Source organism: Francisella frigiditurris, from assembly GCF_001880225.1.
Lineage (GTDB): Bacteria > Pseudomonadota > Gammaproteobacteria > Francisellales > Francisellaceae > Francisella > Francisella frigiditurris.
This window is the reverse complement of sequence record NZ_CP009654.1, coordinates 1210225-1267895: the sequence shown is the minus strand read 5'-3', so window position 1 is coordinate 1267895 and position 57671 is coordinate 1210225. Positions and strand designations below refer to the sequence as shown.

Below are 57671 nucleotides of genomic sequence, written 5' to 3'. Positions count from 1 at the left end.
AACAGTCAAGCTATCTTAAAATTTTTAGTTTCAAATACACTCAATAAGGTTATAAACTGTGAGAATATTCAAAGAAGTCTTCGAACTAGGTAATGATAAGGTTATTCTAGAAACTGGTGGCTTAGCTCGTCAAGCTGATGGCTCGGTTACTGTTAAATGTGGTAATACTGTAATTCTTGTGACTACAGTTGTAAAAAAAGAAGTAGCTCCGGGAGCTGATTTTTTTCCACTTTCTGTTCATTATTTAGAAAAATCATATGCTGCGGGTAAAATTCCAGGAGGATTTACAAGAAGAGAAGCTAGACCATCGGATGAGCAAATCTTAATATCTAGACTAATAGATAGATCTATAAGACCTACTTTCCCAGATGGTTTCTTTAATGAGATTCAAATAGTTGCAACAGTCTTATCATATGATAATAAAACTTGTCCTGATATTTTGGCATTGATTGGTGCCTCAGCTTCTTTAGCTATATCTGGAGCTCCTTATAATGATGTTATTGCAGGTGTTAAAGTAGGCTATATAAATGGTAAATATACTTTAAATCCTTGCAAAGATGATCTTAAAGAGTCAAATCTGGATCTTGTTGTATCAGGTACTGATGATGCTATATTAATGGTTGAGTCTGAAGCAAAAAGTTTGCCTGAGAGTGTAATGCTTGGAGCAGTTTTATATGGACATAAACATGTTAAAACTATAATCGCTGCTATAAATAGATTAGCTAAGTTTGCTGCTAAAGATAGATTTAGCTACTCAGTTTATGAAATTAATAAAATTCTAAAATCACAAATTAAATCTCAATTTTATAGTGAAATAGAAGCTATTTATATGACTCCTTCTAAACAAGAAAGGAACGTTCAATTATCTCAATTAAGAAAAAGTGTTCTTGAATTTATTTTTTCTAGCGATACAGATGAAAATGAGTATCAAGAAAAAGAAATTTTAGAAGCTTTTCATGATATAGAAAAAGATATTGTAAGATCTAATATTTTGAATGGTAAACCTAGAATAGATGGTAGATGTACAGAAACTATAAGACCTATCAATGTTAAGATAGGCGTGCTTCCTAATGTCCATGGTTCAGCCTTATTTACTAGAGGTGAAACACAAGCTTTAGTTGTAACAACGTTAGGTAGTGATAGAGATGCTCAATTAGTAGAAAGTCTAGATGGTATTGATAAAGCTAGATATATGCTACATTATAACTTCCCCCCATATTCTGTTGGTGAAGCAGGAGCCGTTGGCTTAGCACCTAAAAGAAGAGAGGTCGGGCATGCTAATTTAGCAAAAAGAGCAACAAATGCTGTTTTCCCTAATGAAGATGTATACCCATATGTTGTAAGAATAGTTTCTGAAATATTAGAATCAAATGGTTCTAGCTCTATGGCAACAGTTTGTGGATCATCATTATCTATGATGGATGCTGGTGTTCCTATAGCAGAACCTGTTGCTGGTATTGCAATGGGTCTTATAAAAGATGGAAATAAATATGCTGTGCTTTCAGATATATTAGGAGATGAAGATCATCTTGGTGATATGGACTTTAAAGTAGCAGGTACTAGATACGGTGTTACAGCATTACAAATGGATATCAAAATAAAAGGTATATCTAGAGAAATTATGGAGCAAGCTTTAGAACAAGCTAGAAAAGGTAGGCTTCATATATTAGGAATTATGAATGAAGTAATAAAAGAGCATAAAGAAAATGTTTCTGATGTTGCTCCTCAAATACATGTTATGAATATAGCCCCTGAAAAAATAAAAGATGTTGTAGGTCGAGGAGGATCTGTAATAAAAGCTATAGTTGAAAAATCAGGCGCTCAGATAGATACTTCAGACTCTGGAGAAATAAAGGTTTTTGCAAAAGATAAAAAAGCTTTAGATATTGCTGTTGCAGAGATTACAACTATAACAGCAGAATGTGAAGAGGGTGAGATTTATAAAGGTAAAATAGTCAAACTTTTAGATTCTGGAGCTTTTGTAAATGTGTTAGGAAGTAAAGATGGCTTCTTACCTTTTGCAGATCTTGAACAGAATAATATAAAACCAAATAGTCTGAGTGAAGGACAGGTTCTTGAAGTTATTGTTCAAAATATAGATAGAACTGGCAGAATTAAACTAGCTTTAGTAAAGAGGTAATATATGAGTGAAGTAGTTGGAAGTGTTGATCCAATTAATTTTACAGAAGCAGCTTCTTTAAAAGTTAAAGAACTTATAGACGAAGAGGGCGATAGCTCTTTAAGTCTTAGAGTTTATATAACAGGTGGGGGCTGCTCTGGTTTTCAGTATGCTTTTGCATTTGATGATGAAATAAAAGAAGATGATATTATTGTAACTAAAAATGGAGTTAGACTTTTGGTTGACTCTATGAGTTTTCAATATCTAGTTGGTGCCGATGTTGATTATAAGGATGATATAGAAGGAGCTTATTTTGTAATAAGAAATCCTAATGCTAAAACAACTTGTGGTTGTGGCTCATCTTTTTCAGTATAAAATTTATTTAATATCTTTTCTAAAATTTTAGAAAATTTAAGGGAGTATATAATTTATGAAAATAGCAAACTTTGAAATTGGAAAAAATAAGCCCTTATTTTTATTAGCTGGTCCTTGTGTTATTGAGTCAGAACAAATGGCTATGGACACGGCAGGATATCTTAAAGAAATTACCCAAGAGTTAAATATAAACTTTGTTTATAAATCATCTTTTGATAAAGCAAATCGTTCTTCAATTGATAGCTTTAGAGGTTTGGGTATAGATAAGGGTTTAGATATACTTTCTAAAGTAAAAAAAACTTATTCATTACCTATAGTAACAGATGTTCATGAAGATACTCCTTTTGCTGAAGTAGCTGAAGTAGCTGATATACTGCAAACCCCCGCTTTTTTATGTCGTCAAACAAACTTTATTACAGAAGTTTGTAAGCAAAATAGACCCGTAAATATTAAAAAAGGTCAATTTTTAGCGCCATGGGATATGCAACAAGTTGTTAATAAAGCTAAGGCTACTGGTAATGATCAAATTATGGTTTGTGAAAGAGGCGTTAGTTTTGGATATAACAACCTAGTTTCTGATATGCGATCGTTAGAAATAATGAAATCTACAGGTTGTCCAGTAGTTTTTGATGCTACTCATTCAGTTCAATTACCAGGTGGTCAAGGCACTACTTCTGGTGGACAAAGAGAGTTTGTTCCTGTTTTAGCTAAAGCTGCTACAGCAGTTGGTATAGATGGATTATTTATGGAAACTCACCCTAATCCAAGTGAGGCTAAAAGTGATGGACCAAATTCTTTCCCAATGTATAAAATAAAAGAATTCTTAAAAATCATAAAAGAGCTTGATAGCTTTATTAAAGCTCAACCTAAAATTGACATATAGGAGTATATAGTGTCTAAAGTCTTTATAATGGGAATTGTAGGAGGCTCTGGATCTGGCAAGACTTTATTTTCTAATGCTGTTGTTGAAAAACTAGAATCACATCATTTAGATAGAGTTGCTGTAATATCTGAAGATAGATACTACAAAGACTGGGGAAATATTATTGGTCAAGAAGAGGCTTCTAAAGTTAACTATGACCATCCTGATGCTTTTGATCATGATCTTTTAAAGAAAGATTTGGTTAAACTTATTAAAGGTGAGGATATATATGTACCTCATTATGATTATAAAACTCATTCAAGAGTATCTTCATTAGCTCAAAAAGTTCCTAATGGAGTTAATGTAATTATATTAGAAGGCATAATGCTATTTAATGATGCAGAGTTACTCAATATGATGGATTTTAAAGTTTATATGGATACTCCATCAGACTTGTGTTTTATAAGAAGATTATTGCGTGATCAAAATGAAAGAGGCAGAACTGTAGATAGTATAGTTAGTCAATATTTAGAAACTGTCCGACCAATGCATATAAAATTTATTGAGCCTTCAAAAAGAAAAGCTGATATTATAATTCCAGATGGGGCGCAAAATAAAACAGTTATTGATATAATTTATAATAAAGTAAAACAATTATTAAAATAGGAGCATAAAGTAGTATGGCTAGAGTAACAATAGAAGATTGTTTAGATAAAGTAGAAACAAGATTTGACTTAGTAGTATTAGCTTCTATGAGAGCTAACTCTATATTAAAAAATGGGTATTCTGATGAGGATTATGGAAAAAAAGAGAAAGCTACAGTATTAGCTCTTAGAGAAATCGCAGAATCTAGAATAACTCCTCAACAAATATTGAAAAATGAAGTTTAATTATATTGACTTTATCTAATTTGAATATATAATTTATCACATTATTCGGGTGCTTAGCTCAGCTGGGAGAGCATCGCCCTTACAAGGCGAGGGTCGGGGGTTCGAACCCCTCAGCACCCACCACGAATAATTATTCTTTTAAATTCCATTTTTAATTTGTATTAATAAGTTTTATTAAATAAAATAACTCAAAAATTAAAATATACATTAACTTCATGCGAAGAAGTAGAAGAAATAAATTAAAAGAAGGTATGTTTGAAGCTAATATAGTTTCTTTAAGTCATGATGGTCGTGGCATAGCTAAAATAGATGGCAAAACGACTTTTATTCCATTTACATTACCTGGTGAAACAGTAAAGTTTGAATATACCTTTTCAAAAGCAAAATTTGATGAAGGAAAAGCTTTAGAAATAATAAAAGAGAGTGAAAGTAGAATTTCTCCTAAATGTGATTTCTTTGAACTTTGTGGAGGATGTAGTCTTCAACATATGTCATCTGAAGCACAGATTACTCATAAACAAGAAACTTTATTGAACCAACTGAAATACCTGGGTAATAATGTAACTCCTCTAAATATATTAGAACCTTTAAAAACTAGTCAAACTGAAGGCTATAGAGGCAAGGCACGTCTTGGTGTAAGGTATGTTAATAAAAAAGAAAAAGTGCTTGTTGGTTTTAGAGAACGCAATGGTAAATATTTAGCTGATATTGATAAATGTATTATTCTAGATAAAAGTATTGGAGAAAATATAGGTTCAATTACTAATTTCATATCTAGTTTATCTATATATAATCAGATAGCTCAATTAGAAGTAGCAAAAGATGATTTTAGAACAGCGCTTATTATCAGACATCTTGAATCATTTACTAATGAAGATATAAGAAAAATAAAAATATTTGCTCAAGAACAAGGTTACTGGATTTACTTACAATCTAAAGGACCAGATACTATATTTAGATTATATCCAGAAGAAAATGTTGCTCCTATTAAATTAGAGTATTCTCCTATCGAAGGTATAAATATAAGTTTTGAGCCAAATGACTTTACTCAAGTCAATACTGACATAAATCAAAAGATGATAAAAAAAGCTATTGAGCTTTTAGGTATAAATAAGAATGACTCTATCATTGACTTATTTTGTGGTTTAGGAAACTTTACTTTACCAATATCTAAATACGCTAAATCAGTTATTGGAGTAGAAGGTGAACAAACTATGGTAAATAGGGCGATTGAAACTGCACAAAATAATAATATAAAAAATGTTAAATTTTATGCTGCCAACTTATTTGAAAGATTCGAAGATAAGGAGTGGTTTAATAATTTTGAATATAACAAAATGTTATTAGATCCTCCAAGAGCTGGAGCTGAAGAAGTCTGTAGAAATATAGAAAAATTTAATGTGAATAAAATTGTTTATGTATCTTGTAGTACGGCAACTTTAGCTAGAGATGCGGGTATATTAGTAAATGAAAAAGGTTATAAACTTATTAGTGCTGGAGTGATGGACATGTTTCCACATACTATGCATGTTGAATCAATAGCAGTTTTTGAGAAATAGGGAGTCATAGTATGTATATAGGTGTAGATATTGGCGGTAGTAATATGACTGCTGGACTATTTGATAGTAATAAAAAATTGATTTCCACAGCAAAAGTAAAATCAAAAGCAAAAGAAGATACACAAATTGTTATTGATCAACTATTTAAAGTAATAGACAAACTTAAAGATGATGTTAGTAATGATTCTAAGCTTTTATCCATTGGTGTAGGTGTTGCTGGACTTGTTGATACAAAAACTGGCTTAATCAAACATTCTGCTAATATAAATATTGTAAATATTAATCTTAAGCAAGTTGTAGAAGATAGATATAAAGTCCCAGCATTCATAGAAAACGATGTTAATGTTGGTATTGTTGGCGAGTGGAAATATGGTGCTGGTATTGGATATGGTGATATAGTTGGCATTTTTGTGGGTACTGGAATAGGCGGTGGATTAATTATAAATAATCAACTTTATTCAGGTGCTAATGGTTTGGCTGCTGAAATAGGTCATACAACTATTGCCAGTAATGGTGCATATTGTGAAGGTTGTGGCTCTCAAGGCTGCGTAGAAGTATATTCTGCAAAAGTTGGGATAGAAAAAAGAATTAAAGCACTTTATAAAAAAGGAATAAAAAGTACATTAATTTCACTTGTAATAGAAAATGAAGGTAAGTTAAAGAGTAGCTTTATTAAAAAAGCTCTTCAATCTAAAGACAAGATTGCTATAGAAATTATTGAAGGTGCTATGAAGGCATTAGGGGTTGGTGTGGCTAATTATTTGAATATTTTAAATCCTTCTTTAGTAATATTTGGTGGCGGTGTTATGGAAGCAGTGGGAGAAAGATATATTTCAGTAATCAAAAACTCATGTTCTAAATATGCTCTTAGTCCAATTTTAGAAAACTGTGAATTTAAGTTAGCAACTTTAGGAGATAATGCTGGAATTTTTGGTGCTATGGATATAGCTAGCCATATTAAATAAGGAAAAGTATGCAAACTGCTATTTCAAACTTCTTTTCACAAGTTTTTAACTATCTTAAAAATTTAAAAAAAACTAAGCTCAAAGATATATTTAATGATTGGAATATTTATGAAATAGCTTGGTTATTTCTATCAACCACTATATTAGCTTGTATTAGCTTCATAACAGCGGATAAATATCTAACTTTGACATTAGTTGCTACAGTAACAGGTATGCTAAACCTAGTATTAATAGCTAAAGGAAAAATCTTAAATTATTTCTTTGCATTTATATATAACTTAACTTACGCATATTTTTGTTTATTAGAAGGAATATATGGACAAGCTATCTTATTTATATTTTTCTTTTTTCCAATGCAGTTCTATGGTCTATATTGTTGGACTAAACCAGAAAGTACAGACACAAACTCTACTATAGTTACAAAATCTTTAAGTCTTAAACAGCAAATCATATTGTTAATTAGTGTCATAATATCTGCCTTTTTATATGGAATATTTATCTTGAAAGGTTTTTTTCATCAAGAAATTGGTTTAGTAGCAGATTCTCTAACTGGAGTTATTTCAGTTATAGCTATATTTTTAATGGTAAAAGCTTATGTTGAGCAATGGATTTTATGGATCATTATAAATGTTCTTTCTACAATAATTTGGATACAGCAATATTATACAGGCACAGATTCTGGAGGAATAGCATTCTTAGCTATGTGGTTAATCTACTTATTAAATTCAATTTATGGATATATAAACTGGATTAAGTTACAAAAAAATCAAAATTAATTTTTTAAAATTCTATAAAAAACGAAACTAATAAAGGCTGTTATTAGGCCTAAAATAAACATCCATAGAACAATGTGCGGTTCAGATACATTTCCTGTGAAAAGACTAAAAGAATTTAAAACTGTATATATTGAGAAAAATAATAACATTCCAGATTTAAATTTAGAATCTTTAAATAAAACTATTAATGAATAAATAAATATAGATAATTGGAAGATACCTATTTGAAAAATAGCTGGTGAATAAATCCATCCTTGAAATTTACTGATGCCATCTCCATATACTAAATAAGCTAAACTATTTATAAAAGTATAATAGCTTACATTAAACACTATAAAATAATTAGCATAGAGTGAAGCTTTATGTTTATTAAAAATAATAGCAGAGTGTGCAAAAGCCAATACAAAAGGGCTTATTAGTAAGCATAGTGTGATTGTTATAGCTACCATATATTAATAACTTAAAATATCAATGTATGCAGAAGTGTACAATAAAAGTATTTTATTGTCATATATTATGGGACAAACCTGTAGACAATCTACACTAGTACAGTTAAAATTTGCTATTAGAAAATTGTTAAATAGAAAATTAAAATAGGAAATAAGTAATGCAAGTAACAGTTGAAAAGAAAGAAGGTATTAATTGTTCTTTATTAATAGAAGTCCCTGCAAATGAAATTGATTCAGCGGTTTCAAAAAGAATTAACCAAACGGCTAAAACTATAAAAATGGATGGTTTTAGACCTGGAAAAGTTCCAGCGAATCTTGTTAAGAAAAAATACGGTGAGCAAATTCGCTTTGAAATCATTTCTGATCTTATACCTAAAAAGTATACAAAGGCTATTCAAGATGAAAAATTAGAAGTAGCAGGTATAGAGGTTGATTTGAAAGAAAATAAAGAAGGTGAACCTTTAAAATTTGTTGCAAATATAGAACTATTTCCAGAATTTGAAGTAACTGGGTTTGACAAAATTAAGATTGAAAAACCTGTCGTTGATTTAGGTGATGCTGAAGTTGAAAAGATGATTGACAATCTTAGAAAACAATATGCTACTTGGAATGAAGTTGATAGAGAAGTTCAAAAAGATGACAAAGTAACTATAGATTTCGTTGGTAAAATAGATGGTGAAGTTTTCGAAGGTGGATCTGCTGATGCTTCTCAGGTAGTTATAGGTTCAAACCAAATGATTCCAGGATTTGAAGAAGGTATTATTGGTATGAGAAAAGATGAAGAAAGAACTATAACTGTAACTTTCCCAACAGAATACCAAAATAAAGAATTAGCTGGTAAAGAATCTCAATTTGATATAGTAGTTAAAAAGATAGAAGAAGCTGAGCTTCCTGCTGTTGATGAAGAGTTTGTTGCTAAATTTGGAGTTAAAGGTAGTGTAGATACTTTTTCAGCTGAGATTAAAGAAAACATGGAAAGAGAACTTAAATTTATAATTCAGAAGAAAGTTAAAGAACAGCTTTTTGAAGGTTTAAGAGAAATAACTGAGTTTAATGTACCAAATGCTCTTATCAAAAGAGAAATTGATGCCGCTAAGCAAAATCTTATTAAAAGTATGGGCGGTGAAAAAAGTGGGTTTAACGTAGATCAACTGCCAGATAATCTATTTGAAAAAAATGCTAAACAGCGTGTAGAAACTAGCCTGATTTTAGATAATCTTCTTAAAGTTCACAATTTTGAAGCAGATGATGAGTCTGTAGATGCTTTATTATCTGAAATGGTAAAAGCTTATGAAGAACCTGAAAAAACAAAAGCAGAAATTAAAAAGAATCCACGAGAAATAAATAATCTAAAAGCTCTTGTGGTTGAAAATAAATTGACTGACTGGGTTTTAGAGCAAGCTCAAGTTACAGAGAAAAAAGAAGATTTCTTTGAGATTATAAGAGCTAATATGCAAGCTTCTCAAATGGGACAATTTTAATATCTGATAGAAATTTCTAAAATCACTATAAAATATGATAGTGAAAACCTTAAAGAATCACTTTTAAATTGAGGCTTATAATGATTAATAATAATTTAGTACCTATGGTTGTAGAAAAAAGTGCAGCAGGTGAAAGATCATATGACATTTATTCTAGACTATTAAAAGAAAGAATAGTTTTTTTAAATGGTGAGGTTAATGATCAATCTGCAAATTTAGTTATAGCTCAACTTTTATTTTTAGAATCTGAAGATCCTGATAAAGACATCTATTTCTATATAAATTCACCCGGTGGTGCAGTAACTGCTGGTATGGGCGTATATGATACCATGCAATTTATAAAGCCTGATGTATCTACTATATGTATAGGTCTTGCTGCTAGTATGGGATCTTTATTATTAACTGCTGGGGCTAAAGGCAAAAGATATAGCCTTCCAAGTTCACAAATAATGATTCATCAGCCCTTAGGTGGTTTCAAAGGACAAGCATCTGATATAGAAATTCATGCTAATAATATTATTAGAATTAAAGAAAGACTAAATAAAGTATTAGCTAAGCATACTGGTCAAGATTATGAAACTATAGTTAAAGATACTGATAGAGATAAGTTTATGATGGCTGAAGAAGCACAAGCTTATGGCCTAATTGACCATGTTATAGAATCTAGAGACTCTATAATTGTTTAATATAAATTTTTAAATAAGGTTTTTTGAAGATATTATGTCAAAAATTTTATATTGTTCCTTTTGTGGAAAGAGTCAGCATGAAGTAAAGAATATCATTGCTGGTAAAGATGGAAATATCTGTAATGAATGCGTTGAAAAGTGTTCAACTAAAATTAATAGCGGATCACTTAATTCGAGTGATTTAGCAAGTGATATTTCTTTTGAAAATCTACCAAAACCTGTAGAAATAAAAAAATATCTTGATGATTATATTATTGGTCAAGAGAATGCTAAAAAGATTCTGGCAGTAGCTGTTTATAATCATTATAAGAGAATAACAAATAAACCTACTGATGAAGATGATACGGAGCTTAAAAAAAGTAATGTTCTTTTAATGGGTCCTACTGGGTCTGGTAAAACTTTGTTTGCTCAAACATTAGCTAAATTGTTAAATGTTCCATTTGCCATTGCCGATGCAACTACTCTTACAGAAGCAGGCTATGTTGGGGAAGATGTAGAAAATGTAATTGTTAAACTTTTACAAAATGCTGATTTTGATGTAGAAAAAGCACAGAAGGGTATTATATATATTGATGAAATAGATAAAATAGCTAGAAAATCTGAAAGTTCTTCAATAACTAGAGATGTATCAGGAGAAGGGGTTCAACAAGCTCTTTTGAAACTTATAGAAGGTACTGTTTCATCAGTTCCACCTAAAGGCGGTAGAAAACATCCTAATCAAGATATGGTTCAGGTTGATACATCTAATATCTTATTTATTTGTGGCGGTGCTTTTGCGGGCATAGAAAAAGTTATTAAGCATAGAATGGATAAAGTCAGCATAGGTTTTAATGCTGATATTGTTCAACAAAAAACTAATCTTGATACAGATAGACTTCTTCAAAAGATTGAGAGTGAGGATTTAACTAAGTTTGGACTTATTCCTGAGCTTATAGGTAGATTACCAATCATAAGCGTTTTAAATGAACTTAAAGAAGAAGATTTAATAAGAATATTGACTGAGCCAAAAAATGCTTTGATAAAGCAATATACTAAGCTTTTCAAATTGGACAATATTGAAATAGAGTTTTCTCATGAGGCATTGGTAGAGATAGCTAAAAAGGCTTTAGTAAGAAAGACTGGAGCTAGAGGACTTAGAACGATATTGGAAAATGTTTTATTAGAAATAATGTTCCATACACCTTCTACAAAAAATATTAAAAAAGTCATAATTACTGAAAATACTATAAAAGAAATAAGCGAGCCAGAATTAGTTACTACTGATGGCGAAACAAAAAAATTTAAAGATGTAATCTAATTATATAGGAGTATTATAATAGCCTATGTCAGACACATTAAACGTCGTACCTGTCATTCCTCTAAGAGATGTAGTTATCTATCCAACGATGACTATTCCTTTAAATGTTGGAAGAAAAAAATCAATTCAAGCAGTTAAAGAATCTACTAATAAATATGAAAATTATATTTTATTAGCAACTCAAAAAGAGGGTTCTCGAACTGGAGATTCAATTGATAATCTTTATGATATTGCAACTTTGGCTAAGATTATACAAATAATGAAATTACCAGATGGTAGTTTAAAAATTATAGTCGAAGGAACTACAAAGAAGCTAGTTGCAAAATATGTAGATGATAATGATTGTATTTATGCAAATTTAGATACTATAGATATAAGTGAAAATTTTCCTGTTAGTGGATTAGATAAGGAATTAAAAGCAATTTTATTATCAATTTCAGAATCACTAAAAGTATTTGTAGACTTAGGAAATAAAGTTTCTAAGGAGACTTTAGCTACTTTAATATCGACAGAAAATCCTGATAAATTTGTTTATGAAATAGCTTCAATACTAAATTCAGACATAGTTAAAAAGCAGAAAATTTTAGAAGCTAGTGATATAAAAAATAAAGCTTTAATACTATTAACTTGTTTAGAAGAAGAAATTGAAATACTTGAACTAGAAGCTAAAATTAAAGATCGAGTTAAATTGCAAGTTGATAAGAATCAACGTGAATACTATTTAAATGAGCAAGTAAAAGCTATATATAAAGAATTGGGCGAGGTAGATGAAGAATCTGAAACTTCTGCCCTCCAAAAAAGAATAGAAAAAACAAAAATGTCTGAAGAGGCAAAGGAAAAGTGTTTAAAAGAACTTAAAAAGCTTAAAGCAATGCCTCCTTCATCTTCAGAGTCTGCTGTTTCAAGAAACTATATTGAGACTATATTATCGCTACCATGGAATAAAAGAACTAAAGTTAAGAAAGACATTGAATTAGCAGAGAAAATATTAGATCAAGATCATTATGGTATTAAAAAAGTTAAAGAGAGAATTCTTGAACATTTAGCAGTACAGATTAAAAGAGATAGCAATACTAAGTCTCCGATTCTTTGCTTAGTAGGTCCTCCAGGGGTTGGTAAAACTTCTATAGGGCAATCTATAGCTAGAGCTACAGGTAGAGAGTATGTAAGAATGGCTCTTGGTGGTGTTAGAGATGAATCAGAAATAAGAGGACATAGAAGGACTTATATCGGTTCTATGCCAGGACAAATTATACAAAAAATTATAAAAGCAAAAACAGAAAACCCTTTATTTCTATTAGATGAAATAGATAAAATTTCTTCTGACTTCAGAGGAGACCCATCTGCAGCATTATTAGAGGTGCTAGATCCTGAGCAAAATAACTCTTTCAGCGATCACTATTTAGAAATTGATTATGATTTATCAAAAGTAATGTTTGTTGCTACAGCAAATTCATTAAATATAGATCCTGCATTAAAAGATAGGATGGAGATAATAAATCTTTCTGGATATACAGAACTTGAAAAAAGTGCCATTGCAAAACAATACTTGGTTCCAAGAGCTTTAGAAAATAATGGACTAAATAAAAAAGAGTTTAATATAACCTCGACAGCAATTCTAGATATTATTAGATATTATACAAGAGAAGCAGGTGTTAGAAATCTACAGCAAAAAATCAATACTCTTTGTAGAAAAGTAGTTAAAGAAATTTTAAAAGACAAAGATGCCAAAAAAATTTCTATTAGTAATAAAAATATTGAAGAATATCTAGGTGTTAAGCCTTATGACTATGGCGTTAAGAATGAAAAACCTCGAGTAGGACAAGTTACAGGACTAGCTTGGACACAAGTTGGTGGAGACCTTTTAACAATAGAAGCTTTAGCAGTCCCTGGCAAAGGAAAGTTAAAATATACGGGTATGCTAGGTGATGTCATGAAGGAGTCTATAGAGGCTGCAATGAGTGTTGTTCGCTCATTAGCCCAAGATTATGATCTTTCTGAGGATTTTTATGAGAAAAAAGACTTACACATTCATGTTCCTGAAGGCGCAACTCCTAAAGATGGTCCTAGTGCAGGTATTGCTATGACTACAGCAATATTATCTGCTTTTACAAATAAGCCTGTAAGAAATGATATTGCTATGACAGGAGAGGTAACATTAAGAGGAGAGGTTTTTGCTATCGGTGGACTAAAAGAGAAACTTTTAGCTGCGTTAAGAGGTGGAATAAAAGAGGTTTTGATACCAAAACAGAATGTTAAAGATCTTTCTGAAATTGATAAGCAAATCACCGAAAATTTAGAGATAATACCCGTAAAACATATAAAAGATGTATTAAATAGAGTTTTTTAGCTGTTAACTTGTTGAAACTGCATTTTTTTAGTGCTATAAATGATAACTGACATACGTGTCAAAATTTAAATTATATAAAAGGAGTTTAAAATGAATAAAACTGAATTAGTAAGTGCAATAGCTAAAGAAGCTGATGTAACTAAAGAAGTTGCTGGTAAAGTTTTAGATGCGACAATCGCTTCTATTTCAAAAGCGTTAAAAAAAGAAGATAACGTTACTTTAGTTGGCTTTGGTACTTTTCAGGTTAAAGAAAGAAGTGCAAGAGAAGGTAGAAACCCTAAAACTGGTGAAACTATTAAAATTCCTGCGTCTAAAGTTCCTAGCTTCAAAGCTGGTAAAGGTCTTAAAGATAGCGTAAATAAATAAATTTGATACGATAATAATATAAATAAATTTTATTTTATTAATACTTTTAAGGGCATGTTTTATAGCATGCCTTTTTTATATTAGGATTTAGTGATGTTACAGTCTTTTAATGATAAATTTAAAGGTCCTTTTACTTGGATTGTTGTTATTTCTATTAGTATAATTTTTGTGTTGACAGGGATGAGTTTCCTTTTTAGTGGCTTTGGCAATAAAAATTCTACAATTGCTGAAGTTGGTGATAATAAAATCACATTAACTGAATATCAGAAATATCTACAGCCAGACACTCCAAAAGAACAAAAAGAAATAATCCTTAATTCTATTATTAATCAATATTTGATTTTATCAGCTACTCAAAATCAAAATATTCAAATACCAAGAATAACATTACAATCTTATATTTTTACAAACCCTATATTTAAAGGTGATAATGGCCAGTTTTCTAATGAGAAACTTCAAACTATAGCTAAATATTTTGGAGGTATTTCTAATTTAGAACAAATGATCATTCAAAATATACAAGCAACTATTATTCCAAAAAATATAGATGAAACATCTTTTGTTACAGATTATGAGAAAGGCGAGCTAACTAAAATATATTCTCAGGTTAAGACAGTAAAGTATATTAAAGTAGATTCAAAAGATTTGGCTAAAGATATTAAAGTATCATATTCAGAATTACAAAATTACTTTGAAGAAAATAAAGCTAACTATATAACTCCTAAAAGAGCAGATATAGATTATTACTTAATTTCTAAAGATAACTTTATTAAGACTGAGCCATCAGAAAAAGAAATTAAAGCTTATTATGATAGCAATCCTACTTTATTTAGCTCATATGATAAAAATACTAAAAATAGTATCAAGAAAATTCTTCAGAATAGAGAAGCTCTAAATAAATATAATTCTATTATTGAAAATGTTGATGCAAAAAAATTTAATGATTTAGATTCTCAATTTGGAGCTCCTAAATCATCAGCTGTCATAGATAGTAGTGAATCTTCATTAGAAGGGGTTCCAGGTTCTGAATTTTTTATAAATGGTCCAAGTAAATATGGTGCTTTTCCACTATCAGACTCACAAAGTATTATTTATTATATAAAGAATATAACTCCTGCAAAGCAACAAGATTTTAAAGAAGTTAAAGATAATATTGAGAAAATGTATAAAAAAGAGTCTTCTCAAAAGCTAGCTAAAGAAAAGGCAACTTCTATACTTAATAATTTAGAAAACTCTACTGATGCAAAATATGATTTTAAAATAACAACTACTGAGTCAAAGAGTGATAATATTTCATCAGAATTTAAGCAATCTATTTTAGATAATGATAATTCTAGTTATCATATATTTGAATCTAAGGATGGATCTTGCTTTATATATAAAGTAACAAAAACTGCTGTAAATAACTCAAAGAAAATTGTTCCGATTAATGTAATAAATACCTATAATGAAGCTGAACAAAATTATTACCTTGATATTTTAAGAAATGATATTCCTATAAAAATAAATTATAAATACTTAAATGAGTAATTTAATCTATGGAATAGCTGGTCCTACAGCTTCTGGAAAAACTTCTTTATCAATATCTATCGCAAAAAAAATAAATGCTGAAATTATAAGTGTTGATTCTTCTTTAGTTTATAAAAGAATGGATATTGGCACTGCAAAACCATCTTTAGACGAGAGAGAAGGAGTAAAGCATCATCTAATAGATATTATTGAACCTTGGCAAAACTTTTCTGTTGCAGATTTTATATCAAATGTAAATTTACTTAAAAATGATATTCATAGTAGAGATAAAAATGTTCTATTAGTTGGTGGAACAATGTTGTATTTTAGGAGTCTTATAGATGGACTCTCAAACTTACCAGAAAGCGATCCTGTTATAAGAAGATCATTAGAAGAATATAAAAATAAATATGGGCTTAGCTATTTATATAAAGAATTAAAAGAAAAAGATACGAATGCTGCAGAAAAAATAAATCCTAATGATCAACAAAGAATATTTAGGGCATTAGAAGTAATTAAGATTTCAGGAAAAAAATATTCAGAACTTGTAAAAAATAGTAGACAAGGAGCCTTAGAAGAAGAGTTAAAATTGTGTGCTATAATACCTAAAGATAGAGCAGTACTTCATAGAAATATTGAGGAAAGGTTTAACAATATGTTAAACGATAATTTTCTAGATGAAGTGAGAAGTTTAAAAGCAAATCCTCTATTAACTAATGAAAGTACAGCTATTAGAAGTGTTGGTTATAGGCAGGCATGGGATTATTTGGATAATAAGCTGACTTATGAGGAGTTTATTAATAAAGGTATAGCTGCTACTAGACAACTAGCAAAAAGACAATTAACGTGGCTTAGAAACTGGAAAGATAATGTTTTTTTTGTGAATATGGAAGATGAGTATAAAAAACAGAAAATAATTAATTTTTTTAATTCTCCTTAATATTATAATAGAGGACTCAAAATGTTATTAAAGAAAATAATAAATACTATTATTGTTTTTTTGAGTATTATTCCCAATATTTATGGACTAGATTTAACTAATGTTACAGGAATACAATGGTATCATAATCCTGGTGATTCTAGGACAATAACTATGAATGACTATACACTAGCTGATCAAGGAAGCATACATGAATCAACTTCTGATTATACATTAGCTGATCAAGGTGGAATAAAAAATGAGATTTCAAAACAATCACTATAAGAAGAAAACAAAATGGCAAAGTTATATTTTAGATACTCATCAATGGACGCTGGTAAAACTTTAGATTTATTAAAAGTTGCTTACAATTATGAAGATAGAGGCAAGCATCCTTTAGTCCTAACTTCTGCTATAGATAAAAGAGCTGGTAAGAATAAAGTAAAGTCTAGAATAGGTATTGATCAAGATGCATATTCATTAACTGATCAAGATAATATATTTAATTTTATAAAAGAATATAATCAAAAGAAAAATATAGATTGTATTCTAATTGATGAAATTCATTTCTTTACACCTAAGCAAATTTGGGAACTTTCAGATATTGTAGATTATCTCAATATTCCAGTGATCTGTTATGGCTTAAGAACTAACTATATAGGACAACCATTTGAAACTGCTTCTTTGTTATTAGCTATAGCTGATACATTAGAAGAAGTAAAAACTATTTGCCATTGTGGTAGAAAAGCTAGCTTTAATATGATGATAAAAGGTAAAGAGGTTATTAAATCAGGAAATGCTATAGTTGTTGATGATGATTCTTTAAAAGAAATAAATACAAAATATATATCTGTCTGTAGAAAGCACTGGAAAGAAGAAATTTTTGAGTAAGTTAAAAATTAACTTTAAATCCAAGTCCAGTAGACCCAATACCAACTTCAGTACTATTATTTACTTGCATGCCTAAATCTAAATAGACAGTATAGGCTTTAAAATACATCTTTTTATCCCTTGTTTTAGGTTCTGTCGCAAACTGCTAGAATAGTTACAGTTTTCTTAAAATGGTTACCCTCTAGATACAATTATGCTGCTATAGCATAAAATTGATCCCATACAGTCATAGTTCCAGCATTAATGTGCTGACCTTTTTTAATCATATTAACCATCTCGTAATCTGCTATAGTAGATTCCATAGAATCCCATACTTTAAAACCTAAAATGGGTCGTGTCAATCGTTTAATATTCCTATGATCTTGCTCTATCAAATTATTCAAAAGCTTATTTTGCCTAATCTCTATACCGTGTGTATACCAAATGCCCAATAAAAACAAAAAGATATTGATAGTCAATAAAGCTGCTTCATTAGCTCCAGATTTATCTACATTAACTTTCTCAGGCAAGCCATGCTTACCAATGGTTTTCTTAAAGAATTTACGTGCTGCTTTCTCATCTCTTTTATCAGATAGCATAAACTCCAAGGTGTCACCATGTATATCTATAGCTCTATATAAATCCTTTATATCTAAGATATGTCTCATCCAACTTACATAGCTGTCATATTTGCGAAAAGAGTTACTAAAGACATCCTCTAACTCTCTTACATACTTTATAACCCAGCGGTTGATAGTACTATGATCAACATTAACTCCTCGCTCTTTCATCATCTCCTCTACATGTCTATAACTAAGTGGATATGATAAGTACCAACGCAATGCTTGCAGTATTATTAATTTAGCGAAATGCCTTCCAGTAAAATCTAACATTTTAAAAAGTGAGAGAGTATTTTGTGATAACAATTATACTATACTATGACGCAGTCAGTTTGCGATAGAACCAGACTTTGAAATGTCTTTAATTGAATTGCTAAATTTAGCTTTGTCTGCTCTTTTCTTGTATGTTTATTTATTAGCTTAATATCATCAAAGGTTAGGCTATAAAACTCATCCAACTCTTCTTGTTTAATCTTTATTTTATTTGAATATCTAGGGTATGTAGTTCTTTCAATAGTGGATATATAAATTCCTAGTGTAAATTTATATAAAATATATATATATTTGTATAACATAAATTACATGATACATAGAAATATATCTTTAGAGCAAATTTCTATAGTGTTAAATAAACGGTCGTTTGTGAAACAGAAATATGTTAATAGGTTATACGAGAGTTTCTAAGTCTGATGGATCACAAAGTATAGACTTACAAAAAGAGGCTTTGATAGAAGCAGGTGTTAGTTGTGATAATATCTATTCTGATTACTGCTCAGGTAGAAAAGCTGAACGACAAGGTTTAGATGCTTGCATAAAAGCATTAAGAAAACATGATACTTTAATTATATGGAAGCTTGGTAGATTAGGAAGAAGCCTACATGATTTAGTGAATTTAGTTCAAAAGCTCTCAGATAAAGATATTGGTCTAAAAATACTAAGTGGAAAAGGTGCTAATATAGATACAACAACACCAACTGGTAAAATGTTTTTTGGATTCTTTGCTGTATTAGCAGAGTTTGAACGAGACTTGATTATTGAAAGAACAAAAGCTGGTTTGGAATCTGCTAGAGCTAGAGGCAAGAAAGGTGGTAGAAAACATACATTAACTAAATCACAAATTAGATTGGCTCAGGCTTCTATGAGTAAAAAAGAAACAGTGGTTAGTGAACTATGTAAAAAGCTTAGTATTACAAGACCAACACTATATAGATACGTGGCTCCGGATGGTACTCTGAGAGAAAATGCTGAAAAGGTATTGTATCTAAAATGATTACAGTTAATAGTGAAAACTATAATAAATACAAAAATCAATTAATATTCTTATTTAATAAATATAATTCAAAAGATAATCTCTTAAATATTAATGAATCTATATATAATTTTTATCTTTTACAAGATTTATGTATATTTTACAAAGGACCTACTCCCATAATTCTTGGATATGTCAAGACAAATGAAGGATACGAGAAAAGATGGTTTTGGTTAAATGATGATGTTTGTTCATGGATGGCAGGAATATATATAGATACAAATAATCATATATGTAAAGGATTATATAAAGAATATTACGATTTCTCTGAAATTAATACATCAAGCTATATTGATAAAGAAGGATATACATTTGAATTACAAGTTTCATTAAAATTGAATATAGCATTGAATAGTATTTATCATAATCGGAGTATAGAACTAAATATTGATAATGATTTATTTGGAAATAAATTTAACATAATAAATATTCTGTTCGATAAGGGGCAATTGAAAAAGTATGCTAAATATACTAATTTACCTCAATACCTTGAAGTGAGCAGTATTAATGACATTAAAATAAATAATACATCTCAAGTTTTATCAAATAGTTCAACAAAGTTACAAATATCATCTGAGATACCTGACTTAAATGATGATAAAAATATATGGATCGCTTTGTCGAAAAGTATAGATCAGGTTATTAAGCCTAATTATATAAGTGTATCTGATGGTATAAAGTTTGAAATATATATTTATAAAGGATCGTGTGTCTTGCAGAATGGAAGATACATGACGATAATGTTTGAGTTAGCTTATGCAGATGAAGCTGTATTTATAAAAAATTGTTACCTAGAAATCTTATTTAATATGATCGGATCATTTGGAAATCATTTATATTTCCCTAAGAATTTAATAGGGATTAGTTCGAAATATCGTGACTATATCAATCAAACAACTTATGCTGAATATATGGATACTAAGCTTTTAATTAAACCAAATGGTTATTCGAAGAGAGTACTTAATAGATATAATGAAAAATCTAATTATTTAGTAAGGTTATTTAAATCTAAGAAAAATATACCTGCAAGGTTCCATATAAATAGAAAGTCAGTTCTAGATATAACATCTGCTTTAAAGAATAATGATATATACTACACGATGATATCGAGTATATTAACAGCTATCCGTTTAAGCTTGGGAGACTTTTTATCTATAAGTTCCGCACAAGATAAAGATTACGAAAGTATAATCAATTTACAAAACATGATAACAAATTTATCTGAAGACAGTGCATATATATGCTATGTAACAATAAATGATTTTTTATCTGAGTTTATTAGGAATTTAAATTTTAGTTCTCAGTTTTTAATAATTTTATCTAACTATCTTAATATCTTTATAACAGAAATAAAAAATAATAACGATATTATTCATTTAATACATAGAGAATTAGATAATAATTTAAAACTGGATAGGTTATTTCTATTAGGGAAAGATATAGAAATATCTACATATGTTTTAAAGAATTTATTAGTTTAACTTGAAGAGGCTGTAAATCTTTTATAATAAGAGATTATGATAAGTTTTTAAATTTATACTGTCTATTTACTAACGTATTCCGACTAGATACCAAATCCGCATTACTAGCAATATTCATAGTACCATATGCTATATTTGAAAAATGCTCATTTATCTCCTTATCTTTCCCCTGATAGTATAGGTTGAATATTGATAAGGAAATAGTTCTATATGAGAGTAATCAGCTAAAGCTAATTGATAAATAAAGAAACTTGGAAGAAAAAAGATTTTATCTTTTTTCACTACTTATTAGATCTCCTAGCTTTAACAGCATCAGAAAGCATTTGCAGCATTTCTAGAGTTTCATCAAAGTTTACGCATGCATCAGTTACGCTTTTTCCGTATTCTAAAGGTTTTTTATTAATGTCTTGGTTACCAGCAACTAAGTTACTTTCTATCATAATACCAAAAACATCTCTACCATTTTCAATTTGCTTACAAATATCAGCTAAAACATCTTTCTGTTTTTTATGGTCTTTTCTACTATTTCCATGACTACAGTCAATCATGATTTTAGTATCTATATCAGCTTTCTTTAATTTAGCAACACACTCATCAACATACTCTTTACTAAAGTTAGGTCCAGTAGCTCCTCCACGAAGGATTATATGTCCATTCTGGTTACCTTTTGTTTCAAATATAGCAGTAGAGCCTGATTTTGTAGTGCTTAAGAAGTGATGAGGGTAAGTTGCAGATTTAACAGCATCAACAGCTACTTGAATATCTCCATTAGTAGCATTTTTAAAACCTATAGGAGCAGATAAACCAGAAGCAAGCTCTCTATGTACTTGGCTTTCAACAGTTCTAGCACCAATGGCGCCCCAAGAAATTAATTCAGCGAAATATTGTGGAGTAATTACATCTAAGAACTCTGTAGCACAAGGTAGTCCCATACTGGTAATTTCAGAAAGAAGAGAACGAGCAAGACGTAATCCTTTATTTATATTGTATGAATTATTAAGATCTGGATCATTTACAAATCCTTTCCAACCAATTGTTGTACGAGGTTTTTCAAAATATACTCTCATAACAATCACAATTTCTTTATGGAATTTTTTAACTTCTTTTTTTAATTTAGTTGCATATTCAATAGCTGCATCTGTATCGTGAATAGAACATGGTCCAACTACAACAACTACTCGATCATCTTTACCATGAATAACTTCAGCTATTTCTTTACGAGATTTTCTAACTGTTTCAAAAGAAGTTTTTAATAGAGGTATTTCTTGAATTAGAACTTCTGCAGGAATCAATACTTTTTCCTTTTTTATATTTATATTCGAAACTTTATCAAAATTTTTATCACCTATCATTGATTCTGATATTCCTATAGTTATTACTTATTTTCTACCAAACAAACCAGGCATATTACCCATACCCTGCATAGCAGACATGCGTTTCATCATATTTGCCATTCCGCCTTTTTTACCTATAACACTCTTCATCATTTTTTTCATTTGAGAGTGTTGTTTAAGAAGTTTATTCAAATCTTGAACAGTAGTGCCTGAACCAGCTACGATTCTTTGTTTTCTACTATTCTTAATAAGATCAGGATTTCTTCTCTCATATGGTGTCATAGAGTCTATCATAGCCTCAATTTTTTTAAACATATCATCGCCAATATTACCTGGTAAGTTAGGCATATTTGGTAGTTTAGCCATTATAGAGCCAACACCACCCATATTTTTCATTTGAGATATTTGATTTTTAAAGTCTTCAAGGTCAAAATTTTTGCCGCTTTTTAATTTCTTAGTTAATTTTTGAGCAGCTTCTTTTTCAGTCTTCTCTTCTATACTTTCTATAAGGCTTAATACATCACCCATTCCAAGAATTCTAGAAGCGACTCTTTCTGGATGGAAAGGTTCTAAAGCTTCAGTTTTTTCACCAGTTCCTAAAAATTTTATAGGCTTACCTGTTATTTCTCTAATAGATAATGCGGCACCACCTCTAGCATCACCATCAGTCTTCGTCAAAATAACACCAGTAAGCTCTAGAGCATCATTGAATGCTTTTGCTGTTACAGCAGCATCTTGACCAGTCATACTATCTACAGTGAAAAGTGTTTCTATTGGATTAGCAATTTTGTGAAGTTGCTTAATCTCATCCATCATATTTTCATCAATATGTAATCGACCAGCTGTATCAACAATAAGTACATCTATTAATTTACTTTTTGCTGATTTTATAGCTTCTGTAACAATATACTCAGGTCTCTGAGTCACATTAGAGTCAAAAAAATCTATACCTAAATCATTAGCCAAAGTTCTTAACTGATCAATAGCAGCAGGGCGATAAATATCAGCACTGACAACCATCACCTTTTTCTTTTCTTTGTCTCTTAAATATTTAGCTAGTTTTGCTGTCGATGTGGTTTTACCAGCACCTTGCAAACCTGCCATAAGAATAACTGCTGGAGGTTGCGTTTTTAAATTTAATGGTGAAGACTCTTCTCCTAAAGCTCTTTCAATTTCTTTTTTTACAAAAGAAATAAATGTTTGGTCAGGAGTTAAACTTTTTCTAACTTCTTCACCAATTGCTTTTTCCTTAAGACTTTCTATGAATTTTTTTACTACAGGTAAAGCAACATCTGCTTCTAAAAGAGACATTCTGATATCTCTTAAAGCTGAGCTAATATTTTCTTCTGTCAGTGAAGTTTGACCTTTTATTTTTTTAAACGAGTCTTGTAATCTTTCTGATAAGCTTGTAAACATAGTCTATATGAACCTTTTTTATTAGATCATTAAACAATAATTAATGAAAAAGATATTAACATTTTTGATTAGAATATTCTATCTAACATACGATACTTGCTACAACAATAGCAAATAATAACAAACAAATAATAATATATTCATAATTCTTATTTTTAATAAAAAAAATGAATTCTAGAACAACTCTAGTAATAGGCATTACTAATAATAATAAAATTCCGGCTTCCATTATATGTGTAGAAAATAAATTCTCAGCAAAAATATAGCTATAGTTTCCATTATGGATAATTTCTATTGAAAGTCCTATAAAACCAATAAAACAAATAATTAAGGCTAACCAAAGATTTAACTTTAATATAAATATTACAACTTTATTTTTATCCATATTCATTAAAAACTCTTATATAACATTTGTATAGCTGCGGAAATCACAACTAAGAAGAAAATAAATCTTAAAATTCTAACAGGTACTAAACTCATAGTTTTAGAACCTATAGTAGCTCCTATTAAGGTTCCTAAAGCTATTGGCATAGCTATAATAGGATCTATATATCCTGCAAAGTAATATGCGCTAGCACCAGCAAAAGCCGTCAATCCCATAATAAAACTACTTGTGGAAGCACTGACTTTAAATGGTATCTTCATAATTTTATCCATGCCAATAACTTTAAAAGCACCAGCTCCAATCCCTAGAAGTCCAGATAAAAAACCAGCTCCCACCATGCTTATAAAACCAGGGCCTATATTATAAACTTTATAATCATATTTTTTATTTAGGATAGTAACACTATCAACAAGTTGAAGTTTATAAGCTAATTTTGAGGTTGGTTTTGAGTAATCTCCAAAATCTGATTTGTTTCTAGATAGGCTTAATATGGCCATTGTTATTAATATCAGCGCATATATTAAAGAAAGACTTTCTACATTTATCATGATAGAAACTTTTGCTCCAAATATTGCTCCTACTGAAGTTGCCAAAGCTAAAAATATACCTAATTTTTCTTTAGTCAAACCATGGCTTTTCATAGAGACAATTGAGCTTGCTGTTGATGTACATATTATAGATAATAAGGCTGCACCCATTGCATGATGCACATTAACACCCATAAATACTACTAAAAAAGGAGTAATTATAGCTGCTCCACCAAGTCCAACCATAGAGCCTAAAAAGCCCCCGACAATTGAAACTATAAATATTAAAAAATCAAATAAAAAAATGTTTGTCAATTTCTCTACTCATTTTTATTGATTATCTAATTCTTTAGTATAAGTTAAAAGCAAATTTCTTTAAAGGTTTAAGTTTTGTTATAAATAGTTTAGAATATGCTTGTTCAATTATTTAGGAGTATTATATAAAAATATGGCAAAAGAAGATTGCATAGAAATGGAAGGTGTTGTTTTAGAAGCTCTTCCAAATACAATGTTTAGAGTAGAGCTTGAGAATGGGCATATTGTAACAGCTCATATCTCAGGTAAGATGAGAAAAAACTATATCCGTATATTAACAGGTGACAAAGTGGTTGTAGAAATAACTCCTTATGATCTAACAAAAGGCCGTATCAAATTCCGTAGTAAATAATTTATATCTTTTAATTTTCTCTTTTAAAGAAGCATATTTTCTAATACTAAAAGTGTTGGGGTCATTAGTGCCATTATTAGACCAACAGATATTGCTAATGGGACTATTTCCATACCATGAGTATCTTTTATTACAGGTAATGAAAAGTCCATAGCTGTGTTTGCTGAATATCCAACCATTTCAATAGAGAGATATTTTTTAACTATTGGAATCAAAGCAATTGCTATAACCTCTCTAATGAAATCAATTAGAAAAGTTGCTATTCCATAATATTCTCCAATAAAGTTTGAATTAAGAACTCCTGATAAAGAGTACCAGCCAAGACCTGAACTTATCATTACACTTTCTTTTATAGAAATCGGCAAAAATAAAGGAACAAATAAAGCTGGTAAGATTGATGCTAAAATTACTACTATAGATATTATAAAAGCATCTTTGTTTTTTATAATTCTAGAGAGAGGAATTTCTTCTAACTTTAGCTGTGCTCCGATAGTAAACATCAAGGAGATCAATATTATAAATACTATATTATCTAAATAGTTAGTTATTTTTATATTAAATATTTCACCTAAAATATATCCAAATATTAGATATAGAATATATTTTGAAGACTTTATTATTAATATAAATCTGTTAGTTAATCCAGAGCTATCACTTACATTATTTTTTATATATTTTTGTTTAAGATTTTTATTTATGTTACATAAAATAAATAGGGCTATTATATTAGTTAAAAATATAATAACTGTATAAACTAAACTTAAGTTTATAACCTTGAAAATAACATCATTATTTTTTGTGAAAATACTAAAGTTATAACCCATAATAGCTATTATAAGAATAACTTGTAAATCTATAAGCTTATTAACTAAACCAATATGTTTATTTTTTAAAGGAATAAAAAAGTAACCAATAAGTAAAGCTATGAATATTAATAAAGATTCGAACATTATAAGTCTCCTTTATTAATATAGAATGGAGAGACTTTAACACAAATTATTATTTTTTTTAACAGCGTTAATTCTATAATAATGAAAAAATAATACTGGCAGTATTGTTATAGTTAAACAAGCTAATAGTTTAGGGACAAACTCTGTTGCGGAAGCATACATGTTATCTGGTGGAACAAAGCCCACTATTACACATAGAGCTGTACCTAATATTCCCAAGATACATATGGTAGACATACCTACTTTACCGCCGGGTATTTTGAAGTTTGCATCAATGATTTCATTATCTGATTGTAGTTTTAATTTCATTGCTGCGAAAAACATTAGCATATACATCATAGAATATATTTGTGTGCTAATAACAGTAAGTAAAAAATAATATGCTTGAACTGATGGTACAAGAGTTATGGCAGAACATACGACAGTCATAATTATTGCTTGTAATATTAAAATATTACTAGGAACATCATGTTTGTTTTTTTTATCTAACCATTCTGGTAGGAAGTGGTCATCTGCCGCTTGTAAAAGACCTCTTGCTGGAGAAATTATCCAATTTATCATAGACCCTAAAGAGCCTATAAAAATCATAACAACTAAAATATAGAAGAAATTACTTAAGCCAAAAGTATCTAAAAAGATACTAAATGATTTTACCGCGCCATTTACCACATCTATTTGATCTAAAGGAAAAATCATAGATACAGCTAAAGCCCCCAAAATCATAGTAAGTACCATAAATACGGAAGCTATTAAAAGTGCTAAAGGAAAAGTTTTTCTAGCATTTCTAACTTTTCTTATATGTACAGTTGCTAATTCAAGACCTAGAAATGATGCAATAATTCCAGTTAATCCCATCCAAGACTCAGAAGAAGTAAGGCTTGGAACTAATGTTCCTGGCTCAAAATGAATATATATAGGATTTCCAAGTATCAGCCATGCAAGAGCAAATAACACTATTAAAACCATTGGTAAAATCATTCCAAAAAAAGTACAAGCACTGGCAAATATTGCAGATACTCTCAAACCTTTTAAATTGATTATTGTCAATACCCAAAATGTAATAGTTATAAAAACGGCTGTATATTTCATATTTTGAGCTAATGAAGGATTAACTAATAGAGCTACAGTTCCAGCGATAAATGTTAAGATACTTGGAAACCATATTAGTGTATTTATCCACTGAAACCATATTGCAACCATTGCCACATTAGGACCAAAAGCTTTTTTCACCCAACCATATACTCCTTCTTCTCCTTTGCCAGTATATGTAGCTGTCATCTCAGCTGATACTAAAGCTACTGGAAGTAGAAATAAGATGATAGCTATTCCAAAAAAGAAAAATATATATGTTCCTGAAGTAGCTGTAAGAGGTAAATTTCTGATATTATCAATAGCTCCTGTCATAAGGAGAACTAAGAGGATAAGGCCAATGGTTTCTTTATTTGAATTTAGTTTTGAAGACATCCGCACTCATTGAAAAGTAAAACCTTACATGAATCAATAATACTTTATGTCTAAAACCTTATCAATTAAATAATATCCTTAAGCAATATATAATGGCATAACCTGAAATAGTCGTTCTAATGAATTAAATGCTTGAGAGCTTCTAGCCTCTATTAAGACTCTATCTTCATTTTGTAGAACAATATTCTCTGGGCTAAATACTGGAATATTATCTCTCATTATTGCTAATACTTCTAAATCTTCTCCGAATCTTATATCAGAGATTTTCTTTCCTATAATTGGTGAGAGATTTTCTTCTCCATGAACTTTAACTTCTAAAATATAGTTTTCTAAATCATTTATTTCATACATTCTTAATATATCAGCTTGTGTCATAAAAGCTTTTATAGTTGTGTATGAAAAATTATGAGGTGATATGGATAAATCAATAAGGTTTAAATCTCTGGTTATAGAATGGTATTCAGCATTATTGACTGTTGCTATAGATCTTTTTGCTCCAAGCTTTTTTGCTAAAATAGATGACATAACATTTATCTCATCAGAATTGGTTAAAGCAAAAAACATATCTGCCTCATCAATTCCTTCTGTAACAAGTAAATTATTGTTTACAGGATTGTATTGTAATATTGTTGATTTGCTAAGTTCACTTAAAGCATATTTGCATTTCTCTGCACTTGGATCAATGATTTTGACAATATAACCTTTTGTTTCTAATGATTTTGCTAATGTGACACTCGCATGATTTGCACCAGCAATAAATATTTTTTTTACATTAGTTTTTTGTGGTTGGAAAATAGCTAATATTTGTGAAGCATAAGCTTTTTCAGAGATATATAATACTCTATCATTTGCCTCGATATATGTTTCCTTATCTTTTAAGTCTAATTTTTCATCATTCCTATATATAGAAATAATATTAACTCTGACATCATCCATGCCAAGATATATATCTCTTAGAGCATAGCCTATTAAAGGAGATTTATCAGAAACCTCAACTCCTATAACTTGAATCCTTTTATCAAAGAAACTAGAGATAAAATAAGCACCAGATAAAAATATTAGTTGTTCTAATTGTTTAGTTGTTTCAAAAAAGGATTTTATTACTAAATCAACGTTATTTAATAATTTAGGAAAACGTGTATATTCTGTATCTCGTATTCTTGCTATTTTATAAGGAGTTTTATACATCTTATGAGCCATATCACAAATGGCAACGTTCGTTGAATCATTAGATGTAACAGCAATAATCATATCGGTATCTTTTAAATTAGCTTCCATCATTATATTAGGCTTTGTAACATCGCCACAGACTGTTTGCACATCAAATGCTGATGCTATAAATCCTAATTTTTCTTCATCTAAATCAACTATACATACATCATGCTCATGTGAAAGTCTTTGTGTAAGATATACACCAAGCTGACCTGCTCCTAAAATAGCTACTCTCATAAAATTAACTGATTAATCTTTGAATTATCAAATATAAAAGATATTGAATAAGAACATACTAATGTAACATCATCTATTAATCAATTTTTTAATTTACATTACTTAGCTAAGATACTATCATATGCATATAAAGATACTAAAATAGTATAGTTTGCAGGTAAGCATGTTAAAAATTAGTAAATTACTAGATTATGCGCTCCTTGTTGTAGTAACTATAGCAAAAAATAGTGATGCTCCATACAGTGCTTCAAAAATTTCAGAAGTTACAGGTCTTAACTTACCAACTGTTAGGAAATTACTTAATTTGCTTAATGTGGGTGGAATAATTGTATCAAAACGTGGAATAGAAGGAGGTTATGCTTTAGCAAGACAAGCTAGCCAAATTAGCATGTTAGATATCGTGAAATCTATCGAAACAGATGTTAATATTACAGAATGTTGCGATACATTTAAAAATTCTTGCCTAATAAAGAAATGTGGATTACAAAGTTATTGGAAAATAGTAAACCATAAAATTTTAGATATGTTCGCAAATACATCAATTGATGAAATCTTAACTATTGAAAAAAGTAACAAATTTTAATAATAATTTATGAGTAAAAATTTAGATAAAATAATAGACCAAGACTATGAGCACGGTTTTTTTACAGATATTGAGCAAGAGACTATAGAACCAGGTCTTAATGAAGATGTCATTAGAATTATTTCTGCTAGAAAGAATGAACCTGAGTTTATGCTAGAGTGGCGTCTTAAAGCTTATGCTAGATGGAAAGAAATGGTTGAGCCTGAATGGGCAAATCTTAATTATCCAAAAATTGATTTTCAATCTATAAGCTATTATTCAAGTCCTAAGTCTTTAAAAGATCATCCGAAGAGCCTTGATGAAGTAGATCCAGAGATAATCGAAACATATAATAAGCTTGGAATTCCGCTGCATGAACAAGAGATGTTGGCAGGAGTTAAGAATATAGCGGTAGATGCTGTATTTGATTCGGTTTCTGTTGTAACAACATTTAAAGAAAAATTATCAGAAGCTGGAGTTATATTCTGTCCAATATCTGAGGCTTTACAAAAATATCCTGAGTTAGTACAAAAATATTTAGGCTCTGTAGTCCCTCAAGGGGATAACTTTTTCGCAGCTTTAAATGCCGCAGTATTTAGTGATGGTTCATTTGTTTACATACCTAAAGGTGTACACTGTCCAATGGAGCTTTCTACATACTTTAGAATTAATGCTATGAATACTGGGCAATTTGAAAGAACTTTGATTGTAGCAGATGAAGATAGTTATGTAAGTTATCTAGAAGGTTGTACAGCTCCAATGAGAGATGAAAACCAGCTTCATGCAGCTGTAGTTGAATTGGTTGCAATGAAAGGTGCAGAAATTAAATACTCAACGGTACAAAACTGGTATCCAGGTGATAAAAATGGAAAAGGTGGTATTTACAATTTTGTGACTAAAAGAGGGTTATGTAAAGGAGATAACTCAAAAATATCTTGGACACAGGTTGAAACTGGCTCAGCGATTACTTGGAAATATCCTTCTGTAGTCTTAAGAGGAGATAACTCTATTGGAGAGTTTTATTCAGTAGCTCTTACTAGACATGCTCAAAAAGCAGATACTGGAACAAAAATGATCCATTTGGGTAAAAATACGAAAAGTACCATAATCTCAAAAGGTATATCAGCTGGTAAAGCACAAAATGCTTACCGTGGATTAGTTAGAATATCTCCTAATGCAGATAATGCACGTAATTTCTCACAGTGTGATTCATTACTAATAGGGCATAATTGTGGTGCTCATACTTATCCATATATTGAAAACAAAAGTAATAGCTCACAAATAGAACATGAGGCAACAACATCAAAAATCTCTGATGATCAACTTTTTTATTGCCAACAAAGAGGTATGTCAACAGAGGATGCAATTGCCATGATTGTAAACGGTTTTTGTAAAGAGGTTTTCAAAAAATTACCTCTTGAGTTTGCAGTTGAAGCACAGAAGCTTATGGAAGTAAGCTTAGAAGGTGCGGTTGGTTAAACTATATAATTCAAATATTAAAAGGCAAAAAATGTTATTAGAAATAAAAGATTTACATGTAAATGTAGCAGGTAAAGAAATTCTAAAGGGTCTTAACTTAAAGGTTAATAAAGGCGAAGTCCATGCAATCATGGGACCAAATGGTGCTGGAAAAAGTACTTTAGGTAATGTGTTAGCTGGAAAAGAAGGATATGAGATAACAAAAGGCTCTATTAAGTTTAATAACAAAGATATAAAAGATCTTGGCATATCTGAGAGAGCTGCTGCTGGAATATTTCTAAGCTTGCAGTATCCAATTGAGATACCAGGAGTTAGTAATGTTCAATTTTTAAAGACTGCTCTTAATAGTATAAAAAAAGCTAATGGAGAAGATGAGGTTGATGCTATTTCTTTTATGAAAAAATTAAAAGAAAACATGAAAACTTTAGAGATCGATCAAAAGTATATGAGTAGAGGTGTTAACGAAGGTTTCTCTGGTGGAGAGAAAAAAAGAAACGAAATGCTTCAGCTTATGATGCTTGAGCCTAAATTAGCTATTCTTGATGAAACAGATTCTGGCTTAGATATTGATGCTTTACAGATAGTTTCTAAAGGTGCTAATAGTATGAGATCTCCAGACAGAAGTTTTCTAGTTATCACGCATTATCAAAGACTTTTAAATCATATACAGCCAGATTTCGTACATGTTCTAGCTGATGGAAAAATTGTTAAAACTGGTGATAAAAACCTAGCTCTTGAACTAGAAGAGAAAGGTTATTCTTGGTTAAATAGCTAAAAGGTTGTGAAATGCTAATAGATAAAAATATGTTACCAACTACAAAGCAAGAGAGTTGGAAATATACAAATATTGCTAGTATCTATCAAAAAAATAATATTGAAGAAATTTTAATAGAATCAGATGCTACAAAGGATTATCTTAAAAACTTTAAATTTGATACTAATGAAAATGTAGTTGTTATTTTAGATGGTGTTTTAGCTATAGATTATAATAACAAACTTAATCATATCTCTAAGTTAGAATTTAATGAAGATAATAGAGATATGTCTAAGATAGCAAAAGATAATGCAAAGTCTTTTTGTATAAATATACCTAAGGATACAAAAGAAGATCTTAGTCTAATTTTTATAAATACGGAATATGCAAAAAATAAGTTAACTAATGTTGCTTTAAAGTTAGATGTTGAAATGTTTTCAAATATAAATCTAGATATTGATTATGTTAATTTAACTAATGATTCGGCTTTAAATTTATTTTTAGATATTGATATAGCAGAGTCAGCTAAAGTAACTTATACAAATAATTCTGATAATCCTAATAATAAAGATTTTATTATTACAGCTAATTACTTAATTAACTTTGCAGAAAATGCAGAGTTTAATGGTTTTTGTATCCTTAATAAGGATCATCTTCTAAGGAAAGATATTGTTGTTAACCTAAATGAGTCTTATTCAAGGTTTGATCTACGTGGACTTTATTTATTATCAGATGTTGCTTGTGCTGATGTGTGTTGTTTAGTTAATCATAAAGCTTCAGATACTTATAGTAATGTTAACTTTCGTGGAGTTGTAAATGGCTCTTCAAAAGCTTGGTTTAATGCAAAAGCTATAGTGCATGAGAAAATTAAAGGAATACAAGCTTATCAAAATAATAAGAATGTCCAGTTAAGTAAAAAAGCAGAAATAAACACTAAGCCGGAATTAGAAATTCTTTCTGATGATGTGATATGTACTCATGGAGCAACTATTGGTGAATTAGATAAAAATGCTTTGTTTTATTTACAATCAAGAGGGCTGTCTTTGATAGAAGCTCAACACATGCTTCTTGAGAGTTTTATAAAATCACAAATAACGTCAGATGATCTCTTAATAGGTGATAGTCAAAAAGAAGAATTTCTAGACTCTTTAGAAGATATTATTAAGTCTATTCTTTAATATTTTCTTCCTTTACTTACTTCAAATAGCCATAATTAATTAAATAGATATTTAAGGTTCATAGAAATGAAGTTTAAGAAAATAATTACTGTAATATTTATGGGTACAGCTATAGTTAGCTGCTCAAATATAGAAGATAATATTTTCTCTCCAAATAATACAACGACTTTTGATAAAAATTATGAAAGTCAGATTGATGAACTTTTAGATTCTATGACGCTTGATGAAAAATTAGGGCAATTAAATCTACTAGATTCAGGTGATATTACTACTGGTGAAGGGGCAAATTCTAATGTAGCAAAACTTATTGAGGAAGGAAAAGTTGGAGGAATATTAAATCTCACTTCAGCTGAAAAAATCAATAAAGCTCAAAAAATTGCAGTTGAGCAAAGTAGATTACATATACCATTATTAATTGGTTTAGATGTAATACATGGGTATAAAACCACATTCCCTATTCCACTTGGTTTATCTTCAACATGGAATATCGATTTGATTGAAAAAACTGCAAGAATTGCAGCTACTGAAGCAAGTGCTGATGGTATTAATTGGGTATATTCCCCAATGGTTGATATATCTAGAGATCCTAGATGGGGCAGGGTAGCAGAAGGAAGTGGAGAAGATCCTTATTTAGGTAGCCTCATTGCTAAAGCTATGGTCAGAGGATATCAAGACAATGATCTTAGTCTGAACAATACAGTAATGGCTTGTTTTAAACATTTTGCTTTATATGGGGCTGTGGAGGCTGGTAGAGATTATAATACGGTAGATATGAGTAAAGTTCGTATGTATAACGAATATTTTCCTCCTTATAAAGCAGCTGTAGAAGCAGGGGCTGGCTCAGTAATGGCAGCATTTAATGATATAAATGGTGTTCCTGCGACAGAGGATAAATGGCTACTAACAGATGTATTAAGAAAAGAGTGGGGCTTTAATGGCTTCGTTGTAACTGATTATACAGCTATCCCTGAAATGGTAAATCATGGCGTTGGAACTGATCTACAAGATGTTTCTGCTCTAGCATTAAAAGCTGGTGTAGATATGGATATGGTAGGACAGGGTTTTATAAAAACTCTTAAAAAGTCTCTAAAAGAAGAAAAAATTTCTATTGATGATATTAACTTAGCTGTCAAAAGAATATTACAAGCAAAATTTGAATTAGGCTTGTTTAAAGATCCATATAAGTATAGTAATGATAAGAATAGAGCAGAAAAAGAAATCTTTACAAAAGATAATCGTACTTTTGCAAGACAAGTTGGTTCTGAATCAGCAGTTTTACTAAAAAATCAAAATAATCTTCTTCCTTTAGCAAAAAAAGGAACTATCGCCATAATAGGACCTTTAGGAAATAACTCTGTAAACATGGCTGGAACGTGGAGTGTTTCTACAGATCAATATAAGTCTATTTCTCTATTGGATGGTGTCCGTGAGGTTATTGGTGATAAAGCTAAAGTTCTTTATTCAAAAGGAAGTAATTTATCCTATGATGAAGAGTTTGAAAAAAATGTAACTATGTTTAACAAGCCTATTCCTAGAGATAATAGAACAGATAAACAATTACTTGATGAAGCGGTAAAAATTGCTGAGAAATCTGATGTTATTATTGCAGCTTTAGGAGAATCTGCTGAAATGTCTGGTGAAAGCACTAGTAGGGTAGATATTGAAATTCCTAAGGCTCAAAAAGATTTATTAAAAGCCTTATTGCAGACAGGTAAGCCAGTTGTATTGGTTTTATTTACTGGTAGACCTTTAGTTTTAGTTGATGAGGCTACAACAGTACCTGCTATTTTAAATGTTTGGTTCCCAGGAAGTGAAGCTGGTCTATCTATAGCAGATGTATTATTTGGTGATGTAAACCCATCTGGTAAATTAACAATGTCATGGCCAAGAGATGTTGGTCAAATACCTATCTACTATAATCATAAAAATACTGGTAGACCCTTAAGTAAAGATGATGGCAAGTTTGAAAAGTTCCATTCTAATTATTTAGATGTACCTAATGATCCACTTTATCCATTTGGTTATGGTTTGAGTTATACAACTTTTAAAATTAGTAAACCAGAACTTAGTAAAAACAGTATTGGACCTAATGATAAACTAGTTATAACCACTGAGGTAACTAATACTGGAAACTATAACGGTGCCGAAGTAGTACAACTATATATCCACCAAAAAGTTCGTTCGATAACACCGCCTGTAAAAGAGTTAAAAGGATTTAAGAAAATATTTTTGAAAAAGGGTGAAACTAAAACGGTAAAATTTGTAATTTCTCCAGAAGATCTAAAATTTTATAATAATGATTTAGAATTTGTGTATGAGCCAGGAGAGTTTGAATTATTTGTTTCAGATAGTTCTGACCATAAATTTACAAATACATTTTCTCTAACAAAAGAAGAAGATAACTAGACCTTTATTATTATCTATATTCATATAAACTTATCTCTATTATTTTTATTAAAAAATAAATCCTTTATATGAAAGATTCAAAATATTTTCTATACTCAACTAAAGCAACATCTGCACACATAGATCCAAACAAACATATAAACAACATTATATATTTACAATGGATGCAAGATGCAGCTGTGGAGCATGTGAAACATAATAGAACTTTTGATCTAATACAATCATTAGGATTAACATGGTTTGCAAAAACACATCATATAGAATATATGTCTCAAGGTTTTTTAAATGATGAAATTATAGTTGTCACATGGGTAGAAAATTTAACAAAAATTTCTACTTTAAGAAAATATTCTATATATAGGAAAAGTGACAAAAAACTTCTCTGTAAAGGAGAGACTCTTTGGATAATGATAAATATAGAGAAAAGTAGACCAACTAAAATTCCTCAAAATATTATAGATGTATTTCATAATATAGATGATGCTAATATAGAAGATCTTAGTAGCTTAATATAAAAGAGCAATATCTTATTTATAGAGGAGTATCGCCAACCCATTCTAATTTTAATTCTTCAATCTCTGGAATATATTTATAGAGCATAATACCATCACCATTAGCTTGCGCCATCACTAAGCGATGTGTTTCTACTGATGTATCAAAAAGAATATTATATCCCCCAGTTATAGGATAAGCTTCATTGTCATTTTGATAATTGCCAAACATAGAGTCTAGAGGAGCTTTAACTAAAGGTAAGTATTTATCTGAATAGAAAACTAACTTTTTTTGTCCCCAATTAAATCTACTCGGAGAAAATATAGTTGCTAAAAGATAAGGCTGATTAACCCCTTTAAGAGTAGCTATAATTTTATCATTATCAATAAATTTAAAGTTTGTTAGTCCTTTAAAGAAAGAAGTTTTCTTACTACCGTCGAGCATATATGAAACATTCTCAACACTTTTTGGATAATAGAACCCTTTATCTGAAACCTCTCCTGTTTCTAAATTATATTTTATTCCTGAATATTGCTGATCAACGGCATATACATGTTTACCATTTGGATCGACATCTTTCATTGTTTGACCAATATTTTCAACTATTGTAACTTGATGTTTTGCACCATCTTCTTTTAAGATTTCATTTATATCAAATATCCAAAGTTCACCACCACTTGTAGTTACTATTACTTTATCCTGAGCAGGTGTAAATATCGGAACATAAGGACTATAAATGGTTTGATCTTTACCACCATAAGTATATTTTATTGGATCTTTTTCTTTTATTTGTTGAATAACGATATTTCCCTGATCATTTGAGCCAACGTATATTGATAAATCTGTACTTACACTATTTGGTCCTTTAGTTTTAAATTTAGTATCAAATTTCTTAATAAGTTTCTGAGTCTTTGCATCAATAATATAGACAATGCCATCTATATCTTGATAAATAAAATCATCACTTTTATCTATAAAGTTAGCACTATAAGGATTAGTTTTTTTGTTATTTACTTTTTTAGCAGTTTTATTCTCTAAGTCATATAAATAAACATTTTTGTCATCATTTGAACTGACAGCATATTTGCCATCATTTGATATGGCTAAAGAAATTGGTTTAGCATCGGATATACTAAAAGCAGAAAATCCTAAGAGTAAAAAAAATATTTTTTTTATGTTTGACACGTTATTTTATTTATTTCACTAATCTTTTAAAAATTATAAAGTATTGAGGAGCTAAAATTAATTAAAAACTATAAAAGTATATTTATTTAAGTTTTTAAAATGGTTAACAAGTATGTAGAATTTAAATTAAACTATTTCTAGAATTAAATTTAGTGAAAAAAATCATACCGTCTTATTTTTACACTCTATTAATAATCTTCTTTATCTTTAGTATCCCTCAAATTTCTAATGCGCTTGAAACTACAAGCAAAGGCTATGTTACTGATGATGCTAATCTTTTTTCAACTGGTCAATTTTCAATACTTAGCTCTTCATTAAAAAGTTATTATAAAAAAAAGAATATAAGTATAAAAATAGTCACCAAAAAAGACTTAAAAATAGCAAATAAACATGAACTTGATGAATATCTAAATGATTTATACAAACAGGAGTTTTCTAATACTGATAAAGGTATATTAATCCTCTTTACAGATTCTTTTTTTATAAAAGCTAATAATGATCTTCTTTCAAGAAGTGATATTGTCTGGACAACTATGGCTTTTTATACAGAATATAACCAAAGTAAAAACCTTGTTTATAAAAGTATGGTTGATGCTTTGAATAAATTAGGCAGTATATTAACTAACTCATTAGTAGTTTCTAATAAAAGTAATCCAACGCCAGATTTTTATCCGTATGGAATAACTGAAAAAGATCTTCCTGATATGACTTTTGAGGTTATTTCAGATAATGCTTATATTTTTAATAGTCAACAACGACATATTCTAAAGAGGATATTAAGTCATAATAGCTTTCAAAAAGATGAATCCTTTAAAATACTTACTATAGATTCTTTGCCAGCCAATCTTTCTCTAGAAGAATATTCTAATATGGTTTTCAAAAAGAGCCGTATCAAGAAGAGAGACACAATTATGATAATAATTGTTAAAGATTCGAATTTGGCTAGCATCACAGTAAGCCCTCTCTTAGCAGGATGGCTACCTCAATCTTTTACAGATGAAATTATCTCTACAATTATTGAACCAAGTCTTAAGAAAAATGAGGGTGCTCTAGGAATTGTTGATGCTGTAGATGAAATGACTCTAAAACTAGATGGTTCAAAATTAATCTCTAAAAATGATAGTGACCAAAATTCTTACCACTCATCCTATGCTAACAATTTTGATATTGATGATATTTTTTATAAAACTCCAACAATAAAACATCTTGTCACAGATGAAGGAGGCTTTTTTAATACTTCACAAATAGACTCTTTAGCAAAAAATCTAGAGAATTATGAAAAGAAAACTACTAATCAAATAGTCATTTACACTATAAAGAAACTACCTTCTAATATATCTCTCGAAGTTTATGCAAATAAATTATTTAATCAAAATAAAATAGGAGTTGAAGGACATGATAATGGAGTTTTATTACTATTAGTAAAAGATAATAGAAAAGTAAGATTAGAGATAGGTACAAAATTAGAGCCATATCTGACTGATACGCTATCCAGTCGTATTATTTATGATGTTATAACTCCGAATTTTAGAGATGGATATTATTATGAAGGAAGTTTAGAAGCTATTGATAAAATCGAAAGCATTTTAGATGGTAATAACGTTAGTTTTGCTCCTAAACCTCTCCAATATAAAGCTGGCTATTATGTATTGTTAATACTACTCTTTTTAATACTTTTATCTATAAGTTTTTATTTTTACCAAAAGTTCTTAGCTAAAGTAGCTGGAGTATATGCTAAATACACTGGCTCTGAATATGGTGGAAAGCTACTGTACTTATTGTCTCTAGCTTCTGTAGCTGCTTGTATAATTATTATAAATCTTGCTATATTTAAGGTTTTCAATAATAACATTATTAATACTATATTCGATGTTATTTTCTCTGTGGTTGCAGGTTTTATTTTTCTTCTTTTAATGGCAAAAGCAAAAAAAGATGTTTATAACATGAACTCTTTAATATCTCCTATTGAATTTGGAAATAATTTTGGAAGGCTAAAAATAGTAAGCAACCTTATTGTAAATAATATATATAGGTTAAAAAATAAAAAACATTTTTCTGAGCTTTGGTATCAATATGCAAGCACATTAAATGCCGCATTAGAGCAATTTAAAGATATTACTCTTACTTATGATGAAGCTGCTGAAATGATAAATAAAAAGTATGCAGAATATCATAAAACAAAGCTTAATACATTTAACTTTCTTATTGAGTTTACTCAAGCTGAAGATCAAATATCATTTAGATTTATAGTTATCGATATTTTTGCTAATAATAACTATCCTCTTGTATCTGAATATAATGTAAATATTGCTAAAGAAGATATAGAAAATAGCCAAAATTGGAAAATTGAAAAAACTGCAACAATAACCAATAATCATAAGTTTAGAGAAATCATTACTATCAACTCAACTGATACAGCTCTTCTAGCTAGGCTTGATTTTAGCAAAAATGGTCAGAGTAGCTCATCATATCATAGTGGTGGAGGTGGCTCTTATAGTGGCGGTAGCTCAAGTAGTGGCGGCAGTTTCCGAGGAGGAGGGGGCTCATCTAGAGGTGGTGGAGCTAGTGGTAGTTGGTAATAGACCTCTCTAACATTGTAAAAGATACTACGATACTCTATTATTTAATAATTACTAGTCGGTTCAGAAACTTATTATGACACCAAGTTCTTTTTTATCAATTATCATTTTTTCACTATTTATAATCATATTTGGTGTAATACTTCTGTTTATTATAAAAGCCTTTATCTCGATGTATAATCAGCTTGTTAACAGTAAACAAATAGGCTTGCAAACTTGGGCAGATATAGAATCAAGCTTACAGAAAAGGCTAGATATTGTTCCAAATCTTGTAGAAACTGTCAAAGGTTATGCCTCACATGAGAAAAGTACCTTAACAGAAGTTCAAGAGCTTAGAAGTCAATCATATGCAACGAAAGTTTCTAGTCCTGAACAAATAAAAGACTTTTTAAATAATCAAAATCAGCTTAGTTCAGCTTTGGCAAAACTCATGGCTGTTACTGAAAACTATCCAAATCTTAAAGCGGATCAAAATTTCCTAAGCTTACAGCAAGAGCTCTCAGGAATTGAGTCAGAAATCTCTATAAAAAGAGATCGTTATAATAGTGCTATTCAAAGCTTTAACAGTCTTTTACTTAGTTTCTTCGGCAAAATAGTAAATGCTATTATGTTAAAATATCAAGAAATGCCATATTTCCAAGCAGATAAACAAGCAAATCAGCCACCTAAGGTTTCTTTTTAAGAAAAAGGTAAATTTACAAAATGAGTAATAAAATACAAAAAGAAACTTCTATTTCACTTTCAACACTTTTTATTGGGCTACTAGCTTTCTTTGGTGTTATCATTTTGTTGATTAGTATAGTAACTATTGTAAACTACAACAGCTTAGTTAATAGTAAACAGGCTGTAATGAGAGAAATGGGAAATATTGAGTCGGCTATACAAAGAAGGGCGGATTTACTACCTAATTTAGTTAAAATAGTAAATCAGTATGCTAAACATGAAAAAGAAACTTTAGCTAATATCCAACAACAAGCGAAATCTAAAGAATATTCTACCCTACCAGTAGGTCATGATAATGTTAATTTTTTAGCTGAAAAACAACAGCATGTAAATAATACAATAAATGAATTATTAGCTGTTAGTGATAGGTATCCAAATTTAAAATCTAGTGATAATTTTATTACTTTACAGTCTCAACTAGAAGGTAGTGAGAATAGAATAAACATCTCAAGAATCTATTATAATGAAGCTGTTGCAGACTATAACTCTAAACTTTATGGCTTTTTTGGCTCTATGATAAATGAGTCTTTTTTACATTATAAGCCCGCTAGTTATTATAAGGCTAATGAGAGGGCTAATGATTATAGCGGTGTTGATTTTAGCTAATTTATTATATCACCAAAGTTAAATTCATAATTTTTAGCTGCCTTACAAAAACTAGATCTTGATGCGCTAAAAAACATACTTAATTTATCAGTTCCACAAAGGTAAGCATAGTTTTCCAATTCTTTTACTTCAGTCCTAGTTCCCCAAACACATATCCCTGGGCTAGAACCTGGAGCAGCACCTCTACATACTTGAGTTTCCTTCTTATGAATAAATTTTAAGCCACCGCCGCCAAACAGTGGCTCTATACTTACAGCTCCTTGTGCATTTTTTAACTGTAAATTATCCATATCATCGAAACCTGTAGTATATTTCATATTTTCTATATAATCTGGAGACGTATAGATATCTAGAAAAGCTGTAGAGATATAAAACTCTTGTTTAGCATAATCAGCATAGGTTAAAGTATATTGGCCATTAAAATATGTAACTTGCCCATTTGACCCTAAAATATAATATTCTGGAGAAGTTACTAAACTACTCAAATGATCAACTTCAACAAATATAAAATCACTTTTTTTAGGTGTACTCCATGGAAAACCATCACCAATCGTAACTTTAGCTAACTTATTAAAATCACCCTTATAATAATTAAAAATATTTACATAATATGTCTTATCATTTACTGAAATTATTAGATAAATGAATTTTTTATTATTTCTAAAAGCAGATATTTCAACTTTTTTACCATTTCTATCACTACAAACTATATTTTTAACATAAAATGGAAAACTATTATCTTGACCATAGATTTCATTAAGTTTAGCAACTTTTCTTATTATTTCAGAATTCAGCTGATTACTGCATTTTTCAAAAATTTTAGTATGTTTATTTCCTTCAGAAGTTCCCGCAATAGCTAAATTATTAAAACAAAGAGCTAAAGCTGAAATATATAATACTTTTTTAATAATTTTGCTCATATGTCCCTCTAATTTAATAATAAAGCCCATTTTTTAGTTTTTTCTAAGTCTTCTGTAAAAACACTTGAGTATGTATATGAATAATCTTTTGATTGTTTTGTCGTAATTTCAATTCCTTCAATTTCTCCATTATTTGAAGTAAGGAGGGCGATAGGAGGTAAATCTTGTATATATTTTGAAGAAATTAGTTTTACAGTATTTAAGTTACCAGTAAAGTATATTTTCTTAAGTTCATCATAGGAAAGTTTTGCTGTGATTTCATGCATATTGCTAGTATTTACTGTATTAATAGTTATTACAGTTGGAACACCTGAAGATATATTATGCTTATAACAAAAATTATCTTTATCACATATATATAAGTTATAAATATCTACTTTAAATCCATCAAATCCATTATCTGTTTTTTTATCATCATAATAAATATGACTTATATTATTGAAAAAATCTTTTCTTAAAGTTTTTTTTTGCTCCATATTATTAAGTGATGCAAAGCTAACTTGTTGACATAATATTAAAATTAAAAAAAGTTTTATAATTTGTTTCATAAACAAAAAAGAGGATAGTATATTAGGTAGACTTTAACATAGATAAGTATGTAAAACCAACGTAATGGGAATTATATTCCAGTTACATCAGTATTCGCATAATATATATTATGTTAAATTACATATTTAATAATTTAAACATCCCAGCCCTATTTCTGAATACTTAATTATCCTATATCTGTTTGTTTAATTTTATTAACTTTTCTATAACACTTTCACTTGCTGGCAAAATATTATATTTATTTAAATCATAAATATTTACTAATTTTAATTTTTGTCCTTCTTTAGCTTTAGGCAAACCTTCATATTTTGTTATAAGATAAAATTCTAAGAAAATATGTATATTATATTTATTTATATAATCTTTTTTTTCTAGAAGTTCTAATTCTTGAGCTATTATCCCTACTTCTTCAAAAATCTCTCTTTTAATACATTCTTCATAGCTTTCATTTTCTTCTACTTTACCCCCTGGAAACTCCCAGAATCCAGAATATGTCTGATGTGCCTGTCTTAAACTTAGATAGACTTTAGAGCGTTCTTCATTTAGAATAATTCCTATACTTGCTTTAATCATAATAAAGCTTTTTTAAAATTAAATTGTGGGGTTCATTATAGCATGTTTAGTAATCACAAAAGTGAAGTTTTAGTTGCTACGCCTCTTATTAAAAATGATCTAGTTTTTTCTGAATCTGTTATATATTTATGTCAAAATGACAAATACGGGGCTATGGGTCTTATAGTAAATAAACCTTTGCCTGAATGTTTGAGAGATGTTTTTAAAGAGCTTAAGATTGACTATTCTAATACCTTTGAAGAAGTTTTAGAGCAACCTGTTTATATGGGCGGACCTATCAGTCCAAATAAGATTCTTATATTGCATTCTGTTCATAATACACATCAATATGATTCTACTATCAAATTATCTGATGGATTAGCAATTACAGCCTCTGTAGATATATTAGAAGATCTTGCAAATAATATTTTGCCTGAATATTTTCTGCCAGTTTTAGGTTACTCATGTTGGACATCAGAACAACTAAGTGATGAAATCAAAGCTAATGATTGGCTTATTACCAATAAAATAAATAAAAAAGTCATGTTTCATTTTGAAAATACTGACAAATGGGAAAATCATGTTGAAGCATCTGGTTTAAGCTTAGCTAATTTTGATAAAATATTTAATCATATAGGTCATGGGTAAAAGATGTTTAATACTCTTTTAGCTATAGACTATGGCAAATCAAGAATAGGAATAGCTAGTGGGCAAATGATAACTCGCACAGCATCCCCTGTTGGCACTGTTCCTGCTTATGATGGAACTCCAGATTGGTATGAACTTGATAAAGTTATAAAAAAATGGAATCCAAGTGATATTATTATAGGTCTTCCATTAGATGCTTATGGTTTTGAAACAGATATAACTAGAGAAGCAAAGCTTTTTTCTAGAGCTGTTCAAGAAAGATATGCTGATAAAAAGATACATTTAATAAATGAAGCATACTCAACTCGTGAAGCAAGATCTCGATTAGAAGCCGTAAAAAATAAAAAAGTTAATCATATTAAAGTTGATGCTATTGCGGCATGTGTCATTTTAGAAACATGGATGTCTGAAAACTAGATATTTTGTTTATTTTGGCTTAAAATTAAGCCACTTATTTTTTATAAAATTTTCAATTATAGGTTCTTATATTTCCAATGAATGAATATAACTTTAGTCAAATAGAAAAAGCAGCTCAAAAATATTGGCAAGAAAATAAAAGTTTTGAAGCAAAAGAAAACCCTGATAAAGAAAAATTCTATTGCTTATCTATGCTACCCTACCCTAGTGGCACACTACATATGGGACATGTCAGAAACTATACAATTGGTGATGTGATAGCAAGATATCAAACTATGCAAGGCAAAAATGTTCTTCACCCTATGGGTTGGGATGCTTTCGGATTACCAGCAGAAAACGCTGCGATAAAACATAAAAAATCTCCTTATGAATGGACAAAAAGCAATATTTCTCATATGAAAGATCAGCTTTCTTCTTTAGGATTTAGCTTTGATTGGTCTAGAGAGATAGCTACTTGTGATGAAGATTACTATAAATGGGAACAATGGTTCTTTATACAACTTTATAAAAAAGGTTTAGCGTATCGTAAAAACTCTGTTGTTAACTGGGATCCTGTTGATCAAACAGTCTTAGCGAATGAGCAAGTTGTTGATGGTCGTGGTTGGAGATCTGGTGCTTTAGTTGAGAAAAAAGAGATTCCTCAATGGTTTCTAAAAATTACAGATTATGCAGATGAATTATTGAATGATATTCAAAAGCTTGAAGGCTGGCCTGAAGCTGTAAAAACTATGCAAACAAATTGGATTGGTAAATCTAAAGGCTTAACTGTTAAATTTAATCTAAAAGATTCTAATGAAGTTTTAGAAGTATTTACTACAAGACCAGATACTTTAATGGGGGTTAGCTATTTAGCAATTGCTCCTGAGCACCCTCTTGCTTTAGAGCAGGCAAAAATAAATTCAGAAATAAATAATTTTATAGAAGATTGCAGACATACTTCTACTATGGAAGCTGATCTTTCCACTCAAGAGAAGAAAGGTATTAAGACCTCTTTAAAAGTTATTCACCCTATTTCTAATGAAGAAGTTGATGTTTGGATAGCGAATTTTGTACTTATGGGATATGGTACTGGAGCAGTTATGTCTGTACCAGCTCATGATCAGAGAGATTGGGAATTTGCTCAGAAATATAATATTCATTTAAAGCAAGTTATTGAATCAGAAGATAAGAATATAAAGATAGACTTAACAAAAGAAGCTTTCACAGAAAAAGGCGTTCTTATTAATTCTGGCGAGTTTAATGACCTAAACTTTAAAAAAGCTTATCAAGCTATTAAAAAATATTTATTTGATAATAATAAAGGATATGAAACGACTAACTTTAGAATCCATGATTGGGGCATTTCTCGTCAGAGATATTGGGGTTGTCCTATTCCTATGGTTCATTGTGATAGTTGTGGAATTGTCCCTGAAAAAGAAGAAAATCTACCTGTTAAGCTACCTACTAATGTAACCTTGACAGAAGCTGGCTCTCCACTTAAAACCATGTCAGAGTTTCTAGAAACTTCTTGTCCAAAATGTGGGAGTAAAGCTACTCGTGAAACAGATACTTTTGATACTTTTTTTGAATCATCTTGGTACTATGCCCGATATACCTGCCCTACTGCTAATAAAATGCTAGATAACGAGGCAAATTATTGGCTACCTGTAGATAAATATATAGGTGGAATTGAACATGCTATTATGCATCTTTTATATGCTAGGTTTTTCCATAAATTAATGCGTGATGAAGGATTAGTAACTAGTAGTGAGCCATTTACAAATCTTCTAACACAAGGCATGGTTCTAAAAGATGGCGCAAAGATGTCTAAATCAAAAGGTAATACTGTAGATCCTCAAGAACTTATAGACAAGTATGGTGCAGATACAGTTAGACTATTTAGTATGTTTGCTGCTCCTCCTGAACAATCTTTAGAATGGTCTGATACAGGGGTTGAAGGAGCTAATAAATTTTTAAGAAAAGTTTGGAATTATGCCCAAATGAATAAAGATATATTACCATCAAATATAAGTTTAAATAATTTATCAAAATCTGATAAAAAAGCTCGTTATGAAATATATTCAAACTTAAAACAAGCAATCTTTGATTTTGATAAAAGTCAATTTAATACTGTAGTTTCTGCATGTATGAAAATATTAAATACTTTAAATGATTATGATGATACATTATCAGAGAATGTTAAAGCAGAAGGTTTATCTATACTTTTAAGAGTTATGTCTCCGTTTACTCCACATATTTCTCATCAATTATGGCAAGAATTAAATTTTGGTGAAAATATATTAATCTCAGAATTTCCTAAAGTTGATGAAGATGCATTAGAAAAAGATGATTTTTTACTTGTCGTACAAATAAATGGTAAAGTAAAAGCTAAACTTGAATTAGCATCATCATTATCTAAAGAAGAAATAGAAAAAGAAGTTTTAACTCAAGATACTATAAAAAATTCAATAAATGATAAACATATTGTTAAGATTATTTATGTTCCTCAAAAATTGATGAATATTGTAACTAAGTAAAGGATAAAGAAAAATAATATGACAAAAAATTATCTTAAAAATCTTATAGCTGTTTTTATTATGTCAATCATACTTATTAGTTGTGGTTTTCATCCAAGAGGTGTCGGCGGTGATGGTCCACAGATTAGAGGTATAAAATTCTACATTAATACAAATAATTTTAATGAATATGCAAATAGCTTAATTCGTACACTCAGAAGTTCTAGAGCGCAAATAGTTAATAATCCTAAAGATGCACAATATGTAATTAATTTACAAAATGTTAATAAAGGAAGTCAATTAACAAGTGTAGTTGGTGGAGCATCAAATAATACTTATTTATTAAGCTTAACGGTCTCATATAATGTAGTCATACCTGTTGAAAATACTGAACAAAGCAATAATACTGAACAAAGCAATAATACTGAGCAAAGCAATAATACTGAGCAAAGCAATAATACTGAGCAAAGCAATAATACTGAGCAAAGCAATAATACTGAGCAAAGCAATAATACTGAGCAAGACAATAATACTGAGCAAGACAATAAAGATAATATTAAAGTAATAGAAATTATTCCTAATAAGACTATAAGTGCTCAACAATATTGGCAAAGTAACTCTGGTATGCAATTAGCTCAGAATGCTGAAGCTAATAGAGTTTATGATAATTTACAAACTACTGTAACAAATAATATGATTACTCAAATAGCTACTTTACTACCTAATACTAATGGGACGAAAGCTTCTTCTCCAATTAGTAAAAGAAAACGTTAATAATGTATGTATATAGAAGTTATAACAACTAATACCTTAGATTCCCAACAAGCTGAGAAATTAAATATTGATAGAATAGAGCTGGTAGAGAATTTAAAAGTTGGTGGATTAACTCCAAATATAGATATAATTTTATCAGTTTGCAACTCAGTTAACATTCCTGTAAATGTAATGCTTAGATCTCATGCTAATAGCTTTACTTATAGTAATGAAGATATGTCCGTAATGTTAAAAGACTTAGAAAAAATAAAAAAAACTAAAGCTAATGGCATCGTATTTGGATGTTTAGATAAGAATGGTGATATTGATGAAGAAAAGTTAAAAATAATAATAGATAAAAAAGAACATCTTGATCTAACCTTCCATAGAGCTATAGACGAAACACATGACTATTTTAAAGCACTAAAAACATTAACTAAATATGATATAAAAACTATTCTTACATCAGGACATCATAAGTCTGCATTAGATGGAAAAGATAATTTAATAAAAGCAAAAAATATTTTATTAGGCTCAAATATACAGCTTCTTGCTGGTGCTGGACTTAAAGAATCAAATATATTTGAATTTATTAAAAATACTAAAATCTCTGACTTACATCTTGGTTCTGGAGCTAGGTTAAATAATGTTTTTGAGAATGATTTCAATAAATATTTTCTAAAAAAGCTGAAATATTAAACTATTCATAAACATCCCTTAACTTATATAGTAGGTTTCTATATAATTTAACTTATTATGCAAGCTTGCATTATATAGAAATGAAAAAGACTTTACTTCTGCTACTAACGCCAATAATTGCAATGTGCGTTCTTTCTTTTGGAAATGGTTTCTTTACAACCTTTTCTACAATAGAGCTTAATAGTATGGGGCATTCTCATATAGCTATAGGTATAATCTCGGCAGCATATTTTCTAGGTTTAACTGCTGGACCCTATTTCTCTCAATATACTATTGTAAGAGTAGGATATATTAGAGCATTTTCTTTATTTGCATCTGCAATGGCAATAAGTACTTTACTATTAGGTATCTTTAAAGGAATGGTCGTATGGATGATTTTAAGGTTTATATGTGGTTATTCCTTGGCAGCCTTATTTGTAATAGTTGAAAGTTGGTGCTTATTATCTACAGATAAAAAAAGCAGAGGGACTATCTTTTCAATATATTTATTTATATATTATGGAACTCAAGCTTTTAGCCAATTAATGCTAAATTTCCATTTTAGTGATTTATTATTAGCATACTGTTTTGTTTCTACTTTATGTAGTGTATCCATTATTTTTATGTGCTTTACAAAAACAGTAGCTCCAGCTCCAGCTTCTGAAGAAGTAAATTCTCCTATGAAGATTATAAAAGCAGTACCTTTAGGAATGATTGCTGGATTTACTGGAGGAATTCTTTTAGGATCTATTTATTCAATGTTACCTTTATTTTTAATAAATGTATCAAATGATCAAAATATAGTATCCATTATTATGATGACTACCTTATTAGGAGGAATGTTACTTCAAATACCTATTGGTAAAATATCGGATATGATTGATAGAAGACTTGTCATGTTAATCGTTAGTATTAGTCTTGTAATCGCCTCTTTACTAGTATGTATTTTTTATCATGTGTTACCAATACTTATAATAGTTATGTTTTTATTTGGCGGAGGAGCATTTGTAATATATCCATTAGCAATAAGTCACTCTAGTGATTTTTTAGAAGAAGATCAGATATTAAATGCAATTGGTCTAATTACAATATTTTATGGATTAGGATCGATATTGGGTCCAATTATTATTTCTATATTTACAGATGTTATAGGAAGTATAGGATTTTTCATTATAATAGGAATTGCTTCTACTTTGCTATCTTTATATATTCTTTATAGATTACGTGTTAGACCTAAATCTTCAGAAGAAGAGACTTCTCAATTTACAATAGTTACACCAGAAAGTGCAACATTTAGTGAAGCTCAAGAGATTGTATCTGATAGATTAGTAGAATCTTAAAGAACTAAGTATCTAGCTCTTATTCCTTCGATTGCATCTTTATACGCAATATTCATCTCTTCTCTTGAACCAATACCTTGACTAATTTGATGAAGTTTACCATCCTTAATACCATAAATAGCTGAATGAATAGTAAAATTAAACCCTTTATTCCAAGCAGTTTTAACAACTGTTGTTTTACATAAGTTAATTGCTTGATGTAAAGCATTTAGCTCACACATAATATCAACCATAGCACTTTCATAGAGCTCTTTATCATGTTTTAAATGTTCTAAAGTTTTTTCTATAAGCTCTATATTTTTCTCTTTAATTTCCTGAATTGATGTTAGCCAATTATCTATAAGCCCAAACTGTCTGCATTTAACAATAGTTTCTACTCCACCACAAGAGTAATGTCCACAGACAATTATTTTTTTAACTTTTAAAACTTCTACTGCATATTGAAGTACAGAAAGACAATTCAGATCTGTTAATGAAACTATATTTGCTACATTACGATGAACAAAAACATCCCCAGGTATTAAGCCACATATTTGGTTTGCAGGGACTCTACTATCAGAACATCCTATCCATAAATATTCTGGAGCTTGGCCTTTTGATAAAGTATTAAAAAATTCAGGGTCAACTTCTTTTATATTCTTTGCCCATTTTCTATTACCTTCTAATAGTTCTTTAATATCACTCATCATAATCTCCTCTTTAAAGCTTAAAAAATCCATACTATTTTAGTATAGTTTTTAAGAAAATCAAATTTTTAAACACCTTATGGAATAGTAACCTCTCCTTGCAAACTTATATTAAAAGCTTTTTTTATTTCATTTTGAGAGGTTTCTTTTCGACTAAGTAAATAAAATAGTTTTCCAAGAGCTGCTTCATCTGTCATATCATATCCAGAAACAACACCAGCATCAACTAATCCGTTTGAGGTTTTATACGCACTCATTTTCACACTTCCGTACATACATTGAGTACAATTAACAATAACAACCCCTCTATCATTAGCCTTAGCTAATATTTTATGAACACTAGGATCATTAGCCATATTCCCAGCACCATAAGTTTTTAAAATAAGGCCTTGTAAAGGTGGTTCTAAAATTGTTTCTAAAATATCATACTCCATACCTGGGAAAATACTTAACATAGCTATTTTAGGAATTTCCAAGTTCCTTTCTAAAGACGCTATAGTAGAATCTGGTTGACGAGTCCATAATCTTTTTTCTTTAAGATTTAGGTCTATTCCAACATATGCTAATGATGGATAGTTTGGGGAAAGAAAAGCATCAAAACCAGTGGCATCTGCTTTTGTTGTTCTATTTCCTCTTCTTAGCTTATGATTAAAATAAACACATACTTCTTTAATCTTATCACTACATGCAAAAATAAGACTATTTAATATATTAAATGTTGCATCAGATCTAATTTGTGAAATAGGTATTTGTGATCCAGTCACTATAACGGGCTTTTGTATTTCTCCTAGCATAAAAGATAATACGGATGCGGTATAAGCTAATGTATCTGTACCATGTAAAATAACAAAGCCATCATAATCATTATAGTATTTAATAATATCAGATACTAAAGTGATCCAGTTGTTAGGCTTAATGTTTGATGAGTCTATAAGTACAGGATACTCTTTAATAACAAATTGAGGCATATTATAGTCATAAAAATTCCGAATTCCATCAATTGTTTTTGTGAGATATCCTTCTTCAACATCATACCCTCTATCAGTACTAACCATACCAATAGTTCCACCTGTATATAATATTAATATTTTTTTATGACTTAAATTTTCCATTTAAAACCTTCTATTTTAATAATTTTTCAATTGCTTTATTTGCTAAAGCATCTGCTCTTTCATTACCAGCATCACCACTGTGTCCTTTAACCCAGGACCATTTCACATTATGTAAATTAACTAAATTACTTAGCTCTTCCCATAGATCTTTATTTTTTACAGGTTTATTAGCTTTGGTTTTCCAATTATTTTTTATCCAGTTAGGCATCCATTCTAAAATACCATTCTGTAAATATTTTGAATCTGTATATATTGTTATATCACATCTTCTTTTTAATGTTTTCAATGTGTTAATAGCTGCTAGAAGTTCCATTCTATTATTAGTAGTTTCTTTCTCTGCACCATACAACTCTTTTACATTACCTTTATACATAAGCAAAGCTCCCCAGCCTCCTACGCCAGGATTTCCTTTACATGCTCCATCTGTATAAGCTATAACGCAATTCTCACTCATAATAATTTTCTCTTAAATCTTTACTGCCTCAGTAACTTCTGAGGAAACTATAGTAGAATCCAAATCAAAGTGTTTACTTTTCTTGAAAAAAGCTACAAACTCTCGCGTCGTTAATTTTTTTATATTATTTAAAATAATATTATCGCTACAACTAATAGGAATCAATTTATCATTAATAAATCCATTCGATATAGCTTTAGGCAATAATTCAGCAGCAAAACACCCTTTTGTACTTACAATAACAAGATCTCCATCATCTGCTAAACAAAAATGTACTTGCTCTAGAATTTCTTTAAATCGTTTTTTATATGTAAAAATAATGTCATCTAATATTATTAGGTCAAAATATTTTAAAGAAAAAGGCCATGCATCTATATCAAATACACACCCTCTTATTGGTTCTTCTGTTATAAAACCTGAGACAAAAGCTTTATTTAATGCTTTAAGTTTATCAAAATAGCTATCTTGCTTAGCTGAAATAACAAGTATTCTTTTATACCATCTATTTTGTAAAGTTCTTAAAATTACTTGTTGCTTTGCCATAATATTTTATAAAACTAGCCTATTAACTCTCTCATCCTTTCAAAATAATCAGGACAAGTTTTTGATACTGCTTCTGATTTATCTATAATTATTCCTTCTTGTTTTAAGCCTAATAAAGCCAAGGACATTGCTATTCTATGGTCATTATGACTATAAACCTCACCTGCTCTTAATTTACTTCTAGCTGGAGAAATTAATATAGTATCTTTAGTAGTTTCAACATAAATTCCCAATTTTTTAAGCCCTTCTTCTATTGCGGCAACCCTATCTGACTCTTGTCCTCTTGTATGAGTTAAACCAGATATATGAGTATCAGAATCAGCAAAACAAGCTATAATTGATAAGGTCATAAAAGTATCTGAAAAGTTTCTCATATCGATATTTATACCTTTTAAAGTATTTGTGCCAATTACTTCTATTCCATCACTCTCATAATTAACTTTACAGCCCATTGCTTCTAATGCTTCTACAAATTTTATATCTCCTTGTTTGGAATTTTTAGAAACATTCATTACTTTGACTTTAGAATTTGTTATAGCAGCAACTGCCCAAAAATAAGATGCTGTTGAAACATCAGGCTCTATTACATATTCATTTTGTGCTATAAAGGTTGATTTCTCTATTTTATAAACATTTCTATCTACGGCAACCTTTACTCCAAACTCTGCCATCACTTTTGCTGTCATTTCTAAATATGGTTGCTTATGGTCAGATAATGATTCTAACTCTAATCCTTTGTCCATATATGCCCCAGCCATTAATAACCCTGAAGCAAACTGACTACTTTTAGCACCATCAATCTTAATCTTACCACCAAGTAGTCCATTAGCATGGATAGTCATTGGTAAAGACAATTCATGATGTTCATAGCTGACATTCATTCCAAGTTCTACTAAAGCACTTAGCTGATCAGACATGGGCCTTTCCATCATTCTTTTTGTTGCGTAAATATAATAATTACCAGATTTCTGTACTGCGCACATTGGAGTAATAAACCTAGTCAAAGTACCAGATTCATTACAAAATATTTTTGCATCTTTATTTTGAAAACTCCCAGCTAATCCTTCTATTTTTAAAGTTTTTCTTTCTTGAGAATGTTCAACATTAAATCCAAACTCTTTTAAAGCATTAACACATGCTAGAACATCAGCACTATTAGGGAGATTTTTTATCTGTGAAACTCCATTAGCCATAGCTGCAATAATTAATACTCTATTTGAAATACTCTTTGAACCATCTAAATGTACTTTTTTATTTATATTACTATTTGATATAGGTATAAAATTTTTCATTTTAATATTAGTACTAAAAGTTATATGACTATATTAGCATAATTAGTTTTAGATTAGTCTATATAATTAAGTCCGATTTTTAATAGCTTTTTTTAGTTTTATTAAGGCTTCCTCTTCTATTTGTCTAACCCTTTCTGCTGAAATATTATATTTTTTTGCTAAATCTTGTAGCGTTGCTTTTTTCTCAATAAGATATCTAGATAGAATAATATCTTTAGTTCGGCTATCAAATCCCCCAAGAACATCTTTAATCACAGTTTTGAAATTATCATAATAATCTTGCTGTACAATCTGATGTTCAATATTTGATGATTTATCTTCTAGATACAAACTTTCTTGATTATTCTCTTGTCCATCATCATTTTGATATGGTAAGTCTAAACTAGTGTCACCTTGACACATTCTTTTTTCCATCTCAATAACTGTTTCTTCTTTTACTCCAAGTTCTTCAGCTATTTCTTTCACGTCTTGATTATTTAACCAGCCTAGTTTATCTTTACTGCTTCTTAGATTAAAAAATAGCTTTCTTTGTGACTTAGTTGTTGCAACTTTAACTATCTTCCAATTTTTAAGCACATAATCATGCATTTCAGCTTTTATCCAATGAACTGCAAATGAAACTAGCCTAACTCCTTGATCTGGATCAAATTTACTTACCGCCTTCATTAATCCAATATTTCCTTCTTGGATCAAATCTGCTGTTGATAGTCCATAACCTGAAAAGCTTCTAGCAATTTTGGCAACAAATCTTAAATGAGCCAAAACTAGTTTTTGTGCGGCATCAATATCTTTTTCATGCCTATACTTTTGAGCTAATTCATATTCTTCTTTTTCAGATAAAATAGGAAGCTTGTTAATATAACTTAAGTAGCCTGATAAATTATTATCTGATACTACAGGTAGAGTCTTTGTTTTAACGGGTAAAAATTTTTTATCACTGCTCATTGTTTAACCTTTGAGAAGTAAGATATTTATAGAATTAATATTAATAGCGCCCCTGACTTAATCTATTTATTTGTTGTTGTTGCGCTTGCAATATAGAAACAAGTTCTTTTTGCATATTAACAATTTGTATTTCTAATTGCTCTATTCTTTTATCTTGTGAATGCATATGACTTATCATTTTTTGAAACATTATCTTCTTTTGATTTTGTTTCATATAAGCTTCTTCAGCCTTCTTAAGCTCTTCCATATTAATCCAACCAGTGTTTCCATTTTCTTGATTTACAATTTCACACCAGCTATTTTCTGTACAATAGAAAACTGTATAGTTTGTATCTGATTTTGGTAATAACTTACTTACTACTTCAGCATCATTAGAGTTTTTAGCATAAATATTTACATAAATTTCTTTATGTTTTTTATCATCTTTACAACTGCTATCTTCAGCTACATTAGAGCTTGCAAAACCATAACTACACACTAAAGCAACTAGCATTAAAGAAAAACTAATTATTTTTTTCACGATATCCCCTACCATATAACTCATAAATATTGAATTTGACCTATACTTTCTCCAAATATAGATCTTCTAAGGGAATTATACATTATTTAATATGCTTTATATAGGGAAAAACCTTAGATATCTTCTAGATTTTTTGAAATTTGTTTTGGTAATAAAGATTCTCTATTAAGACCCAAAGCAACGGCAATTACACCGGCAACGTATATAGAAGAATAAGTTCCAACAATAATACCTAAGATAAGAGCTAATGAAAAGTTATGAACAGATGCCCCACCAAACAAATACAGGATAACTACTACTAGCATAGTAAGCCCTGAAGTCAAAATTGTACGTGATAATGTATCATTGATAGCACTATTAACAACTTCTGTTACAGAAGCTTTACGCATTTTTCTAAAGTTCTCTCTAACCCTATCATAAATAACAACTGTATCATTTAGTGAGTAGCCTATAACAGCTAATATAGCTGCTAATACAGTTAAATCAAACTCTAATTGGAATGCTGCAAAAACTCCTAAAATAACTATAGGGTCATGTAATAAAGCTAAACATGCACTTATTCCAAATTTCATTTCAAACCTAGCGCTTATATAAATTAAAATACATATAAGTGCTAAAAGTATTGCTAAAATTCCGTTGCTTGCTAGCTCTTTACCAACTTGTGGACCAATATAATTTATACTCTGAACATCTCCATTGATTGCTTTCTCAATGTTAGCTTTCATTTCCTGTTGAATAGTTTCAATACTATCTGAACTTGCTTTACTTTCTTGAGGAGGAAGTTTAATTAGAAAACCATTATTCTCACCAAAAGTTGTAATATTAGAATTTTTATACCCAATCTTATCCAGTTCAAAAGTTAGTTCACCAGCAGTTTGTGATTTATTTAAATGAACTTGCATTTGGTAACCACCTGTAAAATCTAGCCCCAAATTAAGTCCTTTTGTAAAAATAAAGAACAAAGATAATATAATTAATATAGCTGAAAAAGCTGTTGTATATTTTTTTATTCCAAGGAAATCTATTTGTGTTTTTTTCTTAAAAAATTCCATTCTTAATCCAGCCTCTTATATACCTATAGAGATTTTTTCTAATTTCTTTCTCTTACCATAAACAAAGTTTGTCATAGCTCTTGAAACTGTAACGGCAGTAAACATAGAAGTTACAATACCTATCATCAGAGTTATAGCGAATCCTTTAACAGCACCAGCACCTATGAAGAAAAGGATTACAGCGACTATCAATGTAGTGATGTTTGAGTCAACAATAGTTGTAAATGCTTTTTCATAACCAATATGTATAGCAGACTGTCTTGGCATTCCTGCTCTTATCTCTTCTCTAATCCTTTCAAAAATAAGAACGTTACCATCTATAGACATACCAAGGTTTAGAACTATACCAGCTATTCCTGGAAGAGTTAAAGTTGCTCCTGGAATAATTGACATAACTGCTACAATCATTAATAGATTAAGTACTAAAGCAATATTTGCAATAATTCCAAAGACTCTATAATAAATAAGTATAAAAACTATAACTGCAACTAATGCTGCAACGATAGAAATCATACCTTTTTCAATATTATCTTTACCAAGACTTGGACCAATTTGTTGTTCTTGAACAATATGTACTGGAACTTGTAATGCACCAGAACGAATCATTAACGCTAGATTATTAGCCTCTTTTTGTCCAAGACCAGTTATTTGAAAATGTGAGCCTAAAGCAGATTGAATGGTTGCAACGTTTATTAATTTTTCAGTTTTATCTATAACTGTTTTATCACTTCCATCTTTATTCTTAACTTTATCGTAAGTTATGTTTACGAGCATAACACCCATAGGGTTGCCAATATTCTTAGAAGTCATCTCTCTAAAATGACTCGCAGCTGTACGGCTTAGTTCAACTTTCACAATTGGTAGACCTGTTTGTTGATCAACTCCAGGATTAGCATTAATAATATCTGCACCTCCAGCAACTGGTAGACCTTTTAAGCTATAGTAACTCTTATATCCTCTGCTATCATTATCTAGTTCATATACTTTATAGCCTTGCTCTTCAGTCGCTAATCTATTAGTAACAGGTTGAACTAAATAAAAATTAGCCGTAGATGTTCCACCAAGAATTTGTTTAGCTTGTGTAGCATCTTGTAATCCTGGAATTTCTATGACTACTCTATTTTGTCCTGCCTGAGCAACAGAAGCCTCTGAAACACCTAAAGCATTAACTCTATTTCTCATTACTGTAACAACTTGAGATATAGCATCCTGCTGAAGTTGTAAAATCTTTGCGCTATCAAAAGTTACATATACTGTTTTTCCTTTAACCATATATGCTATTTGATAATCTTGATTCTTTTTATAATCATTTTTTAAGTAATCAACCAAAGATTGAGCATCATTGTTATTAGCCAACGTAACAGAAAAATAGCCATTTTGTGTATAGCTTTTGGGAACATCTACAGCATTTCCTTTTTCTTCAGCTTTTTTACTATTACTAACAGAAATATTTTTTTCTTTAAGATAGTTTAAAACTATATTCAGTGAGTTGTCTAACTGAGCATTAACTGCTGATTGCGTATCTGCTTCTAACATTAGGTATATACCACCTCTTAAATCTAGACCAAGATTCATTGGAGAAGCACCTAATGCTGTTAACCATGCTGGAGAATTAGATAGCATATTCATAGCTATTACATAATTAGCGCCTAACTCGTCTTTAAGAGCTTTTTTAG

General features: G+C 29.7%; 58 protein-coding genes and 1 tRNA gene (1 of these 59 running past the window's edge). 36 read left to right on the top strand and 23 right to left on the bottom strand.

Annotated elements, in window-relative coordinates; genetic code table 11:
• Positions 1-58 precede the first annotated feature (58 nt).
• The 9 genes from pnp to pnuC all read left to right on the top strand — a co-directional run bounded on the left by pnp (position 59) and on the right by pnuC (position 7546).
• Complete coding sequence (gene pnp / locus KX01_RS06310; RefSeq protein WP_071664180.1) at positions 59-2140, top strand: polyribonucleotide nucleotidyltransferase; 2082 nt, start codon at positions 59-61, stop codon at positions 2138-2140.
• A gap of 3 nt (positions 2141-2143) precedes the next feature.
• A complete protein-coding gene (erpA, locus tag KX01_RS06305) occupies positions 2144-2494 on the top strand; it encodes an iron-sulfur cluster insertion protein ErpA (RefSeq protein WP_071664179.1) in 351 nt (116 codons plus the stop codon).
• Between the two features lie 55 nt (positions 2495-2549).
• Positions 2550-3377 (top strand): 3-deoxy-8-phosphooctulonate synthase, encoded by an 828-nt coding sequence (gene kdsA, locus KX01_RS06300; protein WP_071664178.1) that lies wholly within the window; start codon positions 2550-2552, stop codon positions 3375-3377.
• A gap of 9 nt (positions 3378-3386) precedes the next feature.
• On the top strand, positions 3387-4022 hold the full coding sequence (gene udk / locus KX01_RS06295; protein ID WP_408606599.1) for a uridine kinase: 636 nt from the start codon (positions 3387-3389) through the stop codon (positions 4020-4022).
• Positions 4023-4036: 14 nt separating this feature from the next.
• Entirely contained in the window at positions 4037-4246 is a 210-nt protein-coding gene (gene rpoZ, locus KX01_RS06290) for a DNA-directed RNA polymerase subunit omega (RefSeq protein WP_071664176.1), read from the top strand.
• A 47-nt stretch (positions 4247-4293) separates the two neighbouring features.
• Positions 4294-4369 (top strand) — tRNA-Val (locus KX01_RS06285).
• 92 nt (positions 4370-4461) lie between these two features.
• Positions 4462-5805, top strand: coding sequence for a 23S rRNA (uracil(1939)-C(5))-methyltransferase RlmD (gene rlmD / locus KX01_RS06280; RefSeq protein ID WP_071664175.1), 1344 nt, complete (start codon positions 4462-4464; stop codon positions 5803-5805).
• Positions 5806-5816: 11 nt separating this feature from the next.
• On the top strand, positions 5817-6770 hold the full coding sequence (locus KX01_RS06275; protein ID WP_071664174.1) for an ROK family protein: 954 nt from the start codon (positions 5817-5819) through the stop codon (positions 6768-6770).
• An 8-nt stretch (positions 6771-6778) separates the two neighbouring features.
• Positions 6779-7546 carry a nicotinamide riboside transporter PnuC gene (gene pnuC / locus KX01_RS06270; RefSeq protein WP_071664173.1) on the top strand — a complete coding sequence of 256 codons (768 nt, stop codon included), beginning with the start codon at positions 6779-6781 and terminating at the stop codon, positions 7544-7546.
• Here pnuC and KX01_RS06265 read toward each other — a convergent pair.
• Complete coding sequence (locus KX01_RS06265; protein WP_071664172.1) at positions 7543-7995, bottom strand: DUF6790 family protein; 453 nt, start codon at positions 7993-7995, stop codon at positions 7543-7545. The genes pnuC and KX01_RS06265 overlap by 4 nt on opposite strands.
• Positions 7996-8153: 158 nt before the next feature.
• Here KX01_RS06265 and tig point away from each other — a divergent pair, with 158 nt between their 5' ends.
• From tig to KX01_RS06220, 9 genes are all read left to right on the top strand, one after another.
• Complete coding sequence (gene tig / locus KX01_RS06260) at positions 8154-9476, top strand: trigger factor (protein ID WP_071664171.1); 1323 nt, start codon at positions 8154-8156, stop codon at positions 9474-9476.
• 80 nt (positions 9477-9556) lie between these two features.
• Positions 9557-10162, top strand: a complete 606-nt coding sequence (clpP, locus tag KX01_RS06255; protein ID WP_071664170.1) for an ATP-dependent Clp endopeptidase proteolytic subunit ClpP — start codon at positions 9557-9559, stop codon at positions 10160-10162.
• 34 nt (positions 10163-10196) lie between these two features.
• Positions 10197-11459 carry an ATP-dependent Clp protease ATP-binding subunit ClpX gene (gene clpX, locus KX01_RS06250; protein WP_071664169.1) on the top strand — a complete coding sequence of 421 codons (1263 nt, stop codon included), beginning with the start codon at positions 10197-10199 and terminating at the stop codon, positions 11457-11459.
• 25 nt (positions 11460-11484) lie between these two features.
• On the top strand, positions 11485-13809 hold the full coding sequence (gene lon, locus KX01_RS06245) for an endopeptidase La (protein WP_071664168.1): 2325 nt from the start codon (positions 11485-11487) through the stop codon (positions 13807-13809).
• Between the two features lie 90 nt (positions 13810-13899).
• A complete protein-coding gene (locus tag KX01_RS06240) occupies positions 13900-14175 on the top strand; it encodes an HU family DNA-binding protein (RefSeq protein WP_071664167.1) in 276 nt (91 codons plus the stop codon).
• A gap of 93 nt (positions 14176-14268) precedes the next feature.
• A complete protein-coding gene (locus tag KX01_RS06235) occupies positions 14269-15705 on the top strand; it encodes a peptidylprolyl isomerase (protein WP_071664166.1) in 1437 nt (478 codons plus the stop codon).
• Positions 15698-16624 (top strand): tRNA (adenosine(37)-N6)-dimethylallyltransferase MiaA, encoded by a 927-nt coding sequence (gene miaA, locus KX01_RS06230; RefSeq protein ID WP_071664165.1) that lies wholly within the window; start codon positions 15698-15700, stop codon positions 16622-16624. The genes KX01_RS06235 and miaA overlap by 8 nt, the downstream gene beginning before the upstream one ends.
• A gap of 21 nt (positions 16625-16645) precedes the next feature.
• Positions 16646-16888 (top strand): hypothetical protein, encoded by a 243-nt coding sequence (locus tag KX01_RS06225; RefSeq protein ID WP_071664164.1) that lies wholly within the window; start codon positions 16646-16648, stop codon positions 16886-16888.
• Between the two features lie 12 nt (positions 16889-16900).
• A complete protein-coding gene (locus KX01_RS06220; protein WP_071664163.1) occupies positions 16901-17494 on the top strand; it encodes a thymidine kinase in 594 nt (197 codons plus the stop codon).
• A gap of 191 nt (positions 17495-17685) precedes the next feature.
• Here KX01_RS06220 and KX01_RS06215 read toward each other — a convergent pair whose 3' ends face one another.
• Both KX01_RS06215 and KX01_RS09625 read right to left on the bottom strand, forming a co-directional pair.
• Positions 17686-18366, bottom strand: a complete 681-nt coding sequence (locus tag KX01_RS06215) for an IS6 family transposase (RefSeq protein WP_071664162.1) — start codon at positions 18364-18366, stop codon at positions 17686-17688.
• 38 nt (positions 18367-18404) lie between these two features.
• Positions 18405-18668 (bottom strand): DUF4158 domain-containing protein, encoded by a 264-nt coding sequence (locus KX01_RS09625; RefSeq protein ID WP_071664161.1) that lies wholly within the window; start codon positions 18666-18668, stop codon positions 18405-18407.
• 80 nt (positions 18669-18748) lie between these two features.
• Between KX01_RS09625 and KX01_RS06205 the strand changes: the two genes are divergently transcribed.
• Together KX01_RS06205 and KX01_RS06200 are read left to right on the top strand one after the other, a co-directional pair.
• Positions 18749-19363: a recombinase family protein gene (locus tag KX01_RS06205; RefSeq protein WP_071664160.1), complete on the top strand. Its 615-nt coding sequence runs from the start codon at positions 18749-18751 to the stop codon at positions 19361-19363.
• Complete coding sequence (locus KX01_RS06200; protein WP_071664159.1) at positions 19360-20883, top strand: hypothetical protein; 1524 nt, start codon at positions 19360-19362, stop codon at positions 20881-20883. The genes KX01_RS06205 and KX01_RS06200 overlap by 4 nt, the downstream gene beginning before the upstream one ends.
• Before the next feature lie 281 nt (positions 20884-21164).
• Here the strand turns inward: KX01_RS06200 and KX01_RS06195 are convergent, their stop codons facing one another.
• From KX01_RS06195 to KX01_RS06180, 4 genes are all read right to left on the bottom strand, one after another.
• Positions 21165-22235 (bottom strand): 3-deoxy-7-phosphoheptulonate synthase, encoded by a 1071-nt coding sequence (locus KX01_RS06195; protein WP_071664158.1) that lies wholly within the window; start codon positions 22233-22235, stop codon positions 21165-21167.
• Positions 22236-22262: 27 nt separating this feature from the next.
• The gene (gene ffh, locus KX01_RS06190; RefSeq protein WP_071664157.1) at positions 22263-23633 is read right to left on the bottom strand and encodes a signal recognition particle protein; all 1371 of its coding nucleotides are present in this window, start codon (positions 23631-23633) and stop codon (positions 22263-22265) included.
• Positions 23634-23715: 82 nt separating this feature from the next.
• Positions 23716-24018, bottom strand: coding sequence for a DUF1634 domain-containing protein (locus KX01_RS06185; RefSeq protein WP_071664765.1), 303 nt, complete (start codon positions 24016-24018; stop codon positions 23716-23718).
• A 5-nt stretch (positions 24019-24023) separates the two neighbouring features.
• On the bottom strand, positions 24024-24860 hold the full coding sequence (locus tag KX01_RS06180) for a sulfite exporter TauE/SafE family protein (protein ID WP_071664156.1): 837 nt from the start codon (positions 24858-24860) through the stop codon (positions 24024-24026).
• Between the two features lie 133 nt (positions 24861-24993).
• Here KX01_RS06180 and infA point away from each other — a divergent pair, with 133 nt between their 5' ends.
• Positions 24994-25212 (top strand): translation initiation factor IF-1, encoded by a 219-nt coding sequence (infA, locus tag KX01_RS06175; RefSeq protein WP_003033733.1) that lies wholly within the window; start codon positions 24994-24996, stop codon positions 25210-25212.
• 23 nt (positions 25213-25235) lie between these two features.
• Here the strand turns inward: infA and KX01_RS06170 are convergent, their stop codons facing one another.
• The 3 genes from KX01_RS06170 to trkA all read right to left on the bottom strand — a co-directional run bounded on the left by KX01_RS06170 (position 25236) and on the right by trkA (position 29075).
• Positions 25236-26162 (bottom strand): lysine exporter LysO family protein, encoded by a 927-nt coding sequence (locus tag KX01_RS06170; RefSeq protein ID WP_071664155.1) that lies wholly within the window; start codon positions 26160-26162, stop codon positions 25236-25238.
• Positions 26163-26198: 36 nt separating this feature from the next.
• Entirely contained in the window at positions 26199-27626 is a 1428-nt protein-coding gene (locus KX01_RS06165) for an APC family permease (protein ID WP_071664154.1), read from the bottom strand.
• 78 nt (positions 27627-27704) lie between these two features.
• Positions 27705-29075, bottom strand: coding sequence for a Trk system potassium transporter TrkA (trkA, locus tag KX01_RS06160; RefSeq protein WP_071664153.1), 1371 nt, complete (start codon positions 29073-29075; stop codon positions 27705-27707).
• Between the two features lie 163 nt (positions 29076-29238).
• On the opposite strand from trkA, the gene KX01_RS06155 reads away from it, so the two are divergent.
• The 6 genes from KX01_RS06155 (at position 29239) to KX01_RS06130 (ending at position 35969) form a co-directional block, all read left to right on the top strand.
• On the top strand, positions 29239-29658 hold the full coding sequence (locus KX01_RS06155; protein ID WP_071664152.1) for an SUF system Fe-S cluster assembly regulator: 420 nt from the start codon (positions 29239-29241) through the stop codon (positions 29656-29658).
• A 9-nt stretch (positions 29659-29667) separates the two neighbouring features.
• Positions 29668-31116 carry a Fe-S cluster assembly protein SufB gene (gene sufB, locus KX01_RS06150; RefSeq protein WP_071664151.1) on the top strand — a complete coding sequence of 483 codons (1449 nt, stop codon included), beginning with the start codon at positions 29668-29670 and terminating at the stop codon, positions 31114-31116.
• Between the two features lie 31 nt (positions 31117-31147).
• Positions 31148-31891: a Fe-S cluster assembly ATPase SufC gene (gene sufC / locus KX01_RS06145; protein ID WP_071664764.1), complete on the top strand. Its 744-nt coding sequence runs from the start codon at positions 31148-31150 to the stop codon at positions 31889-31891.
• Between the two features lie 11 nt (positions 31892-31902).
• Entirely contained in the window at positions 31903-33048 is a 1146-nt protein-coding gene (gene sufD, locus KX01_RS06140) for a Fe-S cluster assembly protein SufD (RefSeq protein ID WP_071664150.1), read from the top strand.
• A gap of 66 nt (positions 33049-33114) precedes the next feature.
• Positions 33115-35454, top strand: coding sequence for a beta-glucosidase BglX (gene bglX, locus KX01_RS06135; RefSeq protein ID WP_071664149.1), 2340 nt, complete (start codon positions 33115-33117; stop codon positions 35452-35454).
• A gap of 68 nt (positions 35455-35522) precedes the next feature.
• Positions 35523-35969: an acyl-CoA thioesterase gene (locus KX01_RS06130; RefSeq protein ID WP_071664148.1), complete on the top strand. Its 447-nt coding sequence runs from the start codon at positions 35523-35525 to the stop codon at positions 35967-35969.
• A 16-nt stretch (positions 35970-35985) separates the two neighbouring features.
• Here the strand turns inward: KX01_RS06130 and KX01_RS06125 are convergent, their stop codons facing one another.
• Positions 35986-37131: a WD40 repeat domain-containing protein gene (locus tag KX01_RS06125; protein WP_071664147.1), complete on the bottom strand. Its 1146-nt coding sequence runs from the start codon at positions 37129-37131 to the stop codon at positions 35986-35988.
• A gap of 152 nt (positions 37132-37283) precedes the next feature.
• Between KX01_RS06125 and KX01_RS06120 the strand changes: the two genes are divergently transcribed.
• The 3 genes from KX01_RS06120 (at position 37284) to KX01_RS06110 (ending at position 41039) form a co-directional block, all read left to right on the top strand.
• Positions 37284-39710 (top strand): TPM domain-containing protein, encoded by a 2427-nt coding sequence (locus tag KX01_RS06120; protein WP_071664146.1) that lies wholly within the window; start codon positions 37284-37286, stop codon positions 39708-39710.
• Positions 39711-39882: 172 nt separating this feature from the next.
• Positions 39883-40392, top strand: coding sequence for a LemA family protein (locus tag KX01_RS06115; protein WP_198021089.1), 510 nt, complete (start codon positions 39883-39885; stop codon positions 40390-40392).
• Between the two features lie 20 nt (positions 40393-40412).
• Positions 40413-41039 (top strand): LemA family protein, encoded by a 627-nt coding sequence (locus KX01_RS06110; RefSeq protein ID WP_083578907.1) that lies wholly within the window; start codon positions 40413-40415, stop codon positions 41037-41039.
• Here the strand turns inward: KX01_RS06110 and KX01_RS06105 are convergent.
• The 3 genes from KX01_RS06105 to mutT form a co-directional block, all read right to left on the bottom strand.
• Positions 41036-41959 (bottom strand): hypothetical protein, encoded by a 924-nt coding sequence (locus KX01_RS06105; protein ID WP_156860382.1) that lies wholly within the window; start codon positions 41957-41959, stop codon positions 41036-41038. The two genes, KX01_RS06110 and KX01_RS06105, sit on opposite strands and share 4 nt — an antisense overlap.
• Before the next feature lie 8 nt (positions 41960-41967).
• Positions 41968-42507 (bottom strand): hypothetical protein, encoded by a 540-nt coding sequence (locus KX01_RS06100; RefSeq protein ID WP_071664143.1) that lies wholly within the window; start codon positions 42505-42507, stop codon positions 41968-41970.
• A gap of 172 nt (positions 42508-42679) precedes the next feature.
• Positions 42680-43081: an 8-oxo-dGTP diphosphatase MutT gene (gene mutT, locus KX01_RS06095; RefSeq protein ID WP_071664142.1), complete on the bottom strand. Its 402-nt coding sequence runs from the start codon at positions 43079-43081 to the stop codon at positions 42680-42682.
• 42 nt (positions 43082-43123) lie between these two features.
• Here mutT and KX01_RS06090 point away from each other — a divergent pair, with 42 nt between their 5' ends.
• From KX01_RS06090 to KX01_RS06065, 6 genes are all read left to right on the top strand, one after another.
• Positions 43124-43708 carry a YqgE/AlgH family protein gene (locus tag KX01_RS06090; RefSeq protein ID WP_071664141.1) on the top strand — a complete coding sequence of 195 codons (585 nt, stop codon included), beginning with the start codon at positions 43124-43126 and terminating at the stop codon, positions 43706-43708.
• Positions 43709-43711: 3 nt separating this feature from the next.
• The gene (gene ruvX, locus KX01_RS06085; RefSeq protein WP_071664140.1) at positions 43712-44125 is read left to right on the top strand and encodes a Holliday junction resolvase RuvX; all 414 of its coding nucleotides are present in this window, start codon (positions 43712-43714) and stop codon (positions 44123-44125) included.
• A gap of 77 nt (positions 44126-44202) precedes the next feature.
• A complete protein-coding gene (leuS, locus tag KX01_RS06080; RefSeq protein ID WP_071664139.1) occupies positions 44203-46641 on the top strand; it encodes a leucine--tRNA ligase in 2439 nt (812 codons plus the stop codon).
• 18 nt (positions 46642-46659) lie between these two features.
• Positions 46660-47394, top strand: a complete 735-nt coding sequence (locus KX01_RS06075; protein ID WP_071664138.1) for an LPS-assembly lipoprotein LptE — start codon at positions 46660-46662, stop codon at positions 47392-47394.
• Positions 47395-47400: 6 nt separating this feature from the next.
• Positions 47401-48072: a copper homeostasis protein CutC gene (locus KX01_RS06070; protein WP_071664137.1), complete on the top strand. Its 672-nt coding sequence runs from the start codon at positions 47401-47403 to the stop codon at positions 48070-48072.
• Positions 48073-48152: 80 nt separating this feature from the next.
• Positions 48153-49391: an MFS transporter gene (locus KX01_RS06065; RefSeq protein WP_156860380.1), complete on the top strand. Its 1239-nt coding sequence runs from the start codon at positions 48153-48155 to the stop codon at positions 49389-49391.
• Here the strand turns inward: KX01_RS06065 and KX01_RS06060 are convergent.
• The 9 genes from KX01_RS06060 to secD form a co-directional block, all read right to left on the bottom strand.
• A complete protein-coding gene (locus KX01_RS06060; RefSeq protein ID WP_071664136.1) occupies positions 49388-50077 on the bottom strand; it encodes a carbonic anhydrase in 690 nt (229 codons plus the stop codon). The two genes, KX01_RS06065 and KX01_RS06060, sit on opposite strands and share 4 nt — an antisense overlap.
• A gap of 77 nt (positions 50078-50154) precedes the next feature.
• Positions 50155-51189, bottom strand: a complete 1035-nt coding sequence (ansA, locus tag KX01_RS06055) for an asparaginase (protein WP_071664135.1) — start codon at positions 51187-51189, stop codon at positions 50155-50157.
• Positions 51190-51199: 10 nt separating this feature from the next.
• Positions 51200-51643 carry a ribonuclease HI gene (rnhA, locus tag KX01_RS06050; RefSeq protein ID WP_071664134.1) on the bottom strand — a complete coding sequence of 148 codons (444 nt, stop codon included), beginning with the start codon at positions 51641-51643 and terminating at the stop codon, positions 51200-51202.
• A 12-nt stretch (positions 51644-51655) separates the two neighbouring features.
• Positions 51656-52186, bottom strand: coding sequence for a hypothetical protein (locus tag KX01_RS06045; RefSeq protein ID WP_071664133.1), 531 nt, complete (start codon positions 52184-52186; stop codon positions 51656-51658).
• Positions 52187-52200: 14 nt separating this feature from the next.
• Complete coding sequence (gene aroA / locus KX01_RS06040; protein ID WP_071664132.1) at positions 52201-53478, bottom strand: 3-phosphoshikimate 1-carboxyvinyltransferase; 1278 nt, start codon at positions 53476-53478, stop codon at positions 52201-52203.
• 66 nt (positions 53479-53544) lie between these two features.
• On the bottom strand, positions 53545-54423 hold the full coding sequence (gene rpoH, locus KX01_RS06035) for an RNA polymerase sigma factor RpoH (protein WP_071664131.1): 879 nt from the start codon (positions 54421-54423) through the stop codon (positions 53545-53547).
• A 40-nt stretch (positions 54424-54463) separates the two neighbouring features.
• Complete coding sequence (locus tag KX01_RS06030) at positions 54464-54943, bottom strand: SH3 domain-containing protein (RefSeq protein WP_156860379.1); 480 nt, start codon at positions 54941-54943, stop codon at positions 54464-54466.
• Between the two features lie 113 nt (positions 54944-55056).
• A complete protein-coding gene (gene secF, locus KX01_RS06025) occupies positions 55057-55995 on the bottom strand; it encodes a protein translocase subunit SecF (protein WP_071664129.1) in 939 nt (312 codons plus the stop codon).
• Between the two features lie 15 nt (positions 55996-56010).
• On the bottom strand, positions 56011-57671 hold the 3' portion of the coding sequence (secD, locus tag KX01_RS06020; protein WP_071664128.1) for a protein translocase subunit SecD. 283 nt of this gene lie beyond the right edge of the window; only the last 1661 of its 1944 coding nucleotides appear in the window; its start codon lies beyond the right edge, outside the window; the stop codon is at positions 56011-56013.

Excerpts from the sequence above, each read along its gene's own strand:
- sufD (WP_071664150.1), top strand. The coding sequence starts at position 31,903 with ATGCTAATAGATAAAAATATGTTACCAACTACAAAGCAAGAGAGTTGG.
- bglX (WP_071664149.1), top strand. The coding sequence starts at position 33,115 with ATGAAGTTTAAGAAAATAATTACTGTAATATTTATGGGTACAGCTATA.
- KX01_RS06275 (WP_071664174.1), top strand. The coding sequence starts at position 5,817 with ATGTATATAGGTGTAGATATTGGCGGTAGTAATATGACTGCTGGACTA.
- sufB (WP_071664151.1), top strand. The coding sequence starts at position 29,668 with ATGAGTAAAAATTTAGATAAAATAATAGACCAAGACTATGAGCACGGT.
- miaA (WP_071664165.1), top strand. The coding sequence starts at position 15,698 with ATGAGTAATTTAATCTATGGAATAGCTGGTCCTACAGCTTCTGGAAAA.
- KX01_RS06110 (WP_083578907.1), top strand. The coding sequence starts at position 40,413 with ATGAGTAATAAAATACAAAAAGAAACTTCTATTTCACTTTCAACACTT.
- lon (WP_071664168.1), top strand. The coding sequence starts at position 11,485 with ATGTCAGACACATTAAACGTCGTACCTGTCATTCCTCTAAGAGATGTA.
- clpX (WP_071664169.1), top strand. The coding sequence starts at position 10,197 with ATGTCAAAAATTTTATATTGTTCCTTTTGTGGAAAGAGTCAGCATGAA.
- KX01_RS06165 (WP_071664154.1), bottom strand. The coding sequence starts at position 27,626 with ATGTCTTCAAAACTAAATTCAAATAAAGAAACCATTGGCCTTATCCTC.
- rpoH (WP_071664131.1), bottom strand. The coding sequence starts at position 54,423 with ATGAGCAGTGATAAAAAATTTTTACCCGTTAAAACAAAGACTCTACCT.
- rpoZ (WP_071664176.1), top strand. The coding sequence starts at position 4,037 with ATGGCTAGAGTAACAATAGAAGATTGTTTAGATAAAGTAGAAACAAGA.
- KX01_RS06265 (WP_071664172.1), bottom strand. The coding sequence starts at position 7,995 with ATGGTAGCTATAACAATCACACTATGCTTACTAATAAGCCCTTTTGTA.
- KX01_RS06235 (WP_071664166.1), top strand. The coding sequence starts at position 14,269 with ATGTTACAGTCTTTTAATGATAAATTTAAAGGTCCTTTTACTTGGATT.
- ruvX (WP_071664140.1), top strand. The coding sequence starts at position 43,712 with ATGTTTAATACTCTTTTAGCTATAGACTATGGCAAATCAAGAATAGGA.
- KX01_RS06195 (WP_071664158.1), bottom strand. The coding sequence starts at position 22,235 with ATGATAGGTGATAAAAATTTTGATAAAGTTTCGAATATAAATATAAAA.
- KX01_RS06060 (WP_071664136.1), bottom strand. The coding sequence starts at position 50,077 with ATGAGTGATATTAAAGAACTATTAGAAGGTAATAGAAAATGGGCAAAG.
- KX01_RS06065 (WP_156860380.1), top strand. The coding sequence starts at position 48,153 with ATGAAAAAGACTTTACTTCTGCTACTAACGCCAATAATTGCAATGTGC.
- KX01_RS06045 (WP_071664133.1), bottom strand. The coding sequence starts at position 52,186 with ATGGCAAAGCAACAAGTAATTTTAAGAACTTTACAAAATAGATGGTAT.
- KX01_RS06105 (WP_156860382.1), bottom strand. The coding sequence starts at position 41,959 with ATGAGCAAAATTATTAAAAAAGTATTATATATTTCAGCTTTAGCTCTT.
- KX01_RS06205 (WP_071664160.1), top strand. The coding sequence starts at position 18,749 with ATGTTAATAGGTTATACGAGAGTTTCTAAGTCTGATGGATCACAAAGT.
- KX01_RS06115 (WP_198021089.1), top strand. The coding sequence starts at position 39,883 with ATGTATAATCAGCTTGTTAACAGTAAACAAATAGGCTTGCAAACTTGG.
- kdsA (WP_071664178.1), top strand. The coding sequence starts at position 2,550 with ATGAAAATAGCAAACTTTGAAATTGGAAAAAATAAGCCCTTATTTTTA.
- sufC (WP_071664764.1), top strand. The coding sequence starts at position 31,148 with ATGTTATTAGAAATAAAAGATTTACATGTAAATGTAGCAGGTAAAGAA.
- trkA (WP_071664153.1), bottom strand. The coding sequence starts at position 29,075 with ATGAGAGTAGCTATTTTAGGAGCAGGTCAGCTTGGTGTATATCTTACA.
- KX01_RS06220 (WP_071664163.1), top strand. The coding sequence starts at position 16,901 with ATGGCAAAGTTATATTTTAGATACTCATCAATGGACGCTGGTAAAACT.
- clpP (WP_071664170.1), top strand. The coding sequence starts at position 9,557 with ATGATTAATAATAATTTAGTACCTATGGTTGTAGAAAAAAGTGCAGCA.
- tig (WP_071664171.1), top strand. The coding sequence starts at position 8,154 with ATGCAAGTAACAGTTGAAAAGAAAGAAGGTATTAATTGTTCTTTATTA.
- KX01_RS06200 (WP_071664159.1), top strand. The coding sequence starts at position 19,360 with ATGATTACAGTTAATAGTGAAAACTATAATAAATACAAAAATCAATTA.
- rnhA (WP_071664134.1), bottom strand. The coding sequence starts at position 51,643 with ATGAGTGAGAATTGCGTTATAGCTTATACAGATGGAGCATGTAAAGGA.
- KX01_RS06070 (WP_071664137.1), top strand. The coding sequence starts at position 47,401 with ATGTATATAGAAGTTATAACAACTAATACCTTAGATTCCCAACAAGCT.
- KX01_RS09625 (WP_071664161.1), bottom strand. The coding sequence starts at position 18,668 with ATGTTATACAAATATATATATATTTTATATAAATTTACACTAGGAATT.
- leuS (WP_071664139.1), top strand. The coding sequence starts at position 44,203 with ATGAATGAATATAACTTTAGTCAAATAGAAAAAGCAGCTCAAAAATAT.
- secF (WP_071664129.1), bottom strand. The coding sequence starts at position 55,995 with ATGGAATTTTTTAAGAAAAAAACACAAATAGATTTCCTTGGAATAAAA.
- KX01_RS06075 (WP_071664138.1), top strand. The coding sequence starts at position 46,660 with ATGACAAAAAATTATCTTAAAAATCTTATAGCTGTTTTTATTATGTCA.
- KX01_RS06100 (WP_071664143.1), bottom strand. The coding sequence starts at position 42,507 with ATGAAACAAATTATAAAACTTTTTTTAATTTTAATATTATGTCAACAA.
- erpA (WP_071664179.1), top strand. The coding sequence starts at position 2,144 with ATGAGTGAAGTAGTTGGAAGTGTTGATCCAATTAATTTTACAGAAGCA.
- pnuC (WP_071664173.1), top strand. The coding sequence starts at position 6,779 with ATGCAAACTGCTATTTCAAACTTCTTTTCACAAGTTTTTAACTATCTT.
- KX01_RS06240 (WP_071664167.1), top strand. The coding sequence starts at position 13,900 with ATGAATAAAACTGAATTAGTAAGTGCAATAGCTAAAGAAGCTGATGTA.
- KX01_RS06225 (WP_071664164.1), top strand. The coding sequence starts at position 16,646 with ATGTTATTAAAGAAAATAATAAATACTATTATTGTTTTTTTGAGTATT.
- rlmD (WP_071664175.1), top strand. The coding sequence starts at position 4,462 with ATGCGAAGAAGTAGAAGAAATAAATTAAAAGAAGGTATGTTTGAAGCT.
- KX01_RS06155 (WP_071664152.1), top strand. The coding sequence starts at position 29,239 with ATGTTAAAAATTAGTAAATTACTAGATTATGCGCTCCTTGTTGTAGTA.
- mutT (WP_071664142.1), bottom strand. The coding sequence starts at position 43,081 with ATGATTAAAGCAAGTATAGGAATTATTCTAAATGAAGAACGCTCTAAA.
- KX01_RS06185 (WP_071664765.1), bottom strand. The coding sequence starts at position 24,018 with ATGGATAAAAATAAAGTTGTAATATTTATATTAAAGTTAAATCTTTGG.
- ansA (WP_071664135.1), bottom strand. The coding sequence starts at position 51,189 with ATGGAAAATTTAAGTCATAAAAAAATATTAATATTATATACAGGTGGA.
- aroA (WP_071664132.1), bottom strand. The coding sequence starts at position 53,478 with ATGAAAAATTTTATACCTATATCAAATAGTAATATAAATAAAAAAGTA.
- KX01_RS06090 (WP_071664141.1), top strand. The coding sequence starts at position 43,124 with ATGTTTAGTAATCACAAAAGTGAAGTTTTAGTTGCTACGCCTCTTATT.
- KX01_RS06130 (WP_071664148.1), top strand. The coding sequence starts at position 35,523 with ATGAAAGATTCAAAATATTTTCTATACTCAACTAAAGCAACATCTGCA.
- ffh (WP_071664157.1), bottom strand. The coding sequence starts at position 23,633 with ATGTTTACAAGCTTATCAGAAAGATTACAAGACTCGTTTAAAAAAATA.
- KX01_RS06215 (WP_071664162.1), bottom strand. The coding sequence starts at position 18,366 with ATGTTAGATTTTACTGGAAGGCATTTCGCTAAATTAATAATACTGCAA.
- KX01_RS06170 (WP_071664155.1), bottom strand. The coding sequence starts at position 26,162 with ATGTTCGAATCTTTATTAATATTCATAGCTTTACTTATTGGTTACTTT.
- infA (WP_003033733.1), top strand. The coding sequence starts at position 24,994 with ATGGCAAAAGAAGATTGCATAGAAATGGAAGGTGTTGTTTTAGAAGCT.